Origin of the sequence: Oceanococcus atlanticus, assembly GCF_002088235.1 — a bacterium.
GTDB classification, from domain to species: domain Bacteria; phylum Pseudomonadota; class Gammaproteobacteria; order Nevskiales; family Oceanococcaceae; genus Oceanococcus; species Oceanococcus atlanticus.
The window spans coordinates 631,366-689,036 of record NZ_AQQV01000003.1; the positions used below are offsets into that span (position 1 = coordinate 631,366).

General features: G+C 59.6%; 52 protein-coding genes and 2 tRNA genes (1 of these 54 running past the window's edge). 18 read left to right on the top strand and 36 right to left on the bottom strand.

What is annotated here, in order from left to right; all coding sequences use genetic code 11:
- Window positions 1-52: 52 nt before the first annotated feature.
- From ATO7_RS13930 to ATO7_RS13995, 13 genes are all read right to left on the bottom strand, one after another.
- Entirely contained in the window at window positions 53-517 is a 465-nt protein-coding gene (locus ATO7_RS13930; RefSeq protein ID WP_083562677.1) for a YbaK/EbsC family protein, read from the bottom strand.
- A gap of 22 nt (window positions 518-539) precedes the next feature.
- Entirely contained in the window at window positions 540-1,286 is a 747-nt protein-coding gene (gene map / locus ATO7_RS13935; protein WP_083562679.1) for a type I methionyl aminopeptidase, read from the bottom strand.
- Window positions 1,287-1,290: 4 nt separating this feature from the next.
- Window positions 1,291-1,758, bottom strand: coding sequence for a GFA family protein (locus ATO7_RS13940; RefSeq protein WP_083562681.1), 468 nt, complete (start codon window positions 1,756-1,758; stop codon window positions 1,291-1,293).
- 22 nt (window positions 1,759-1,780) lie between these two features.
- Window positions 1,781-2,248, bottom strand: a complete 468-nt coding sequence (locus tag ATO7_RS13945) for a DM13 domain-containing protein (protein ID WP_083562683.1) — start codon at window positions 2,246-2,248, stop codon at window positions 1,781-1,783.
- Window positions 2,245-2,712 (bottom strand): protein tyrosine phosphatase family protein, encoded by a 468-nt coding sequence (locus ATO7_RS13950; RefSeq protein ID WP_083562686.1) that lies wholly within the window; start codon window positions 2,710-2,712, stop codon window positions 2,245-2,247. The genes ATO7_RS13945 and ATO7_RS13950 overlap by 4 nt, the downstream gene beginning before the upstream one ends.
- Window positions 2,709-3,221, bottom strand: coding sequence for an O-acetyl-ADP-ribose deacetylase (locus tag ATO7_RS13955; RefSeq protein WP_206044931.1), 513 nt, complete (start codon window positions 3,219-3,221; stop codon window positions 2,709-2,711). Before ATO7_RS13955 ends, ATO7_RS13950 begins: the two co-directional genes overlap by 4 nt.
- Before the next feature lie 7 nt (window positions 3,222-3,228).
- The gene (locus ATO7_RS13960; protein WP_083562688.1) at window positions 3,229-3,927 is read right to left on the bottom strand and encodes a dienelactone hydrolase family protein; all 699 of its coding nucleotides are present in this window, start codon (window positions 3,925-3,927) and stop codon (window positions 3,229-3,231) included.
- A gap of 1 nt (window position 3,928) precedes the next feature.
- Window positions 3,929-5,110 carry an ABC transporter permease gene (locus ATO7_RS13965; protein ID WP_083562690.1) on the bottom strand — a complete coding sequence of 394 codons (1,182 nt, stop codon included), beginning with the start codon at window positions 5,108-5,110 and terminating at the stop codon, window positions 3,929-3,931.
- The gene (locus tag ATO7_RS13970) at window positions 5,107-6,270 is read right to left on the bottom strand and encodes an ABC transporter permease (RefSeq protein ID WP_083562692.1); all 1,164 of its coding nucleotides are present in this window, start codon (window positions 6,268-6,270) and stop codon (window positions 5,107-5,109) included. Before ATO7_RS13970 ends, ATO7_RS13965 begins: the two co-directional genes overlap by 4 nt.
- Window positions 6,267-6,962, bottom strand: coding sequence for an ABC transporter ATP-binding protein (locus ATO7_RS13975; protein WP_083562932.1), 696 nt, complete (start codon window positions 6,960-6,962; stop codon window positions 6,267-6,269). The genes ATO7_RS13970 and ATO7_RS13975 overlap by 4 nt, the downstream gene beginning before the upstream one ends.
- A gap of 44 nt (window positions 6,963-7,006) precedes the next feature.
- Window positions 7,007-8,233: an efflux RND transporter periplasmic adaptor subunit gene (locus ATO7_RS13980; protein ID WP_083562694.1), complete on the bottom strand. Its 1,227-nt coding sequence runs from the start codon at window positions 8,231-8,233 to the stop codon at window positions 7,007-7,009.
- 242 nt (window positions 8,234-8,475) lie between these two features.
- Window positions 8,476-8,551 (bottom strand) — tRNA-Asn (locus ATO7_RS13990).
- Between the two features lie 73 nt (window positions 8,552-8,624).
- A complete protein-coding gene (locus ATO7_RS13995; protein WP_146680363.1) occupies window positions 8,625-9,809 on the bottom strand; it encodes a pyridoxal phosphate-dependent aminotransferase in 1,185 nt (394 codons plus the stop codon).
- Between the two features lie 45 nt (window positions 9,810-9,854).
- On the opposite strand from ATO7_RS13995, the gene uvrB reads away from it, so the two are divergent.
- Complete coding sequence (gene uvrB, locus ATO7_RS14000; protein WP_083562700.1) at window positions 9,855-11,879, top strand: excinuclease ABC subunit UvrB; 2,025 nt, start codon at window positions 9,855-9,857, stop codon at window positions 11,877-11,879.
- 71 nt (window positions 11,880-11,950) lie between these two features.
- Entirely contained in the window at window positions 11,951-13,000 is a 1,050-nt protein-coding gene (locus ATO7_RS14005) for a mechanosensitive ion channel family protein (RefSeq protein WP_083562702.1), read from the top strand.
- Here ATO7_RS14005 and ATO7_RS14010 read toward each other — a convergent pair.
- On the bottom strand, window positions 12,997-13,620 hold the full coding sequence (locus ATO7_RS14010) for a YitT family protein (RefSeq protein WP_083562704.1): 624 nt from the start codon (window positions 13,618-13,620) through the stop codon (window positions 12,997-12,999). The two genes, ATO7_RS14005 and ATO7_RS14010, sit on opposite strands and share 4 nt — an antisense overlap.
- A 67-nt stretch (window positions 13,621-13,687) precedes the next feature.
- Window positions 13,688-15,601: a c-type cytochrome gene (locus ATO7_RS14015; RefSeq protein ID WP_083562705.1), complete on the bottom strand. Its 1,914-nt coding sequence runs from the start codon at window positions 15,599-15,601 to the stop codon at window positions 13,688-13,690.
- A gap of 122 nt (window positions 15,602-15,723) precedes the next feature.
- Here ATO7_RS14015 and ATO7_RS14020 point away from each other — a divergent pair, with 122 nt between their 5' ends.
- Complete coding sequence (locus tag ATO7_RS14020; protein WP_083562707.1) at window positions 15,724-15,942, top strand: DUF2970 domain-containing protein; 219 nt, start codon at window positions 15,724-15,726, stop codon at window positions 15,940-15,942.
- Here ATO7_RS14020 and ATO7_RS14025 read toward each other — a convergent pair.
- Window positions 15,930-17,354, bottom strand: a complete 1,425-nt coding sequence (locus ATO7_RS14025; RefSeq protein WP_206044932.1) for an aminotransferase-like domain-containing protein — start codon at window positions 17,352-17,354, stop codon at window positions 15,930-15,932. The genes ATO7_RS14020 and ATO7_RS14025 overlap by 13 nt on opposite strands.
- A gap of 111 nt (window positions 17,355-17,465) precedes the next feature.
- Here ATO7_RS14025 and rnk point away from each other — a divergent pair, with 111 nt between their 5' ends.
- Window positions 17,466-17,879 (top strand): nucleoside diphosphate kinase regulator, encoded by a 414-nt coding sequence (rnk, locus tag ATO7_RS14030; protein WP_083562933.1) that lies wholly within the window; start codon window positions 17,466-17,468, stop codon window positions 17,877-17,879.
- A 6-nt stretch (window positions 17,880-17,885) separates the two neighbouring features.
- Here the strand turns inward: rnk and ATO7_RS14035 are convergent, their stop codons facing one another.
- Window positions 17,886-18,518 carry a trimeric intracellular cation channel family protein gene (locus ATO7_RS14035; RefSeq protein WP_083562710.1) on the bottom strand — a complete coding sequence of 211 codons (633 nt, stop codon included), beginning with the start codon at window positions 18,516-18,518 and terminating at the stop codon, window positions 17,886-17,888.
- 173 nt (window positions 18,519-18,691) lie between these two features.
- On the opposite strand from ATO7_RS14035, the gene ATO7_RS14040 reads away from it, so the two are divergent.
- From ATO7_RS14040 to ATO7_RS14055, 4 genes are all read left to right on the top strand, one after another.
- Window positions 18,692-20,068 carry a hypothetical protein gene (locus ATO7_RS14040; RefSeq protein WP_083562934.1) on the top strand — a complete coding sequence of 459 codons (1,377 nt, stop codon included), beginning with the start codon at window positions 18,692-18,694 and terminating at the stop codon, window positions 20,066-20,068.
- Window positions 20,069-20,137: 69 nt separating this feature from the next.
- Window positions 20,138-20,464, top strand: a complete 327-nt coding sequence (locus ATO7_RS14045; protein ID WP_146680364.1) for a hypothetical protein — start codon at window positions 20,138-20,140, stop codon at window positions 20,462-20,464.
- A 173-nt stretch (window positions 20,465-20,637) separates the two neighbouring features.
- The gene (locus ATO7_RS14050) at window positions 20,638-21,636 is read left to right on the top strand and encodes a hypothetical protein (protein ID WP_083562717.1); all 999 of its coding nucleotides are present in this window, start codon (window positions 20,638-20,640) and stop codon (window positions 21,634-21,636) included.
- Between the two features lie 55 nt (window positions 21,637-21,691).
- Window positions 21,692-23,767: a TonB-dependent receptor gene (locus tag ATO7_RS14055; RefSeq protein WP_083562719.1), complete on the top strand. Its 2,076-nt coding sequence runs from the start codon at window positions 21,692-21,694 to the stop codon at window positions 23,765-23,767.
- 94 nt (window positions 23,768-23,861) lie between these two features.
- Here the strand turns inward: ATO7_RS14055 and fusA are convergent, their stop codons facing one another.
- From fusA to ATO7_RS14090, 7 genes are all read right to left on the bottom strand, one after another.
- Entirely contained in the window at window positions 23,862-25,949 is a 2,088-nt protein-coding gene (gene fusA / locus ATO7_RS14060) for an elongation factor G (protein ID WP_083562721.1), read from the bottom strand.
- Between the two features lie 169 nt (window positions 25,950-26,118).
- Window positions 26,119-26,709, bottom strand: a complete 591-nt coding sequence (locus ATO7_RS14065; protein WP_083562723.1) for a methyltransferase — start codon at window positions 26,707-26,709, stop codon at window positions 26,119-26,121.
- A 63-nt stretch (window positions 26,710-26,772) separates the two neighbouring features.
- On the bottom strand, window positions 26,773-27,399 hold the full coding sequence (locus ATO7_RS14070; RefSeq protein ID WP_083562725.1) for an Mpo1-like protein: 627 nt from the start codon (window positions 27,397-27,399) through the stop codon (window positions 26,773-26,775).
- Window positions 27,400-27,408: 9 nt separating this feature from the next.
- Window positions 27,409-28,293 carry an archaetidylserine decarboxylase gene (gene asd, locus ATO7_RS14075; RefSeq protein WP_083562727.1) on the bottom strand — a complete coding sequence of 295 codons (885 nt, stop codon included), beginning with the start codon at window positions 28,291-28,293 and terminating at the stop codon, window positions 27,409-27,411.
- Window positions 28,290-31,004 (bottom strand): glycosyltransferase, encoded by a 2,715-nt coding sequence (locus tag ATO7_RS14080; protein ID WP_083562729.1) that lies wholly within the window; start codon window positions 31,002-31,004, stop codon window positions 28,290-28,292. Before ATO7_RS14080 ends, asd begins: the two co-directional genes overlap by 4 nt.
- Window positions 31,001-32,683, bottom strand: coding sequence for an aminotransferase class III-fold pyridoxal phosphate-dependent enzyme (locus ATO7_RS14085; RefSeq protein WP_083562731.1), 1,683 nt, complete (start codon window positions 32,681-32,683; stop codon window positions 31,001-31,003). The genes ATO7_RS14080 and ATO7_RS14085 overlap by 4 nt, the downstream gene beginning before the upstream one ends.
- Before the next feature lie 140 nt (window positions 32,684-32,823).
- Window positions 32,824-33,735, bottom strand: coding sequence for a LysR family transcriptional regulator (locus ATO7_RS14090; RefSeq protein ID WP_206044933.1), 912 nt, complete (start codon window positions 33,733-33,735; stop codon window positions 32,824-32,826).
- Window positions 33,736-33,840: 105 nt separating this feature from the next.
- Between ATO7_RS14090 and metE the strand changes: the two genes are divergently transcribed.
- The 3 genes from metE to ATO7_RS14105 all read left to right on the top strand — a co-directional run bounded on the left by metE (window position 33,841) and on the right by ATO7_RS14105 (window position 39,631).
- Window positions 33,841-36,135: a 5-methyltetrahydropteroyltriglutamate--homocysteine S-methyltransferase gene (gene metE, locus ATO7_RS14095; protein WP_083562734.1), complete on the top strand. Its 2,295-nt coding sequence runs from the start codon at window positions 33,841-33,843 to the stop codon at window positions 36,133-36,135.
- A 9-nt stretch (window positions 36,136-36,144) separates the two neighbouring features.
- On the top strand, window positions 36,145-37,395 hold the full coding sequence (gene glyA / locus ATO7_RS14100) for a serine hydroxymethyltransferase (RefSeq protein WP_083562736.1): 1,251 nt from the start codon (window positions 36,145-36,147) through the stop codon (window positions 37,393-37,395).
- Window positions 37,396-37,567: 172 nt separating this feature from the next.
- Entirely contained in the window at window positions 37,568-39,631 is a 2,064-nt protein-coding gene (locus tag ATO7_RS14105) for an alkaline phosphatase D family protein (protein WP_083562737.1), read from the top strand.
- Between the two features lie 10 nt (window positions 39,632-39,641).
- Here the strand turns inward: ATO7_RS14105 and ATO7_RS14110 are convergent, their stop codons facing one another.
- Together ATO7_RS14110 and ATO7_RS14115 are read right to left on the bottom strand one after the other, a co-directional pair.
- Window positions 39,642-40,244 carry a hypothetical protein gene (locus ATO7_RS14110; RefSeq protein WP_083562738.1) on the bottom strand — a complete coding sequence of 201 codons (603 nt, stop codon included), beginning with the start codon at window positions 40,242-40,244 and terminating at the stop codon, window positions 39,642-39,644.
- A gap of 109 nt (window positions 40,245-40,353) precedes the next feature.
- Window positions 40,354-41,304 carry an MBL fold metallo-hydrolase gene (locus tag ATO7_RS14115; protein ID WP_206044934.1) on the bottom strand — a complete coding sequence of 317 codons (951 nt, stop codon included), beginning with the start codon at window positions 41,302-41,304 and terminating at the stop codon, window positions 40,354-40,356.
- Between the two features lie 244 nt (window positions 41,305-41,548).
- Here ATO7_RS14115 and ATO7_RS14120 point away from each other — a divergent pair, with 244 nt between their 5' ends.
- A complete protein-coding gene (locus ATO7_RS14120) occupies window positions 41,549-42,181 on the top strand; it encodes a TetR/AcrR family transcriptional regulator (RefSeq protein ID WP_083562742.1) in 633 nt (210 codons plus the stop codon).
- A 63-nt stretch (window positions 42,182-42,244) separates the two neighbouring features.
- Here ATO7_RS14120 and ATO7_RS14125 read toward each other — a convergent pair whose 3' ends face one another.
- The 7 genes from ATO7_RS14125 to ATO7_RS14155 form a co-directional block, all read right to left on the bottom strand.
- On the bottom strand, window positions 42,245-43,048 hold the full coding sequence (locus ATO7_RS14125; protein WP_158523217.1) for a HesA/MoeB/ThiF family protein: 804 nt from the start codon (window positions 43,046-43,048) through the stop codon (window positions 42,245-42,247).
- Complete coding sequence (moaC, locus tag ATO7_RS14130) at window positions 43,045-43,551, bottom strand: cyclic pyranopterin monophosphate synthase MoaC (RefSeq protein WP_083562936.1); 507 nt, start codon at window positions 43,549-43,551, stop codon at window positions 43,045-43,047. Before moaC ends, ATO7_RS14125 begins: the two co-directional genes overlap by 4 nt.
- 60 nt (window positions 43,552-43,611) lie before the next feature.
- Window positions 43,612-44,088: a molybdenum cofactor biosynthesis protein MoaE gene (locus tag ATO7_RS14135; protein ID WP_206044935.1), complete on the bottom strand. Its 477-nt coding sequence runs from the start codon at window positions 44,086-44,088 to the stop codon at window positions 43,612-43,614.
- Between the two features lie 8 nt (window positions 44,089-44,096).
- The gene (locus tag ATO7_RS14140; RefSeq protein ID WP_083562749.1) at window positions 44,097-44,342 is read right to left on the bottom strand and encodes a hypothetical protein; all 246 of its coding nucleotides are present in this window, start codon (window positions 44,340-44,342) and stop codon (window positions 44,097-44,099) included.
- Between the two features lies 1 nt (window position 44,343).
- Window positions 44,344-45,345 (bottom strand): GTP 3',8-cyclase MoaA, encoded by a 1,002-nt coding sequence (gene moaA, locus ATO7_RS14145; protein WP_083562751.1) that lies wholly within the window; start codon window positions 45,343-45,345, stop codon window positions 44,344-44,346.
- 62 nt (window positions 45,346-45,407) lie between these two features.
- Window positions 45,408-45,626: a hypothetical protein gene (locus ATO7_RS14150; protein ID WP_146680365.1), complete on the bottom strand. Its 219-nt coding sequence runs from the start codon at window positions 45,624-45,626 to the stop codon at window positions 45,408-45,410.
- Window positions 45,627-45,634: 8 nt separating this feature from the next.
- On the bottom strand, window positions 45,635-47,821 hold the full coding sequence (locus ATO7_RS14155) for a molybdopterin-containing oxidoreductase family protein (RefSeq protein ID WP_083562755.1): 2,187 nt from the start codon (window positions 47,819-47,821) through the stop codon (window positions 45,635-45,637).
- A gap of 41 nt (window positions 47,822-47,862) precedes the next feature.
- Here ATO7_RS14155 and ATO7_RS14160 point away from each other — a divergent pair, with 41 nt between their 5' ends.
- The 5 genes from ATO7_RS14160 to ATO7_RS14180 all read left to right on the top strand — a co-directional run bounded on the left by ATO7_RS14160 (window position 47,863) and on the right by ATO7_RS14180 (window position 55,430).
- Window positions 47,863-48,996 carry a helix-turn-helix domain-containing protein gene (locus ATO7_RS14160; RefSeq protein ID WP_083562757.1) on the top strand — a complete coding sequence of 378 codons (1,134 nt, stop codon included), beginning with the start codon at window positions 47,863-47,865 and terminating at the stop codon, window positions 48,994-48,996.
- Between the two features lie 145 nt (window positions 48,997-49,141).
- Complete coding sequence (locus ATO7_RS14165) at window positions 49,142-49,735, top strand: TetR/AcrR family transcriptional regulator (RefSeq protein WP_083562759.1); 594 nt, start codon at window positions 49,142-49,144, stop codon at window positions 49,733-49,735.
- 16 nt (window positions 49,736-49,751) lie between these two features.
- A complete protein-coding gene (locus tag ATO7_RS14170) occupies window positions 49,752-50,804 on the top strand; it encodes an efflux RND transporter periplasmic adaptor subunit (RefSeq protein ID WP_083562761.1) in 1,053 nt (350 codons plus the stop codon).
- A 1-nt stretch (window position 50,805) separates the two neighbouring features.
- Entirely contained in the window at window positions 50,806-53,907 is a 3,102-nt protein-coding gene (locus tag ATO7_RS14175) for an efflux RND transporter permease subunit (protein WP_083562763.1), read from the top strand.
- Between the two features lie 146 nt (window positions 53,908-54,053).
- Window positions 54,054-55,430, top strand: a complete 1,377-nt coding sequence (locus ATO7_RS14180; RefSeq protein WP_146680366.1) for a hypothetical protein — start codon at window positions 54,054-54,056, stop codon at window positions 55,428-55,430.
- A gap of 139 nt (window positions 55,431-55,569) precedes the next feature.
- Here the strand turns inward: ATO7_RS14180 and ATO7_RS14185 are convergent.
- The 3 genes from ATO7_RS14185 to ATO7_RS14195 form a co-directional block, all read right to left on the bottom strand.
- Window positions 55,570-55,646 (bottom strand) — tRNA-Val (locus ATO7_RS14185).
- A 53-nt stretch (window positions 55,647-55,699) separates the two neighbouring features.
- Complete coding sequence (locus tag ATO7_RS14190) at window positions 55,700-56,473, bottom strand: ABC transporter permease (protein WP_083562767.1); 774 nt, start codon at window positions 56,471-56,473, stop codon at window positions 55,700-55,702.
- Entirely contained in the window at window positions 56,466-57,389 is a 924-nt protein-coding gene (locus ATO7_RS14195) for an ABC transporter ATP-binding protein (protein WP_083562769.1), read from the bottom strand. The genes ATO7_RS14190 and ATO7_RS14195 overlap by 8 nt, the downstream gene beginning before the upstream one ends.
- 121 nt (window positions 57,390-57,510) lie before the next feature.
- On the opposite strand from ATO7_RS14195, the gene ATO7_RS14200 reads away from it, so the two are divergent.
- Window positions 57,511-57,671 carry the 5' portion of a GGDEF domain-containing protein gene (locus ATO7_RS14200; RefSeq protein WP_083562771.1) on the top strand. It continues 1,198 nt past the right edge of the window, so 161 of the gene's 1,359 nt are visible here — the first part of the coding sequence; its start codon is at window positions 57,511-57,513; its stop codon lies off the right edge, out of view.

Sequence of the window (57,671 nt, forward strand, 5' to 3'; positions counted from 1 at the left end):
GCCAATGGTTGGATGGCGAAATACAGCGCCACCTGCCGCTAGATGACCACCATCACCGCGCCAGCGATCCGAGCCTGGCCTGACTGCAGGCCACCAGATCATCCGGCGTCAGCGCCAGCTCGAGACCACGACGACCGGCGCTGACGAAGACCTGGGCGTGATCACGCAAGGACTCATCGGCAAAGACCGGCAGACGTCGCCGATGGCCCAATGGGCTGATCCCGCCCAACACATAGCCGGTTGCGGCCTGTGCTTCGTCGGCCTGCGCCATCGCGGCCTTTTTGCGCCCGGCCAGCGCTGCCAACGCCTTGAGGTTCAGATCGCGGCCAATCGGCACCACGGCAATTGCCAGATCAACATCGTCCAGGCGCGCCACCAGGGTTTTGAACACCGCATCCATGGTCACACCGAGCTGCTCTGCCAGGCGCGCTTGGCGCGCCGCACCCTGGTAGTCGTCCACTTCAATGGTGCGATAGGCCTTGCCTGCCCGTTCCAGCGCTTTGGTCGCCGGGGTCATTGCGCACAAGCCAATGTGGACATCAATGCCGGGTCGCCACGATCGGCGCACCCTTGGTCACGATCACGGTGTGTTCGAACTGTGCCGACAAATTGCCGGGTCGCCCGACCAGGGTCCAGCCATCATCCGCCTCGTCCACCCAGGTGCTGTGGGTCGACAGAAACGGCTCAATCGCCAATACCTGCCCTTCGCGCAATATCCGTGTGTCGTTGGGGTCGTGATAGCCGAGTATGCTCTCCGGCTCTTCGTGCAAGGACCGCCCCACCCCATGTCCGGCGAGATTGCGAATGATGCGAAAGCCATGACGCCGTGCGACCTTTTGTGCCGCCCGGCCGATCTGATTGATCGGTGCACCATCGCGAACCTGCTGCAAGGCCGCACTCAGGGCCATCTGGGTGGCATGACACAAACGCCGCTTGAGAGCTGAACCCGGCGGCACCACCGTGGTGCCACCGGTGTCTGCGTAATAGCCGTCGAGTACCGCCGAGACGTCCACATTGACCACGTCATTGGGTTCAATCCGACGCGCGCCCGGTATACCGTGGGCAGCCTGCTCATTGATACTGATGCAGGTCGCGCCGGGGAAGTCATACATCGCCTGCGGCGCCGAACGCGCACCGTGCTGCTCAAGCAGGCGTCGCCCAAAGTCATCCAGCTCCGCGGTGGTCATGCCCGGCTCGATGTGTTCGAGCATGCTGTGCAGCACGCTGGCGACCACCCGACCGGTGCGCAGGATACCGTCCAGGTCCTGCTGATTCTGAATCGTCATCGCCTCAACCCATCATGCGTGGCAGCAGGTGCCGGCCAAAGCCGAGCTGGCTGCGCCAGTACCCACTGTACTTGGGCAGCCCATCATCAATGTCGGCCACCCGGCTGTGATAGAACATATGCAGGCTGGGCGCCGGCAAGTCCAGCTCATCCGGCAGGTTGGCCACCGGAACAATCACCAGCGTTGGCATCAACGGCATGCTGAGGTACTCGATGGCCGGATTGTCACACGCCGCACAGCGCCCGCGCTGGACGGCCGGCGGCGCGCGCCAGGCGTTGAACTTGACCTGCCCGTCAGCCGGCATGTCGACGTCACGCCCGCGATACAGGGCGATGTCGGCAAACGGGGCACGATTGAATTCCTGACAGATCGTGCAGTGGCACAGGGCGCGCAGCAACGGGGCGCCATGCACACGAAAGCGGGTTTGTCCGCAGCCGCACTGGGCGGCGCCGGGCTGAATATCTTGAGTCATATCGGGTCTCCAGTGCCCGGGCTTATTGATAACGCGCAGCGCTGATGAACTGACCAAAAGCTTCGCACCAGATCACCACGGTGGTGTATTGGCTGATATCCACATCCGGCGGCACACTGAGCAGGAAACCGTCAAACGTGGTGACGTCGCCGATGCGTAGCGTACGGGATTTGATGGCTTCGAATTGCGCCTCGGTCTCGACAAAGTCCGGGCTCAGATACAGCTTGTAATCCGGCCCCGGAGCCAACCGCCCTTGCAGCGCAATGCTGCGCGCGGCCAGGGTGACTTTGCCTTCGCCCCAATGCAGCGCATCGCTGCCGGCCAGTTCACGCCGCAATACGCCGGCATAAACCGCCTCGCGGCTGTGCTCGGCCATGGCTGCGGCGGTCGGCGGCTCCGGCTGAGTCAGCAGCGGCAGGGCGTAGATGCCGGCTGCAAAGCCCAGGGCCAGCATCAGGCCGTGGCTGATCAAAAGCAGTAGTGTTTTCATGCGATCAGCACCTGCTCGTTCAGAGCCTCAAACCAGGCCTGCCAACCGGGATAGCCTTGCGGCGCCCACACATCATGAATAAATGCCTTGGCCTGCTCGGCACTCCACAGTCCGCGCTGCTTTGCGTAGCAGGCATAAAACGCAGTAACGCGATAGTTGGCTGCACAATGCACATGCACCCTGGCCTTGCCCAGCTCATCCATAAGCGTGCAGAAGCGCTCATAATCGGCAACGCTGGGTTGCGCAAAATCGACCGCAAGGTGGTGGTAGGTCAGACCTTGCTGCAGAACCAGCTGCGCCTCACCGGCGACGGCCTGTTCGCTGCTGTCCGGCAGCAGATTGATCACCGCCCGGTAGCCCTGCTCGGCCAGACTGGCCAGACGCTCGGCGCCAACCACACCCGAGGTGGTCAGCTGCGGCGAAACCCGCCGGAAGTTGAAACTGTCTTCAATCCTTGCGCTCATGCACGATGCTCCGCCAACAAGTGGTCATAAAGACTGGCATCCTCGGCCGAAAAACAACAGAACTGAACCTGCAGCGCACTGCCTATGCCGGCCAGTTCCTTGTACACCGTATGCACCGCCACCCGCGCCGCCTGGGCCTTGGGATAAGCGAACACGCCGGTGCTGATCGAGGGAAAAGCCAGACTGTCGAGCGCGTACTCGAACGCCAACGCCAGACAATTGCGGTAGCACGCCGCCAGCAACTCGGGTTCGCCCTCATCACCGCCGCGCCACACCGGCCCTACGGTGTGAATGACGTAGCGTGCAGGCAGGTCATAGGCTGCGGTCAGCTTGGCCTGGCCGACCGCACAACCGCCCAGTGCGCGGCACGCATCAAGCAAGGCCGGCCCGGCCGCCCTGTGGATGGCGCCATCCACCCCGCCACCACCGAGCAAGCTGGTGTTGGCGGCATTGACGATGGCGTCCACCGCCAGCGTGGTGATGTCGGCCTCAACCACGCGCATGTTCATGCTGGTCTCAGACCGGCTGTGGTTCAAGGTGCTCATCAAAGAAGCGCAAGGTGCGCTGCCAGGCCAGCTTGGAGCCCTGGGTCAGGCGGCTGCCGGAACGAAAGCCATGCGGGATGTTGTACACATGCGCCTCAACCCGGTCCCCGAGCTTGTTGATCAGGCGATCCCGGCGCGCCGCAGGACAGAACGGATCAACCCGGCTCCAGTGCCCCTGCAAGCGCTGAATCTTGTCCAGACCGGCCTCCTCATCACGTGGCACACCCGCGCCTTCCATACCCAGCGAATGGTGATACACCACCGGCGCCAGCATGTCTGCACGCATCGCCGACTGGATAACGAAACCACCAGTCAGGCACATGCCAATCATGCCCAGCTTGCCGTTGCAGTGCGGGTCGGCTTTCAGCCTCTCAAGCAATTCAGCCACTTCGCGGTTCGGCCCGCTGCTTGCCGCATTGCGTCGCCCGGCGCTGCGCACCATGGCGCGCACGCAATAACGCGCCGCGCCATCACTGTACAGATCCGGCAGATAGACCACGTAGCCGCGCGCAGCCAATTCCTCGGCGTCCTTGCGGTAGACATCGAGCAAACCGAAGATTTCATGCAGGTACAAAATGCCCGGCGCGGCCGCAGCGTTGTCGGGACGGTGCACTTCCAGCCGAATCTTGCGCTGCGACAGGGCCAGCTCGACGACCTCTTTTATGCTCATCTCAGGACGCTCTCAAAGCATCAGCCACCGGCATGCGTGCCGCGCGCACCGCAGGAAACAGGCCACCAACCAGGCCGATCAGGCAGGCCACAATCATGCCCTGCACCAGCAGGGCGCCGCTCACGCGGAAGGCAAAGGCGACCTGGCTGAAGGTCTGGAAATTCAGCGTTGAAACGCTGTATCCGTTGAAGAACAGATACGCCAGCGCACCGCCGATCAGCGCGCCCAGCAGGGCCAGCACAAGCGCCTCCAGCAGCACTGAAATCACCACCGGGACACTGCCAAAGCCGAGCGCGCGCAGCGTCGCGATCTCGACCGTGCGCGTGGCCACCGCCGCATACATGGTGTTGAGCGCACCAAACAAAGCGCCTATGCCCATGATCACGGCCACGGTGTAGCCCAGACCGGTGATCATCTGGCCCATCGCTTCGGAGCGCGAGGCGTAATAGTCCGGCTCGCGCTGCACCTGCAGCTTGAGCCGCGGATCACTGGTGATGGCGTCCTTGAAGCTGGTGAAGCTGGCGGCATCTTCCAGTTGCACGGTGACGCTGTTCCAAGCGCTGCGCCGCGAGGCCGTGACCAAGGCTTCACGATCCACCCAGATCTCGGATTCATGAACATCACCGCCGGTCTCGAACACCCCGACGATCGGCCAGGCGCCCTCACGCACCTCGACCAGATCGCCGATCTGCAGCCCGCTGAACTGACGCTGTGCGCCAATGCCTACGACCACTTCCCGCACACCCGGCTGGAACATGCGCCCTTCCACCAAACGTGCCTCATGGCGCAGCTTCAGCACCTGCGGCGTGGTTCCGCGCACCACCACGTTGTTGGGCTCGACCGCATCGCGCTTGGCCACATTGGTGAGCATGAACAGCTCGCCAATGGCCAGCGGTTCGCCGGCACTGTTGCTGGCCACACCCGGTGTCTCCGCCAGGATTGCGGCGTGCTCACGGATCACCACGCTGCTCAGTTCATCGAGTGAACCGCTGCGCATGACTATGGCCCGATCATCTTCCCCAGTGGAGGCCAGCGTGGCCTGAAAGCCGGCCCCCATGGCCAGCAAAGCGACCATGACCCCGACCACGCCGGCGATCCCGATCACAATCACCGCCGAGGTACCCAGGCGCGACGGGATGCTGCGCAGGTTCATGGCGGTTACGGCATAGATTTGCTGAATCATGCGTGCTCCGAAAGTGCGTCAACAATGCTCAGGCGCTGGGCCCGCAAAGCCGGTGGCAAGCCCACGATCAGGGCCAGCAGCAAAGCCAGCAACAACGCCGTGATCCAGGCCTCAAGATCCAGCGCCAGCCCCGAAAAACCGGGCATATTCTCAGCCAGCCCTGGCAACAAAAATGCCGCCAGACCCAGCCCGATCAGCGCGGCCATCAGGGTCAGCAACAACGCCTCGGCCAGCACGATCATGAGCAGGCTGCCACCGGAAAAGCCGATGGTCTTGAGCACCGCCAACTCACCGATACGCTCGCGCACCGATTGCATCATGGTGTTGCCGGTGAGAAACAGCAGGGTGAAGAACACCGCGCCGAGGATCGACTGAATAATCAGGCCGATATCACCCATCTGCTTGAGAAAGCTCTGGTTGAAGGCTTTTTCCGTATCGCTGCGGGTCTCGTTGGGCGAGTTGGCGAACTGCGCATCGATGGCCTGAGCGATCTGCCCGGCCTGCTCCGGATCGCGGATCTGACTGATAAACCAGCCCACCGTACCCTGGCCGAACTGACGCGCCTCATCGAAATACTCATGCTGCATCAGCATGTATTCGTGCTGCGAGCGCGCCGCCGGATCACGCGTGTCGAATATGCCAACCAGATCAAACTCCCAGCTGTTACTGCCGTCGGCCAGCGGCCAGATCCCGGCGGTGATGGGTATGCGATCGCCCAACGACCAACCGTAACGATCGGCCAGGGTTTTCGACACCACCGCACCGGTGCGGGTGGTCACGAAGGCCCGCAGCTGATCCTCGTCAATTGTCAGCTCGGAATACACGTCGAAATAACTTTGCGGATCGACCGGGAACTGCGGGAAGAAATTGAATTCCTCCTGGTAGTAACCGCCAAACCATGACGCAAAGGTCACCTGCTCGACCCCGTCCATGTTTTTGACCTGCTGCCAGTAACCATAAGGCAGCACCTGGGTGATGGAGTACTTGCCGGTGGTGACCAAACGATCGGCGCCGGACAGCTCCACGCCGGTATTGAAGGCGGCGTTGACGGCAGTCAGCAAGCCATAGAGCAGAAAGGCCACCACCACCGACAGCATGGTCAGTATGGTGCGTGGCTTGCGCCGCCACAGCGCCGCCCATACCAGGGGCAGATACTTCACGCCGCAACCCCCTGGGCTTCGACCAGCTTGCCCTTGTCCAGATACAGGGTCTGGCGCGCCGCCTCAGCCGCCTTGGGATCATGCGTGACCATCACGATGGTTTTGCCGTGATCGCGGTTGAGCACCTGCAATAGATTGAGAATTTCATCAGCCGTGCTGCGATCCAGATCACCGGTGGGTTCGTCGCAGACCAAAAGGTCAGGATCGCCGACCAGCGCGCGTGCAATCGCGACACGCTGGGCCTGACCACCCGACAGCTCCGATGGCTTGTGCCGCGCCCGGTCGGCCAGACCGACCACATCCAACGCGGTGGCCACATGCTTGCGGCGCTGCGCCTTGGACAGCTTGGTCAACAGCAGCGGCACCTCCACGTTTTTTTCGGCACTGAGCACACCGAGCAGGTTGTAGAACTGAAAGACGAAGCCGACATGGTGGGCACGCCAACGCGCCAGTTGCCCTCCGGACATCTGATCCAGCCGCGCATCACCCACGGTGATGCTGCCGCGTGTCGGCTTGTCCAGCCCGCCGACCAGATTCAGCAAGGTCGACTTGCCCGAGCCCGACGGCCCCATCAGGGCGAGAAAGTCGCCGCGCTCGATATTCAGATTCAACGCATCCAGTACCGCAATGTCCTGATTGCCCCGGCGGTAGCTTTTGGCCACGCCCTCCAGTCTTACCAAGGTTTCTGACACATCAATCTCCCCAAACCGTTCCTTGTTCACAATGCGCAACGCGCTCAGTCGGCCTTGCGCACGGCCATGCCATCCTCAAACACCACGTCCTCTAACGGCAACGCGACCTGATCACCGACGCTCAAGCCCGCGCTGATCAGTTGCCGCTCACCCTGCCGCCCGGCCAAACCCACCGCGCGCCGTTCCAGCCTGCCGTCGCGCCACACATAAACCAGAGCACGACCGCCTTGCGTGATCACCGCCTGCTGCGGCACCGAGACCAACTGTTGTGGGCGCGCACTGTCGTCTTGAGCTTCCGACAAAAAGGCCACCCGCACCCCCATGTCCGGCAGCACGCGGGCGTCTTGTTCAAGCAGCTCGATGCGTACGCGCACGGTGGCCTTGGTGCGATCCGCTGCGGGCACCACCGCAATCACCCGCGCCGGGATGGTCCAGTCCGGATAGGCATTGAGCCGCGCGTTGACGTTTTGACCCGCCTGCACCCGGTTGATGAAGTTTTCATTCACATCAACCTCGATCTCCAGCGAAGCCATATCCACCAAGGTGGCCACACCGGTGCGGGTGTAACCGCTACCTGCAGAGATCGGTGAAATCATCTCGCCAGGCTGCGCCGCCTTGACCGTGACCACGCCGGCAAACGGCGCGCGAATGACGTGGTCGTCAAGCACTTCCTGCTGCACTTGGCGATTACCGGCCGCCACCGCAACCTCACGGATCAAGCGCGCGCGACGGGCGATCTGACTGTCCAGCTCGGCCTGGACTGCATCCACATCGGCATCTGACGCCGCATTGCGCTGACGCAGCTCAACAATACGGCGGCGGCGTTTGCGCACTTCGGTGATCAGCGCATCGACCTCGGCCAAAGCCGCATCGGCGGCGGCTTCCTGGGCAGCGGCCAACGCCAGCTGTGCCCGCGCATTGTTATCATCCAGCCGCGCCAGCACCTGATCCTGTTCGACCCGCAAACCTTCCTCGACCAGCACCTCGCGTACCTGCCCGGTGATCTGCGCGGATACCGTGGCCTGACGGCGGGCGATCACGTAACCCGAAGCATCCAGCACCGAGGCGGCTGCTTGCCCACCCTGCGCCTGTTCGGTCTGCGCGGTCACCAGTTCAACCTGCGGTGCGTTGTCGCGCAGCAACCACCACAGCAGCGCCGCCAGCACCAATGCACTGACGATGAGCAATGGCCACAACCACGGCCGGCTGTTGTCATGCTGGGTATCGCGATCGATTTTGAGTTGCCCCAACAACTCGGATTTGTCATTCATCCCTGAGAGTCCCCGCGGCCATCGTGGCGATAGCCATCCCCGTGTTATCGAACGAGGCCAAGCATAATCGACATCGCGCGCACGTGCTGTGACAGCCAGGCGAGGTGCTGGCGCGGGATCACAGACACAAAAAAACCGGCACGCAAGCCGGTTGGACACAGCGCTGTAGACGCGGGCAACAACACCCCAATAAGCAGCGCGCACAAAAATGCCGGCACGAAGGCCGGCATCTTTGTTTTATATGGCTCCCGAGGACGGGCTCGAACCGCCGACCCAGTGATTAACAGTCACTTGCTCTACCGACTGAGCTACTCGGGAACGCTGTAGAGCGCGGCATTATAGGGATGTCATCTCGTCGCAACAACCCCGTAACGCAACTTTATTGAACGGTTTACTGAATCGCCTTGGAAATCCGTTCAATTGCGGCCTTGAGCGTGTCCAAACCGGTGGCGTAGGACAGGCGCATATGACCCGGTGTACCGAAGGCTGAGCCCGGCACCAGCGCAACACCGGCCTTCTCCAGCAGGTACTCGCCAAGCTGGATGTCGTTGTCGACACCATCCAGCGCCGCGATCACACCGGAGAAGTCCGGGAACGCGTAGAAGGTGCCATCAGATGGCAGGCAGCTGACGCCAGGCAGTGCATTGAGCGCTTCAACCACGTAATCGTGGCGTTGCTTGAAGGCGACGACCATCTCACCCACACAGCTCTGATCACCATTCAGCGCAGCAACCGCAGCAGCCTGCGAAATAGAGGCCGGGTTGGAGGTGCTCTGCGACTGGATCTTGCTCATCGCCTTGATCACGTCGGCCGGACCTGCGGCATAGCCAATACGCCAGCCGGTCATCGAGTAAGCCTTGGACACACCGTTGAGCACGAAGGTGCGCTCATACAGGTCCGGAGCCACGGTCACGATGTTGTTGAAACCTTCATCGGTCCACAGGATGTGCTCGTACATGTCATCGGTGGCGATGTAGATCTGCGGGTGCTTGCGCAGCACCTCGGCCAGGGCGGCAAACTCGGCCTTGGTGTAGGCCTTGCCACTGGGATTGGACGGGCTGTTCAACACCAGCAGTTTGGTCTTGGGCGTAATCGCCGCTTCCAGCTGCTGCGCGGTGATTTTCAGATCGGTCGCGGTACTGGTTTCCAGCACCACCGGCGTGCCATTGGCCACCAGCACCATGTCCGGGTACGACACCCAGTACGGCGCCGGAATGATCACTTCATCGCCGGCATTGAGCATGGCCAGAGCCAGATTGAAAAAGCTCTGCTTGCCACCACAGGACACCAGAATTTGGTCCGCGCTGTAGTCTAGGCCATTGTCACGCTTGAACTTATTGATGACCGCCTGCTTGAGTTCGGGGGTGCCACCCACCGGCGTATACTTGGTCTTTCCGTTGCTGATCGCCTCGATGGCGGCCTTTTTGATGTGCTCCGGCGTGTCGAAATCCGGTTCACCGGCGCCCAGACCAATGACATCATGGCCTGCTGCGCGCAATTCGGCGGCGCGGGCAGTGACGGCGAGAGTTGGGGAGGGTTTGATGCGCTGAACGCGCTGGGAAAGAACGCTGCTCACGGGCTGCTCATTAAGGAAAACGGAACCCGAAATCATACGGAAATCATGCCACTAACTCCACTCGACAACCCGTTTGAACTGGCCGCCGACTGGGCGCCGGCAGGTGATCAGCCGAAGGCGATCGACGCCCTGTGTGAGGGCTTGCACGATGGCCTGAGCCATCAGACCCTGCTCGGTGTCACCGGCTCGGGCAAAACCTTCTCCATCGCCAATGTGATCGCCCGCGAGCAGCGCCCCACCCTGGTGCTGGCACCGAACAAAACCCTGGCTGGCCAGCTTTACGGCGAATTCCGCGAATTCTTCCCCAATAACGCGGTTGAGTACTTCGTGTCGTACTACGACTACTACCAGCCCGAAGCCTATGTTCCTTCGTCCGACACTTATATAGAGAAGGATTCGTCGGTCAACGAGCACATCGAACAGATGCGCCTGTCGGCCACCAAAGCGATCCTGTCGCGGCGCGACACCATCATCGTCGCTTCGGTTTCGGCCATCTATGGTCTGGGCGATCCGGAAAGCTATTTCCAGATGGTCATGCACTTCGTCAAAGGTGACCGTCTCAATCAGCGCGACCTGCTACGCCAGCTGGCCGATCTGCAGTACACCCGCAACGACATGGCCTTCTCACGCGGCAGCTTCCGCGTGCGTGGCGACGTCATCGATATCTTTCCGGCCGAATCGGATGCCGAAGCCGTGCGCCTGGAACTGTTCGACGATGAGATCGAGGGCATCACCCTGTTTGACCCGCTGACCGGCCAGGTCAACCAGAAGGTCCCGCGCTACACGATTTTCCCCAAGACCCACTATGTGACGTCGCGTCAGCGCCAGCTCGACATGGTTGATGCCATCAAGGATGAGTTGCGCGATCGGCTCGCCCAGTTTCGCCACGACGGCAAGCTGCTAGAGGCCCAGCGCCTGGAGCAGCGCACCCTGTTCGACCTGGAAATGATTCAGGAGCTGGGTTACTGCAACGGCATCGAAAATTATTCGCGCTATCTGTCGGGCCGTGCGCAGGGCGAACCGCCACCGTGTCTGTTCGACTATCTGCCCGCCGATGCCTTGCTGGTCATTGACGAATCGCATGTCACCGTGCCGCAGTTGGGCGCCATGTACAAAGGTGACCGCTCGCGCAAGGAAACCCTGGTGCAATACGGCTTTCGCCTGCCCTCGGCGCTGGACAACCGTCCGCTGCGCTTCGAGGAATTCGAGCGCCTGGCCCCGCAAACCGTGTTCGTTTCGGCCACTCCGGGGCCCTACGAAGCCGGCCATGCCGGCGCGGTGGTCGAACAGGTGGTGCGCCCCACCGGCCTGATCGACCCGGAGGTGGAGATTCGCCCGGTCGGCAATCAGGTCGACGATTTGCTTGGCGAGATTCGCGAGCGCAGCCAGCTCAAAGAACGTGTGCTGGTCACCACGCTGACCAAGCGCATGGCCGAAGACCTGACGGAATACCTGCATGACAACGGCGTGCGGGTGCGTTATCTGCACTCGGATGTCGACACGGTGGAACGTGCGGAAATCATTCGCGATCTACGCATCGGCACGTTCGATGTGCTGATCGGCATCAACCTGCTGCGTGAGGGTCTGGATATTCCGGAGGTCTCACTGGTGGCCATTCTCGACGCCGACAAGGAAGGCTTCCTGCGTTCGGAACGCTCGCTGATCCAGACCATCGGCCGCGCCGCCCGCAACCTCAAAGGCAAGGCGATTCTCTACGCCGACGAAGTTACCGGTTCGATGCGCAGCGCACTGGACGAAACCGACCGCCGCCGCAGCAAGCAGATTGAGCACAACCAGGCCCATGGCATCACCCCGCAGGGCATCCGTAAAGCAGTGATGGATGTGATGCACGCCGGTTACGAGGATTTGCGCGCGCAACCGGCCGCCCGGGTTGCCGATGATGCCCCGGACTACCGCCGCATGCCGCCGCAAAAACTGGCCAAACATCTCAAGCTGCTGGAACAGCAAATGCATGAAGCGGCGCAGAATCTGGAGTTTGAGCAGGCCGCGGCCAAACGCGACGAAATCAAGCGCATTCGCGAGATGACCCTGGAACTGGACCAGGCCTGACGCGCAGGCCATGCTAGTCGCCCGGATGCGAATCCTGCTGCGCCCCGTGCCTTACAACTCAGGATCTGTGTATGACGCTGCCCCAGTGGCTGGGTGATTTTGTCCCCCTGCTGATCAATCTTGGCCTGGTTACCCTGCTGCTGGGTGCCCTGCACATGTGGATGCACCGGCATCAGCCGGCCGACCCGGATGCACACCTGCCACGCCAGATGATGGTGCTGGGCGCCTGGGCACTGGCCCTTTTGCTGACCATCCTGGCGCTGCCCATTTCCGACACCACACGCGGTCAGGTGCTCAGTCTGATCGGCGTGGTCATCACCGCCCTGATCGCGCTGTCATCCACCACCCTGGTGGCCAACATGATGGCCGGGTTGCTGCTGCGCATCGTCAACAGTTTCCGCCCCGGTGATTTCATCCGCGTGGGCGAGCATTTCGGACGCGTCTCGGAACGCGGCCTGTTCCACACCGAAATGCAGACCGAAGACCGCGATCTGATGACCCTGCCGAACATGCACCTGATCACCAATCCGGTGACGGTGGTGCACGACACCGGCACCATCATCTCGGCCACGGTGTCGCTGGGCTACGACGTGCACCGCAAACAGATCGAAAAACTGCTCAAGCAGGCCGCCGCCGACGCAGAACTGAATGACGCGTTCGTGCAGATTCTGGAGCTGGGCGATTTTTCAGTGCTGTATCGCATCGCCGGACGCCTGGATGACGTGAGCAGCCTGATCACCGCGCGCTCACGCCTGCGCGCCTGCATGCTCGACACCCTGCACGACGCGGGGGTGGAAATTGTCTCGCCCACATTCATGAACCAGCGGCCGCAGACAGATGGCCAGAAAGCCATCCCGCGGCCCGAACGCAAGACCCTGCTGGCCGATGAAGAGGAACCGCAGACCAAGGTCGAGGACATGGTGTTCGATAAGGCCGAACAGGCCAGCCAGGAAACCCAGCGGCGCAAGCGCATCGACGAGATCAAGCAAAGCCTGAGTCAGATGACGGAGGCGCAGAAAGACTCGCCGGAACGCCGCGCCCTGGAACAGGAACTCAACAGCTTGCTGGCCGAAGAGGAACAGGCCAACGCGCAGGACAAATCGGCCCAGCCCGCCAGCTAAAGCCCCATGTAACGGCCGGGCTTGTGATTCATCGCCAGCACCAGCCCGGCCACCACCGCGCCAAGCACCGAATAGCCCAGCTGGGTGGGCGCCAGCACGAACAGTGAACCGAACAGGATCGACATGTCGATGGCGATCTGCACCTTACCGGCGCTGATTTGATGTTTGTCCTGCATGTACACGGCGAGAATGTTGACCCCGCCCACACTGGCCCCGTGGCGCACAAAGGCCAGCGCCCCCATGCCGATAAGCAGACCACCACCGATGGCCGAGTAGACCGGAGCAATCGCCTCGATGCGCAGCAGTAGCGGCATCACATGGATGTGCACGCTGATCAGCAACACCGCCAGCGTCGATTTGAGCGCGAAACGCATTCCCATACGCCACAACGCGAGCACGAAAAACGGCAGGTTGGCGACAAAGAACATCGCGCCGATGCTCCAGCCGGTCAGGTAGTGGAGCAGAAACGACAGCCCCGCCGTGCCACCGGTCATCTGACCGTTGGCCTGGAGCAGAACAATACCCAGCGCCACCAGATTGGTACCCAGGATGAAACCCTGAATGTCATCCAGCCAGCTGTGAGGCGTGGGCTGCGCGCGCAGCCCGGCAGAACTATTCATAACAGCACAATGCTTGAGGGATGCTGTCTCAAGCAATAATCCGGCCAGTTCCACCTGAGCGTACCGGCTAGCGCGCAACCTCCACCGGCGACACCGCACTGGCCTCATTGCCCCAGGCATTACGCACATAGGTCAGCACGGCAGCCATGTCCTCGGCACTGAGCTGATGGGCGAACGGCGGCATACCAAAGGGATAAGGCCGGCCCTGCGTGCTGGGCGGGTAACCACCAAACTTGAGGCTGCGGATGGCATTGCCCGGTGTCGCGCTCAACACCGCATCATTGCCCCGCAATGCAGGGAAAACCAGCGCCTCGCCCTGCCCGTCCGGACCATGGCAATCGGCACAGTGCTGCTCGTACAGTTGCGCCCCCTGGGTCATCTGGCGGCTCTTCAACGGTGCGCTCACGGCCAGCGACTGCACTGTGGTCGGGGCCACTTCCGGCAGACTGTCCAGATAGCTGACCATGGCCTGGATATCGGCATCGCTCAGATGCTGCAGGCTGTCCTTGACCACCTGCGCCATGGGCCCGCTGGCGACCCGATGCGCCGCGCTGCCGTGTTTGAGCACCGCGGCCAGATCCGCGCGCTGCTCGGCGTCGCGGCTGCGTGCCAAAGGTGGTGCGTACCACGCTCTGTCGGGAAGCAGGCTACCGGCAAAGGCGCGCGTGGGTTGCAGTCCGCCCAGGGCATTGCGACTGCCGTGACAGGCACTGCAATGGCCCAGGCCCTCGACCAAGTAACGCCCTCGATTCCAGGCCGCATCCTGCGATTGATCCTCGCTGTACGGCTGGGCATCGAAATACAGCCAGCGCCACACCCGAAGGGCCAGTTGCGTATTGAACGGGAAGCGTAACTGATGTGGCGGTGGCGCCTGTGTAACCGCGGGCACGCTGCGCAGATAGCTCCACATGGCATCGCTGTCAGCCCGCGTCAGCATGCTGTAGTGGGTGTACGGAAACGCCGGATAGAGCAAACGTCCATCCCGGCTGACCCCTTGTGTCAGTGCACGCCAGAACTCATCCGCAGACCACTCGCCCAGACCGGTCTTGCGATCAGCGGTGAGGTTGCTGCTGTAGACCGCTCCGAACGGCGTATCGATGGCCCGCCCGCCGCTTAACGGCGCCCCGCCCTGTGCGGTATGACAGCCGGCACAGTTGCCGGCACGGACCAGATAGGCGCCGTGCTGAAGCTGCTCATCCGCGCTCTCGGCCATACGCGTGGCTGGCTCATCCGAACTCTGGGCAAAGCAACGCAAGGGCAACTCATGATCGTTCGCCGGCGCCGGCCGATCGTGGCTGCTGGCCGGACGGCTGGCCAGCCACTGGGCCACCTCGGTGATCTGCTGCGCACTCATGCGCCGCGCAATCTCGCCCATGCAATCCGGCTCATCGGCACGGCGTACACCTTCACGCCAAGCCCCGAGCTGGGCCGTGATGTATTCCGCGTCCAGCCCGGTCAAGCCGGGTATTGCAGGCAGCACGCCGTGCAGATCCTGACCATGGCAGTCGACACAGGCCGGCAGCTGAGCCGCTTCTTCGCCCTGCTCCACCAGTCGCTGCGCCGCGGCCATGCGCTGCGGCGCCAAAGCCGGGCCCGCGGGGGCAACACGCGGGCTTTGCTGGGCGTAATAGCGCGCCATGTGCCACAGGTAGTCGTCGCTCAGCGGCGCCAGCAAACCCGCCATGACGCGGTGCTCACGTCGACCATCGCGAAAATGCTGCAGCTGGTTGAACAGATAGTGCGCCGGCTTGCCCGCAATGGACGGGTAATACGCTTCGGTTTGCGAACGCCCTTGCTCACCATGACAGGCCGCGCACGGCTCAAGGCGCTCGTCCATGCGCTCCAGCGCGTGCAGTGATGGACTGAGCATGACCAGCAGCACGGCGATGAACCGTATTGAAACCAGGGTGCGCACTCGATTGCCTTCGTTCTTCAAATGATCCACACCAGCATGCCGCAATGCGGCGTCGCGTGGTGTCATCAGCTCGGTTAGATTTTTGTGTAACAGATGATCGTCTGTAACAGGTTTTCCGGCACAAGCTGCATCTTCACCCGAGTCCGCGCGAGGCGCAGGCTGTAGGCTCCCTTATGCCAGAGACGCGCATGACATCGCCCCCACCACCATCCCAACGCCCCTCCCTGTGGGAAGTGACCCGCAGCGTTGCCGCCGCATTCTTCGGCGTGCAAAGCTCGCGCCAGCGCAAACGCGACTTCACCCACGGCAACCCTTTGCATTATCTGATCGTGGGCCTGCTGATGACCCTGCTGGTGTCGGGCCTGTTCTGGGCCGCAGTTAAGCTGGCCTTGCGCTACGCGGCCTGAGTGCCGGCCAGCTCCGCAGCTTGCTGGCCCAGCCATTTCAGCGCCCGATTGATCCGTCGGTCCTCGGGATGCCCATAGTTCAGCCGCAATGCATGTGAAAAATCTTCACGCGCACAGAAAATCGCACCCGGCGCAACGCTGATGTTGTGGGCCAGTGCGCGCTGGTGCAGCACCAGCGTATCGACCGTGCGTGGCAGCTCCAGCCAGGCAAAATAGCCGCCCTGAGGCACGGTAACCCGTGTGCCCTCGGGGAAAAAGTCACGCACCGCCTCAAGCAAGGCGTCACGACCGTCCTGCAAAGCCGCACGAAACGTTTTGAGATGACGGTCGTAATCCGCTTCGTCCAGGTAATCCTCCAACGCCACCTGCGGCGGCAACGCGGTGCTCAGCGTCGTACCCAGCTTGAGCTGCTGTACGACATCGGCGTAGCGGCCGGCGGCCGCCCAGCCGACCCGATATCCCGGCGCCAGACACTTGGAAAACGAACTGCAGTGCAGCACACCGCCCTCACGATCAAAGGCCTTGGCCGGGCGTGGACGATGGCCATCGAAATAAATTTCGCCGTACACATCGTCTTCGATCAAGGGCACGTTGTGCGCGGCCAGCAAACGCACCAGGGCCTGCTTGTTGGCATCGCTCATACACGCACCGGTGGGATTCTGAAAATTTGTCATCAGCCAGCAGGCCGCCGGTTGCTGACGTTGCAATACATTTTCCAGCGCCTGCAGATCCACCCCGCCGGCCGGGTCGGTGGCAACTTCCAGCGCACGCAAACCGAGGCGCTGTATGGTCTGCAGGGCGGCATAGAAGGTTGGCGATTCGATCACCACGCTATCCCCGGGCCGGGTAACCGCCTGCAGGCATAGATTCAGGCCTTCCAGCGCGCCGTCAGTCACGATCAGCTCCTGCGCATCCAGCGCAATGCCACTGATCTGGTAACGCAGGGCCAACTGCTGACGCAGGCGTGCGCTGCCCGGCGTCAGATCGGTCACCGCGCGCCATGGATCAAGACGCTTCATGGCCCGGTTCATGGAGCGCGCCAGGCGTGCCATCGGAAACAAGGTGGGGCTGGGAAACGCTGAGCCCAAAGGAATCACCTCGGGCGTTTTCGAGGCATACAGAATGTCGTGAATGAAGTCGCCCTTGTGCACGGGCGTGGCCCGTGCCACCGGCCGTGAGGGCTGCGGCTGCGGCAACGGTGCCGGCACGCGCTGAGCCACGAAGAATCCCGAACGTGGGCGGGCCACAATCAAGCCGCGGGCCTCCAGACGGTGATAAGCCTTGAGTACGGTTACCGGACTGAGCCCCCGCTGGGCACCCAATTCGCGCACCGATGGCAGGCGTTGACCCGGCGCCAGTTCGCCCCCATATATCAAACGCGCGATATCGTCGGCATATTCCTTGTACTTCACGCGAGCATCTACTTTTCGGTCTGCGGATCGGGTAGTGTCGCACCCCATTCAACACCCAACTGGGGTTCTGACTTTTTTGTGTCCCTTGCGGGCACCTCAGGAGCTTTGATCATGGCAGCAAGACCAGACATCGTCATTTCCAGCCTCGACGCTGACCGCCTGGAGGCTGTGCTGTATAGCAACAGTGGCAAAACCCTGCCCGGTCGCGACGATCTGCTGGCCGAGCTGGAGCGTGCCGAGATCGTCACCCCCGAGCAGATTCCGCCCAATGTGGTGACCATGAATTCCAAGGTGCGCTTCAAGGCCGACGCCACCGGGGCGACCTTCTGCTACACCCTGGTGTATCCGGACAAAGTCGACGACAGCGGTGAAACCTTGTCGATCCTGGCCCCCATCGGCAGCGCGCTGCTGGGGCTGGCCGAAGGCGAAAGCATTGAGTGGCCGAGCCCCGACGGGCGCACGCTGAGCGTCACCATCGACGAAATTCTTTACCAGCCGGAACGCGCCGGCGATCTGCATCGCTAAGCCCGCTTAATCGCGCGCATCATCCGCATCGCGATAGGACGGCAAGCGCCAGGTCCAGCGCAAGGCGGCGACACGTAGGCCAAACACCAGGCTGCCGGCCAACAGGGCCGGCACCACGCCACTGAGGCCTTGATCGATCAGCACGATGTAGAACAGCGCCCCGGCCCATGCAGCCGTCGCATACAACGGCCCCTGGAAGACCAGGGGTTCTTCGTTGCACAGGATGTCGCGCAGAATGCCGCCCATCACGCCGGTCACCACCCCTAGAAAGGATGCTGTCAGCCAGGCGGCTTCCATGTTCAGGGCAACTCGCGTTCCCACCACCGTAAACAGTGCCAGCCCGAGCGCGTCGGAAATCAGGAACATGCGCAGGGGCATGCGCCAACGCCTGGCGATGAAAAACATCAGCAAGGCCGCACCCAGCGCTGTCAGCAGGTAGGTCTGGTCGCGCACCCAGAAAACCGGGCGATCGAGCAGCATGTCGCGCAGCGAACCACCGCCCAAGGCCGCGCTGACCGCCACCACCAGCATGCCGAACAGATCAAAGCGCTTGCGACCGGCTTCAATCACCGCGGCCGCCGCCATACTGGCCACCGCAGCCTGGCTCAGCCAGTACATCAGTTCGGACAAGATCGGCATGCGCGCACCATAGGCAGGAAAACCAACCCGGTATTATCCGCCTTTGAGACGCCGATGTTGAGGCCCTGGGCATTGCCCGGCATGCGATTCTGACGTACAAAGGCGATCCTGCACGCAGATCAAAACTATGCGACGACATGAGTCGTCCATGCGGCAGTTTTCCGGGAGACAACATGAACGACAGCAACACCGCACGCACCCGCGGCGGCCTGCGCTGGGGACCATTTACCCTGCGCATCCCCTTTGTCCATGCACGCTGGTACTGGTCCGAAGGCCTGCAGGGCACCATGGTGGCGGCCGCCACTGGTCTGGCGCTGGTGCCGGTGATGATGGGCTATTTCGGCTTGAGCTTTGAGCAGGCCGTGGCCGCCTCGTTCATTCACTCCATCCTGATTTCGTCCGCCGTGTTCGTATTTGGCGAACCCTATGCTCCAGGCTGGATTACCCCGGCGCTGCCATTGGTTTTGACCTTCGTCATCGGTGGCTTCGAAAGCCCGCATGATCGTTTTCAGGCGATGACCGCACTGTCCCTGGACTTCGCCCTGATCGTGGTTCTACTGGGCATCACCGGCCTGGGCACACGCTTCATGCAATGGTTACCCCCGGCATTGAAGGGCGGCATTATCCTCGGCGCGGCCATCGCTGCACTCAAGCGCGTGTTTGTTGATGATGCCGACAAATACCTGCTGGCCCAGCCGATCAGCACCACCCTGGCCTGCGCGGTGTGCCTGCTGCTGGCCTTCTCCCTGCCCCTGCAGCGGCTGCGCGAAACCAACAAAGCGGTTGGCCTGCTCGCGGCGCTGGGCCTGCTGCCAGGCTTTTTGCTCGCGGCCGTTATCGGACCGCTGGTCGGCGAGATCGACTACGACATCCAGTGGGGTTTTCTGCTGCCACCCGTCGGCGAGGTGTGGGCCATCGCCTCACCCTGGGCCATAGGCTGGCCCGATGCCGCGCTGATGCTCAAATGCCTGCCGCTGGCGTTGGTCGCCTACATCATCCTGTTCGGTGATCTCGTCACCGGCAACGAGGTGCTGCGTCAGGCGGCGGACAATCGGCCGGACGACCCACCGGACATCAACCCCAGCCGCTCACATCTGTCGGTTGGCATCCGCAACGCCCTGATGGCCATCAGCGCACCGTTTTTCCCCACCCAGGGCAGCCTGTGGACCGGGGTCCACGTCATCGTGGTACAGCGCTGGAAGCGCGGCGGCGAAGCCATGGACCATCTGTTCTCCGGGCTGGGCAGCTACTACGTCATGTGTCTGCCGTTCATGTTTTTCCTGTTGCCCATGCTGACCGGGCTGAAGCCGCTGATGGGCATTGCCCTGTCGCTGACCCTGGTATTAACCGGCTTTGCCTGTGCCTATGTGGCCATGGCGATTCCGCGCGATGCCACAGAGCGTGGCGTGGTCCTGCTCACCGGCATGGCTCTGGCTCTGTTTGAACCGTGGCAAGGTCTGTTGATCGGCGTCATCGCAACCCTGACCCTGGTCGGGCTAAACCCGCCGCTGGGCGATGCCGCCGCCGCAAAATCTGGCGACACCTCGTGAACTGACGGGCGAGTGCACGCCCGGCACAGCTTGCCATTAAATCGCCAATTGACCGATACTCATGCGGATATGAGCCAGCTGTATTCGCATAACCGGATAGCACCGCCGCGACGTCGTATGCACGTCGTGGCCTCGTTGTTGCTGCTGGTTCTGGCTCAGACCAGCGCGTTACTGCACGCAGAAGTCCATGCTTTCCACGATGCTGGCGAGCTGTGCACCATTTTCCACAATGTGGAAAAACAGCCGACACTGTTCTCAAGCAGTGGTGTCTGTGCCATCGCCTCGCCTCATACCTGTGAACCGCCGGCCCTTGGGGCCTCCCAGGTCAGTGCAGCAGCCGCTCATGCTTTTCAGGCCCGCGCGCCTCCTCAATTCTGGTTTCAAACACAGTCCTGATCCCTGATCGCTCGACCCTGACGGCCTGAGTTTCGTCTTGGTGTGGCTTCCTAAGCCCGTTCCTGCTCATTGGGATTATCCAAGTTTTGCAGCATCTGCGATGCCGCCGTGAACCGTCCATTTGTGGGCTTTCGGCGGTGTCCGCGAAGCTGTCGCATCTTACGAGTTTGACCATGAATTCCACGTCCAAAATCCTTTTTTCCTCCGTCGTTGTCGCACAGGCCCTTTTTATCAGTGCTTGCGATGACTCCAGCAGTTCCAGCTCGGGCGAGCCGAGCGTGATCGACCTGGGCATGCCTGACGAACTGCATTTGAGCCTGATCGACGCAAGCACTGGTGCGTACTACGGCTATGACACCAGCAGTCTGATCCTGACCGATCTCAATCAGGAAGCCGCCAGCAGCCAGGACAGCGGCGTCCAGAAGCTCGAGATCACCGACACCTCAACCATCGGTCAATTCCTGCACTGGCCCGATGTGTATGAAGACGAAGGCGAAGATCATCTGGACATGAAGTACCTGCTCATGCTCCCGGAATACGTCAGCGGCGATACGGTCGACGCCAGCGTGTTCAGCAAACTGGTGCATTTCCATGGCGATGATCTGGCCGCACACACCGCCGACGAGTTTGAAAACCCGGAAGCGGGTAGCAATGTCGAAGCTGCGTTTGCTCGACTCAACGACCATGTGGCTGATCAAAACGCCCTGTATAACGAAGTGGCCGAAGCCTTGCCTGCCGGCCAACAGTTGTGCCGCGCTTTTGTCGATCCCTATGTCGCGCTTGAACACGCACACGAGCACGACCACGCCAAGGCCGAAGAGGAACATGGCGAGCTTATGCATTTCGCACTGACCGACTCAGGCCGCGTTTACTTCTACCACGAAGAAACCGAAGGTCTCGAAGAAGCGCAGAACTTCGTCAAGCTGGACAACGTCAGCAGCATTCTGGACTGCGAGCGCACCACAGTGGCTCGCGCCAGCGACGACGGCATCCTGATTTTTGTGCCGGATACGCAAACCATTTACCTGGTTGATTCTCACGGCAGCGACTACCACCAGCACTCCGCTTGGGACATCGCCGCCCTGTTGCCGACTGGCGTGCGCGCGGACCTTGTGGCCATCCTCGGCGCCGGCGAGGCGCATGACCACGATCACGACGATCACGAGCATTAATAAAGCCTGACATCGCCCCGGACATCACTGCAGTCCGGGGCGATCGGAGCATTCCATGCGTCATATGATTCTCACGGCCGCGTGCTGCTTGGCGCTGCCGCTGGCCAGCGCTGCGCAAACCGAGCTGGCCCCGATTACCGTCACCCAGCCCCCGGCCGAGAACCAAAACAGTGACACCACGGATCTCGGCAAGGACGCTGCCAACGCCACGCTCGGCGGCTATCTGGACAACATGCCCAACGTCGATTCGGCCAGCTACGGCGAAGCGGTTGGCCGCCCGGTGGTGCGTGGTATGAGCGGTTACCGCATCAAAATCCTGCACAACGACAACGAGGTTTCCGACCTCTCCGCCATGAGCCAGGATCATGCGGTTGCGGTCGCACCGCGCGCGTCCGAACGCATTGAACTGCTCAAAGGCCCGGCCTCCCTGCTTTACGCGGCTCGGGCCGGTGGCGTGGTGCGCATTCGCGACGTGCTGGACAATCCATTTCTGGCCTCCGGATGGCGCGGTCAGGTGGCGGGCGATCTGCGTGCCTCACCCAGCAGCCACAATCTGGACACCCGGCTGACGTGGTCGGATGACACCTGGGCCTGGCATGTTGGCGGGCTGACACAGGATGCCCAGGCCTACGAATCCGGCCGTGGTGAACGCATTGCCGACTCCGACTTGAGCACCGATCAGATTCAACTGGCGGCAGGCTGGAGACCGGGCTCGCGCAGCGAATGGCTGCTCAGCACCACCCAACTGGAAAAAGACTACGGCATACCCAACGACACGCCGGAAGCTACGCGCATTAACATGCAGCGCGAAGATTACAGTCTCAAATTTCGCTACGACCCAGCCCCCATCTGGTTGGACAGAATCAATGTAGATGCTCACTACAGTGACTATCTGCATGACGAAACGGAAGGCGGCCGTAAGGACGGCCTGTTCGGCCAGCAGCAGCAGCAAGCAGCGCTGCAACTGAGCTGGTCTGCCGCGCTGTGGAGCGGTGAAACACGTTTAAGCGCGAGCAATAGCGAGCTGCGCGTGTGTCATGAGCACGGCGCCTGCAACGATTTCTCACGCGCTCCGCGCAGCGGTGCTCCGCTGGGCGAATCAATCCTGCAGTACATCGAAAGCACTGGCCTGCCCTACAGCCATGGTCACCCCATGCCAGACACGCAAAGCCTGTTGTGGCAGCTGTCCAATGTGGCGGACCGACCGCTGGGGGCGGACTACCGCATCAGCGTTGGCCTGCACACACAATGGCGCGAACTGAAACCGGATGCCAATAACATCCAGGAACAATGGGTCTATCCCGAGCAGCTGGATGCCGGCTACTACGACACGCGTCGCGAGGACGCCTGGAGCGTGTCGCTCGGACTGCGGCGCGAGCCATTGAACACCACACCACTGAGCTGGGAACTGAGCCTGAGCGCGTTGCAACGCCTGCCCAGTGTGGACGAGCTTTACTGGAACGGTTTTCACCACGCCACCGAAAGTTACATCTTCGGCACGCCACATCTGGACACCGAGCGTAGCCTCAATCTGGACGCCGACTTCAGCTGGTCAAAACCACGGCATCGCTGGCAACTCTCGGGCTTTTTCTACCGCTTCCAGGATTACATCTTTCAGGATCAGGGCTACACCGACGAAGGCGCGGCTTTGAGCGATCCGTTCCACCTCAGCGACGTGTGGTTTACGCGTCAAAGTGATGCCCGATTCATCGGTGGCTCAGTGCGCTACGAGCACCATTCGCAGGCTCAGGCTGAACATACCTGGATGCTCTGGCTGCAAGCCGACGCGCTGCATGCGGAACAATCTGACGGCCGTCACCTGCCACGTACGGCACCGGCCAATATGAGCGCAGGTTTACGCTACGAGCACTCGGACTGGCTCGCAACAGCGAGCCTGAAACATGTCTTTGAAGCCCGCCATCTGGCCCCCAACGAAAGCGCCACAGACGCCTACAACTGGGTCAGTCTGTACCTCGAACACCGGTTGCAGCTGGGCCAGCAAGCGCTGGATCTGTGGCTCAAAGCAGATAATTTGTTCGATGCCTACGCTCAGAACCATCTGTCGGTTCTGAAAGACACGGCGCCCCTGCCCGGCCGTCAGGTCAGCGCCGGCGCCAGGTGGAAGTTTTAGCCACGAACTGAACGCGGAATAATCAGGCGCCCAATAAAAAGGCCCCACCTCAATGAGGTGGGGCCTGATCGCTAGACGCTAAAACCTGAGGGGCTTAGCCCTGCTCGGCCTTACGCGCCTTGGTTTCTTCGATCACGGCATCAGCCACGTTCTTCGGACACGGCAGATAGTGCGAGAACTCCATCGAGAACTGGCCACGGCCCGAGGTCATGGTGCGCAGATCGCCGATGTAACCGAACATTTCGGACAGCGGCACGTCAGCCTTGATGCGCACACCCGTGGCACCTGCTTCCTGCGACTTGATCATGCCGCGACGACGATTCAGGTCACCGATGCAATCACCCACGTGATCTTCAGGCGTGAACACGTCGACCTTCATGATCGGCTCGATCAGCTGCGGCGAACACTTCGGAATGGTCTGACGGTAAGCGCTCTTGGCCGCGATCTCGAAGGCAATAGCCGAGGAGTCAACCGCGTGGAAAGCACCGTCCATGAGCGTGACTTTGAAGTCCATCAGCGGGAAGCCGGCCAGGACACCTTCGTCCATCATCAGCTTGAAGCCCTTCTCGACGGCAGGCCAGAATTCACGCGGCACGTTACCGCCGGTGACCTTGGATTCGAAGACGTAGCCACTGCCCGGCTCACCCGGCTCGATCACGTAGTCGATCTTACCGAACTGACCGGAACCACCCGACTGCTTCTTGTGGGTGTAGGAATCTTCAACCGCCTGGGTGATGGTTTCACGGTAAGCCACCTGCGGCTTGCCAACTACCACTTCGACCTTGTGGGTACGACGCAGGATGTCGATCTTGACGTCCAGGTGAAGCTCACCCATGCCGCCGAGAATCGTTTCGCCCGAATCTTCGTCAGAACTGACGTAGAACGACGGATCTTCCTGCACCATCTTGCCCAGGGCCAGAGCCAGCTTCTCAGCGCCAGCCTTGTCCTTGGGTGCGATCGCCATGGAAATCACAGCGGCCGGGAACACCATCGGTTCCAGAGTTGCCGGATCCTTGGGATCACACAGCGTGTGACCGGTCTGGGTGTTCTTCATGCCCAGCACGGCAACGATGTCACCGGCCTGCGCACTGTCATGCTCGATACGATCGTTAGCGTGCATCTCGACGATACGACCAATACGCTCGGTCTTGCCGGTGAACGTGTTGAGCACGGTCATGCCCTTCTCGATACGGCCCGAGTAGATACGCACAAAGGTCAGCGCACCAAAACGGTCATCCATGATCTTGAAGGCCAGCGCACGCAGCGGGCGATCCGGGTCAACGATGGCGAGTTCGCCGGTTTCGTTACCTTCCAGGTCGACTTCCGGCTGCGGCTTGACTTCGGTCGGGCTAGGCAGGAAATCAACCACGGCATCCAGCATCAGCTGCATACCCTTGTTCTTGAACGCCGAACCACAATAGGTCGGGAAGAAGGCCATGGAGTTGGTGCCCTTGCGGATGCACTTTTTGATGTCATCAACGCTGGGTTCATTGCCTTCCAGGTACGCTTCCAGCAGATCGTCGTCCTGCTCGACAGCGGTTTCAATCAGCTTTTCACGCCATTCTTCGACATCGTCAGCCATATCGGCCGGTACGTCTTCGATGGTGTATTTCAGCGGATCGCCCGACGCATCCCAGATCCATGCTTTACGGGTCAACAGATCAACAACGCCAGAGAACTCATCTTCACGCCCGATCGGCAGCACCATCACCAGAGGTGTTGCGCCCAGCACGGTTTCGATCTGCTTGACCACGCGCATGAAATCAGCGCCCATGCGGTCGAGCTTGTTTACGAAGATGATGCGGGAGACTTCGGATTCGTTGGCATAACGCCAGTTGGTTTCCGACTGGGGCTCCACACCGCCGGAACCGCAGAACACACCGACACCGCCATCCAGCACCTTAAGCGAACGATACACTTCAACCGTGAAGTCCACGTGCCCGGGTGTGTCAATGATGTTCAGGCGATGGCCATTCCATTCACAGCTGGTCGCTGCGGACTGAATGGTGATGCCGCGCTCACGCTCCTGCTCCATGAAGTCGGTGGTGGCTTCACCATCATGCGTTTCACCGGTTTTGTGAATTTTGCCGGTGAGACTGAGGATGCGTTCAGTCGTTGTGGTTTTACCCGCGTCTACGTGGGCGAAAATACCGATATTTCGGTATTTGCTGAGGTCTGTCATGAGCTGAGGCACTTCTGCGTTGGGGCGGAGCGTCTCGCTCCGCTGAACTTAAGGAAAAACTCGACCATTATGCCATTTTTTTGCACTACGCTGCAGCATCTGTGCAGCCTGCCTGCACAGAAAAATGCGCCCTGCTCAGGGCGCCTCACCGCAGGCGACTGCTAAGCAGCTAACCCGTCGCGCGCACCTCAGCCTGAACATAAGCACCGGGTTGCCTGGGGCTGTCTTTCTCGAAATGCGCGCCCAATGCGTAATACAGCGTTTGCAGCAGCGGGATCAGCAGCCAGTCGGGCTGCTCAAAGCGAACTGCGATGAACAGTCCCCAAATGCTCAGCACCGTTCCCAGATACTGCGGGTTGCGAAATACCGAGAATGGAAACTGGCGGCACCACGCCACCTCATGACCGAAACGCACCCCGTAAAAAATGCCGACACGCCCCAGACGCCAGAATGTCATCAGGTTGAGCATCTGACCAACCAATATCAGCACGATGCCACCCGACAAAAACGGCCATGCCGCCAGCTGCGGCCATTGCCCCGCGGAAAACATGAATATCCAGGCTGCAAAGACCAGTATCTGAATCACCTTGAACAGATAAAACAAGCGTTCCAGACCGGCCACAGGGTCGGCGGCAAGTCGCCAACGCCGACAGCGCGAAGCAAACGCCCGCGGCCTGCGCCAAACGTAGATATAGGTCAGACGCTCAAAGCTGAGCACCACGGCGGCGGCAAAAAACGCCAAAAACAGACTGAAAGACATCGCTCATGTGCTCCGGGGCCATCACCCGCGCGGGAACGCGCTGCGAGCCCGATTGAATCGCCCCTAAGCGTCGGCCTTTGTCACAGCGGGGCTGTACCAATCGCTCATGTCGTCGTACATCTCACCACGGAGCAGATGCATGGGCGCCTTGTGGTAAATCTTGATGTCGTGAAAGGGGTCGGTGAGGATTTTGCAAGCCCAGACCAAGCCAGACTGCACACCCATCAAAAAGAACAGGTGCAGGGTGCGGAAAATCACTGCACCGATTCCAACGATCAACCACAGAATCGACGTGTTGTAGAGCAGCCCCCGGGCGGTTTCCTCCGGGCTGAAGAAACCAAAAAAATCAGGGCGCAAAGCCAATACCACAGGAACCGCTCCCCATACGCTGAGCAAAACCACTTTGCGCTGCAGGTTGTAGCCCACTTTCACGCTTTCCTTGAACTCATGCGTGGCCTTGTTGACGTCATCATAAGTCTTGGGCTCAAAGAAAAAATGCCCGATCTGACGCAGCACCATGGCCAGCATCCAACCCACCATGACCGCCAGCACCGGATTGATGAAAAGCAAGGCGTAGCTGGTCAGAAAGCAGCAGGCGCTGACCAGATGCAGCGCTTGGTTGATCCGGCTGTGGTGGTAGTAGCGATGGTCATCCCATCGTTGCTTTTGCAGTTCTTCAAAAAAATTCATAGGAAAGCCTCAGAGAGCATCTGGAGTGGTCGAACTGTCGCTGAGCAAAGGTTCGCCCATACGAATCACTACACCTGGCTCACGCCCGGGCAGCAGTTCAAAATTTTTGGTCGCAAACAGCACGATGGTGGAGCCGTGCTGGAAATAGCCGATCTCATCGCCTTTGCTGTACTGCTCCGAAATTGCAATGCGATTGGGCCCGGCGTAACTCAAATCCAGGGGCTCATCGAGCCCGTGAAACTGCATACTGGCAACTAAAATGGCCGCCACCGGGACCAGACACACACTGCCTGCAGTTGCCGTATCGACCAGCGGCACCACGGCCCGCTCATTGCGGCAATAGAGCTTTTCTATACGTTTGAGCGCGGGCGGATTAACGTTCCAGGTGTCACCTGAGACGTATTCGATCTGCTGGATCGTGCAATCCACCGGCGCATGAAAGCGGTGATACATGCTCGACTTCAGGCGTAAGGTCACATACACCCCGTCCTGGTATTTCTGCTGGATTTGCGGATCGGGTATCAGCTCATCCAGTTCATAGGGATAGCCTTTGGCTTGGAACACCGTACGCCCGCGAATCTCACCGCACTCGCCAATCACCGCGTCGCACGGGCTGATCAGAATGTTCGGGCGCGTATCAACAGGCCGCGCTCCAGGGCGTAAACGACGGATGAAACAAGCGCGCAAACTGTTGAACTGCTGTTGCTCAGCTTCATCCAGGCGCAGATCGTCCGCAAATCGTTGCCACAATGCGATCGAGACACGGGCGAGCCAGCGATTTTCGATGCGACTAAACCAGCCCATGAACCGTGTCAGGGCATGGCGTGGCAGGCGATTGGTCAGCAGAAAATTGAGCTGCTCCCATTGATCCAGCTTGCGAACGGAGCTGTTCATACCTGTGCCGCCGGTTGCGCGACATCACCAGTCTCGGCAGCAAGGCCAAGCTGCTCGAGAAACCTCTGCATGATCGGCTCAGCGGCGTAGTCACGCACGCGCACGCGCGCCGCCTCCGCCATATCGGCGTGACGTTGGCGTTGCTCAAAGTGCTCCACGATGGCCTGGACCATCGCGGCCTGGGTATCGACCAGATAACCATTGCGCCCGTGCTGGATAATGTCCTTGGGGCCCTTGCAGTCATAGCTGACCACAGGCATCCCTTGGGTGAAAGCTTCCAGGATCACATTGCCAAAGGTGTCGAAACGCGACGGAAATACAAACAGATCCAGCCCGGCATAAAGCTGAGCAATACGTTGACGATCAACCCAGCCCAGAAACAGTGCATCAGGACAGGCTTGCTTCAAAGCATCTTCATCCGGCCCCACACCGGCAATCACCAGGCGCAGATCAGGCACGCGGGCACGCGCCTGACGGTAGATGTCCGGCAACTCTAAAATGCCCTTTTCGCGACTCAAGCGGCAGGCCACAAACAGCACAGGCGTGGCCTGGTCAGCATCATCAAACAGGCTCGACTTGAGGGTGAGATCCCGAGGCTGTTGCTGATGATCCTCCACATGATGTGCAGTCAAATGAACACGAGATTCGGGTAGACCCATGGCCGCACTGGTCAACCAGTTCTTGTGGTCGGAATTGAGCACAAACACACCGTCGAACTGGTGATACAGGGCGCGCAGCAAGCGGCGTACACGGTCCTGCTCGTGCGCGTTCAACGACGTGGTGTGGCGGATGAAATCCAGCCAATCGGTGTGCATGAAGAAATACACCGGCACGTTGAACATGATTTTGAGAAACAAGGCCACAGCAACCATCGGACCTTCGGTCGAACAGATCACACGGTCATACCCGCCGCGATAGAACAGGCGCGCAATTTCCAGCACGTCCGGCACCCGAATCGGCTGCTGCTGATATTGCGGTAGGGCAAAATTCACCAACGGGCGGACCACATGCAGATGACGATCCGGCTCGGCATTTTCATGACAGATCAGGAAATCCAGCGCGTGATCCTGACGCTGAATTTCAGCCAGCTTGCCCGACAAGGAATGTGACACTCCATTGCGGTCACGCAAAGTGTCTGTCAGATACAGCCCTCGCCTCTGATGCTGGTTGCGCCCCAGATGCTCGGCAAAGGCGTTGAGAAAAGGCCGGTTCTTGTACAGCGCGTTGGCGCTGGCCAATTGCGCCCCCGCCAGCACCAGCATCATCAAGGTTGGAAAAGACAGGCTGTCCAGTACCTCACCAACATTGACGCCGCTGATGTTCTTACCGCGTGGCGAGCGCCCATAGGCCAAAGCTGACAACTGCAAGGGCAGTTCGAAGCTGCGTGTCAGTTGCTCAGCGCTCAGCTCTTCGATACGCAGCTGCCCGCGTTTTTCGAAGCATTTGTTCAAGCGCTTGATCGACAGGCGTGAAAGCTGGTGGAACAAAACCGCAATAGCGTCATCCACCGTCTGCTCAAACTCAGCCGGCGTGGTTTGGCGAGCTTGTGCGATACGCTCAAGCTCACGCACGCAGAACTGGTAATCCTGGGAAACATTCCACTTGAGCAAACGGCCAGGGCGCTTGCCATGTAAAGCATCATGAACAAGCCCGACAAAGCGCTTGGTTTTCTTGTGGTGCTTGATTTCCAGCAACAGATTGCCGATGGCAAGACAGGCCAGCTTGTCACTGGCCTCGCCGCGATGAAGCACCAGACGCAACAGCCCCGGATCCTTCATATGCGTGGTGATCTGCACGAAGTAGTCGAGCAATGCGGTGCTCAAGCGCTCGTTTTCCGCCACGCTGCCATAAGGCGAGACCTGGCCTGTTCGCAGCGCTTCCAGCGCCAGCTGGGACAAGGGCTCCGTGGCCCGGCGCCGATCCAGATCGGCAACGTACAGGCGGCTGCCACACTGGCCGGCGGTCAGCCCCATGTGATCGTCGGAACCACCGGTCAGCACCTTGGGCTTTTCCGGATCAACCCCGAAATCGGCTGGGTCAAGACCATGTGCACGCCGCCAGTCATCAAGCTGCTCTGGCTGCAGTGATTGCACCCAGTTGAGCGTCAGCACGCTTTGCCACAAGTCGCGCTGCCCATTGAGCACTTCGAAGCGCTGAAACATCAGTGCCAGTTTCTGGAACAGCACCAGATCGATATGTTCGTTGCGCGTGTAGAAATACAACGGATGAGGCAACACCAGAGGGATGTTTTCCTGCGCCGCAAAGCGAACAAATTCATAAACGTTGCCGCGCTTGGCCTGAAACGCGACTTCCTGGGCCGGCGTAAACCCGTAAGCCAGCACGTGCAGATACAGGTCGTATTCGGGAAACAGGCAGGTGAACTCGGCCGCCGACAGCACATCTTCGCCGCGCTCCATCAATTCCCAGCAAGACCGTGCGTTATTGTGGTTGGTCACGGTCACCACATCACAGCCGCTGCGTCGGAGTTGACGCACCAGGGACTTGGTTTTCAGCCAGGTTTCGGGCAGGCCGAGCAAACGTCCCCATAGTTCGTCCGGCACATCACTGTTGCGATCGTGACAATGCAGGTCAATACGCAGGCAGTCCTTATCGGCAAAGCGCAACTGCTCCGCGCTCAGAAAATGATCGAATTCGGCGCGTAGCTGATCGCGAAAGGAGTAACCGCCCGCACCCGGCCGCTGCGCAGTCATGACAGATCCCCATTGACCTGCGCAACCTGCTCCGGCGGGCGCATAGCGCGCAAAGCAAACTTGCTCCGCAGCACATCAAGCGCGAAGCGTCGAACAATCCAGCGGTTACTGAGATGCGCCCCTGGCCACCACCAACCGTCCTGATTCATACGCGTGGCCGCCGCAATCAAGCGACGGCCAATCTCGGCGAATTCCTCGTCGCTGTAGGCCAGGCTCATAATCAAACGCCCGGTACCGGTCCAACCCAGCTCCAGTCCGGCTTCGCGCAGATAGAACTGGAACATCCAGTTGTAGCGCGATGGCTGGGTATAAAGCACCGTGATCACGCTGTGCATGTTGGCCAGCTTGATCGGCAGACGCTGCTCGGCCAGCTGCTCATTCAGCGCGCTCACCCGGGCTTGCCAGAGCGCATCAGCAGCGGCATAGCACTGCCCCGCCTCATCCGACTGCGCGTAAGCCAAGAACGTCCGCATGCTGCTCATGACATATGGATGGGCGTTGAAGGTGCCGCGCGCAAAGCACACATTGGCCGGTTGTTCGGGCCGAAAACGCGCCATCAATGCATGGCGCCCACACAGCACACCTATGGGCAACCCCCCGCCCAAGGTTTTGCCGTAAGTGACCATGTCGGCCTGCACACCGAAGTATTCCTGAGCACCACGCAAGCCCAGGCGAAATCCCGTGAAGACCTCATCGAAGATCAGAACAATGCCGCGGCGCGTGCAAATGTCACGAATTTTCTTCAACCACACGGTGTAGCGTTCACGCTCAAAATCAGTGCTTCGACGACTGCTCAGCAATGTCGAGTCACCCGGCGCATCTCTGTTTGGGTGCATCGCCTGCATCGGGTTGATCAGTACGCAGGCGATGTCCTTGCGCGTGGCCAACACCGCCAGGGTCTTGTCGCTGAGGTCGGCCAAGGTGTACACATCATTCACCTTGCGTGAGTTGCCCACCCCGGGTTGCACCCCATCCCACCAGCCGTGGTAGGAACCGCACAGACGAACAAGATGGCTGCGCCGCGTGTGATATCTGGCCAATCGCACCGCCTGCATGACGGCTTCGGTGCCCGACATATGAAACGACACCTCATCCAGGCCCGAAATGCGTCGCAAGGCGGCCACGTTGTACTGGATGTCCGGATGGTAAGGACCGAGCACCGGCCCCAGGTCTTTGGCGCGCTCAAACCCCGCCGCCAGGCATTGCTTGTAGAACCCATATCCGAATACGTTTACGCCGTACGAACCCGACAGGTCGTAACGCCACTGGCCATCCAGATCACAGATCTGATTGCCGCGCGTTTCCTGCGCCAGGCTGCCGTAGCGCAAGGCTGCGGGCAGGCCATCGCGATAAGGAAACGGCACCCGATAGCGTGCCGTGAAGGCAACATCAGACACTTGCGATTCAAGCTCGCGGCTGGCGCGTAAAACGTGCGCCGAGCGCTCTGAAGCCCCGGCCTGAAGACGTTCTAACGCGGCGCGACGCTGCTGCGCGATCTCTTCAGGGGCATCATCGGTTTGAAAGAATGCATCTGAGCTGTAACGAAAATCCGGAACCAGCCGTGCAATGCGTCGACTCATACGCGCATGACCGCGAACTGAGGGATGTTTCGCAGCCGACAGGCGTAAGCGGATGATCACCCGGGGGATCAATACGATGGCGCCTACAGCAAGGGCCATCAACGTTATGTTGGCAGAGATAGCGCAAGTTCCTGATGTATCGGTACAACTGACCGCACATCACTAGCCTGCAAAACTTGCATGGCGAATTTATGACGATGCGCCGCACACCGCCTGCCAACGCTGCCTGCATGCGCTATTCAGCGTGCCTTTGCCGATTCCGGGCCCTGTCGTCGCGCAAGCCCTACGAAGGCCTGCAGATAATCGAGCTGGGCATCTGCATCGCGATAGCCGAGGAAAATTTGCTTGTCCACGCCGTGCGGCCCCAAACGCACCGGGATCACGCCAAAACGCTCGGCGTTGTCTTCAACCAACCAGCGCGGAAGCGCAGCCACACCCCGCCCACTGGCCACCATTTGCAACATGATGTCTGTGGTTTCGATGGGTTTGTGGCGGCGAGGCGCGGCCCCGGCGGGGGTCAAAAACCGCGTGTAGATATCCAGCCGATCAGGGCTGACCGGGTAGGTAATCAGCGTTTCGGCCGACAAATCGTCAGGCAAGACGTGCTCAACCTGGCTCAACGCATGTGTGGACGAAACCACCAGAACCTGCTCGTAATCGAACACTGGCTCAAACTGCAAACCGGTTTTATAAAGCGGGTCAGGTGTGACCAGCATGTCGATGTCATAGCCAAACAATGCACCAATGCCGCCGAACTGAAATTTCTGTTTGACGTCGACATCCACGCCCGGCCAGGCCTGCAGATACGGCGCCACCACCTTGAGCAACCACTGGTAGCAGGGATGGCACTCCATCCCGAAACGTAAGGTGCCGCGCTCGCCTCGCGCAAACTGCAGCAAACGCTGCTCCAGGTGTTCAAGCTGGGGCAGCAAACGCGCCGATGCGGCCAGCAACAACTGGCCGGCCTGAGTCGGTTGCAGGCGACGACCTTCACGTCGCCAAATCGCCGTTCCCAGCTGGTCCTCGAGCTTGCGCACGCTATGGCTCAGGGCCGATTGGGTGAGATGCAGCTGATCCGCAGCCGCCGTCAGCGAGCCCAGCTCGTCAACCGCCGCGATGATCTCCAGATGTTTGCGCTCAAGTATGCTCATTTCATTTCATGAAAGAAATTCAACTATTGATTAGAAATTAACATTTTTATTCATGTCGCGTGCTGGCTAGCATGCTGCGCATTCTTACTTGCGAGCACGCTCAACATGGCATGGACACACAATCTTGGTTTTCCCCGCATCGGCGCCAGACGCGAACTCAAATTTGCTCAGGAAGCCTATTGGAAAGGTCAGACTTCATGCTATGAGCTGAAAAACGCTGGGGTTAAGCTGCGTCAGCGGCATTGGCAGGAACAGCAACAGCTGGACCTCGTCCCGGTCGGCGATTTTTCGTTTTACGATCAAATGCTCGACATGAGCTTTACCCTGGGCAACCTGCCCCGCCGGGTGCTGGCCCTGCCCGGCGACAGTCTGGACAATTATTTTCGTGTGGCGCGCGGGCGCAGCTCGCAAGACGCCGAAGAACAGGCCGGCTGCTGCGACGGCGTGGCGGCGGGCGAGATGACCAAGTGGTTCGATACCAACTACCACTACATCGTCCCGGAAGTCGACGCCGATACCCGCTTCAGCCTCGATGCGTCACGCTTGCTCGACCAGCTGGCTGAGGCACACGCGCTTGGGGTCAACGCAAAACCCGTGATCATTGGGCCGCTCACCTATCTGGCCCTGAGCAAAGCCCAGGATGGGTCCAATCCACTGGATTTGCTGCCGCGTCTTTTGCCGGTCTATGCACAGTTGCTGTCCACCCTGGCCAAAGCAGGCGCACAGTGGGTACAAATTGACGAGCCGATTCTGGTCAGCGAACTGGATGCGGATTGGCAACATGCCTTCAACACGTCCTATCACGAACTGAAGAGCTGCCCAATCAAGCTGCTTGTGGCGACCTACTTCGGCCAGCTCAAAGAGAACGCATACCTGGCGGCCAATCTACCTGTCGCTGGCCTGCACCTTGATGCGATCAATGGCAAAGATGATGTGCTTCCGGTTATCGGCATGCTGGCCGAGCACAAAGTGCTATCGCTGGGCGTAATCAACGGACGCAACATCTGGAAAACCGATCTGATTGGCTTGCTCGACTGGCTGGAGCCGCTGGCGCAGCGCCTCGGCGAGCGACTCTGGATCGCCCCGTCCTGCTCTTTGCTGCATGTACCGGTCGATCTGGGCAGCGAGACCAAGCTCGACCCGGAGATCAAAACATGGCTCGCCTTCGCGGTGCAGAAGCTGGAAGAACTCCGTGTGCTGGGCGTCGCCTTGAACCAGGGCCGCGAGGCAGTCACCGACGCATTGCAGGCCAACCAGCGCGCATTCGCCTCGCGCCGTGCATCGACACGCGTAACCAACCCCGCCGTGCGCGAGGCGCTGGCGCAGATTGACCCACGTCTTGAGCACCGCCACAGCACCTACGCCAAGCGCGCGGCCCGCCAGGCCGCCCACCTGAACCTGCCCTCCTACCCGACCACCACGATCGGCTCATTCCCGCAGACCGCCGAGATTCGCCAAGTGCGGCGACAGTTCAAGGCCGGAACTGTCGATGCCGACACCTATAAACAAGCGATGCGCGAAGAGATTGCACGCAGCGTTCGCGAGCAGGAAGCCCTGGGACTGGACGTGCTGGTCCATGGTGAGGCGGAACGCAACGACATGGTCGAATACTTCGGCGAACAACTGGAAGGCTACGCTTTCAGCCAGTTCGGTTGGGTTCAGTCTTACGGCTCACGTTGCGTCAAACCGCCAATCCTGTTTGGCGACATCAGCCGCCCTCAGGCGATGACAGTCGACTGGATTGGCTACGCCCAGTCGCTGACCAATAAACCCATGAAAGGCATGCTGACCGGGCCGGTGACCATCCTCAACTGGTCGTTCGTACGCGATGATCAACCGCGTTCCGAATCCTGCAAGCAACTGGCCCTGGCGATCCGTCAGGAGGTGCTCGACCTGGAACAGGCCGGTGTACGCGTGATTCAGATCGACGAGGCCGCTTTGCGCGAAGGTCTGCCGCTACGCCGTACGCAGTGGCAGGACTACCTCGACTGGGCGGTGGCCTGCTTCCGCATCGCCGCCAACGGCGTGTCGGATGAAACGCAGATTCACACCCATATGTGCTACTCGGAATTCAACGACATCATCCAATCCATCGCCGCCATGGATGCCGATGTCATCACGATCGAAACCTCGCGCTCCAACATGGAACTGCTTGATGCATTCGAGCACTTCGAGTACCCCAATGACATCGGCCCCGGCGTGTACGACATCCACTCACCGAACATTCCGGACACCGGCTGGATGGTCGAGTTGATGAGAAAAGCCGCCGAGCGAATTCCGGCAGAGCGCCTGTGGATCAACCCGGACTGCGGCCTTAAAACGCGCCAATGGGACGAGGTCCGTCCGGCGCTGAGCAACATGGTTGCCGCGGCCAAAACCCTGCGCGCCAGCGCCTCCTGAGGATCGTCCATGTTCATTCAACAACATCACACACTGGACCGCATTGACCCGGAGATCTTTGCCGCCGTTGAGGCCGAAAACCAACGCCAGCAAGAACACATCGAACTGATCGCGTCGGAGAACTATGCTTCGCCCGCGGTGATGCAGGCTCAGGGCACTCAACTCACCAACAAATACGCCGAAGGTTATCCAGGCAAACGCTACTACGGTGGCTGCGAGCATGTCGACGAGGTCGAGCAACTGGCCATCGCCCGACTGAAACAGCTGTTTGGCGCCAACTTCGCGAACGTACAGGCCAATTCCGGCTCGCAAGCCAACCAATCTGTTCTGCTGGCCCTGCTGCAACCCGGCGATACGATTCTGGGCATGAGCCTCGCAGAAGGCGGCCACCTGACCCACGGCATGGCCCTGAACATGAGCGGCAAATGGTTCAATGCGATCAGTTACGGCCTCGATAAGGATGAGCACCTTGACTACGACGCGATGGAACGCCTGGCCAGGAAACATAAGCCCAAACTGATCATCGCCGGCGCCTCGGCCTACTCGTTACACATCGATTTCCAGCGTTTCGCCGACGTGGCCAAGGCGGTGGGCGCGTGGTTCATGGTCGACATGGCACATTATGCCGGCCTGATTGCAGCGGGCCTCTACCCCAACCCGCTGCCACATGCCGACGTCGTAACATCCACCACGCACAAGAGTTTGCGAGGCCCGCGCGGAGGTGTGGTGTTGTGCAACGACGAAAACATCGCCAAGAAAATCAACAGTGCAATTTTTCCGGGGCTTCAGGGCGGCCCGCTGATGCATGTGATCGCGGCCAAAGCGGTCGCCTTCAAGGAAGCGTTGTCGGCAGATTTCGTGGACTATCAGCAAAACGTGCTGAACAACGCCCACGCGCTGGCCGAAAGCCTGACCGCGCGCGGTTTACGCATCGTCTCGGGTGGCACCCAAAGTCATCTCATGCTGGTCGACCTGCGCAGCAAGAACATCACTGGAAAAGACGCTGAGCGGGCGCTGGGGCATGCACACCTCACGGTCAACAAGAACGCCATCCCGCATGATCCACAAACCCCTTTTGTGACCTCAGGTATCCGCCTGGGCACCCCGGCCATGACCACACGCGGTTTCGGCATGCAGCAAGCCGCGCAGGTTGGCCATCTGGTCGCCGATGTACTCGATACGCCCGATGACGCCGACACTATTGAACGCGTACGCCACCAGGTGGCACTGCTAACGCAGTCTTTCCCGGTCTACCGCTAAGATCAATCCGCCGGCAGCTGGCCTGATCAGTCCAGCTGCCGACTGATGAACGGGGGCTGTTTGGTGGGCCTTAAGCTCGATCTTGAGGATTGGCCGTTTAAGCTGCCATGGAAGCGAAACATTGCTGTGCGATTCTTGCAGGTTGTCCGAATCGCAGTGAAGAATCCGCCCCATGGCCAAGAAGATGAACCGTCGCGATTTTGTTCGCACCGTTGCCCTGTCAACCGCAGCCTTCGGCGGTGCGGCCCTGCCCGCTGTCGTCCGGGCCCAGCAGGTACCGGCTTATTCGCGTCAATTGCCGGGCGGCGCCTGGCATTTTCCGGCACGTGAGGAACTACTCCCATTCGGCCATGGTGTGGCCTCTGGCGACCCGCTGGCCGATCGCGTCATCCTGTGGACGCGTATCACCATCCCGGATGCACGCGGCTGGGATGTGAATGAGGTTCCAGACCCGCAAGGCATTCGTAATGTGGACGTGGCCTGGGTCATTGCCACCGATCCCGCGCTCAGCAATGTGGTGAACAGCGGGCTGGTCAGCACGGATGCGTCTCGCGACTTCACCGTCAAGGTAGATGCCGATGGCCTGAATTCCGCACAAACCTATTGGTATGCCTTTACCGCTTTGGGCTATCGCTCGCCGATCGGGCGCACGCGCACGGCGCCGAAGGTTGGCGACGGCATCACCGAACTGACCATCGGCCATGTCGCCTGCACCTCCTGGTGGCAGGACTATTTCAATGGTTACGCGCGCATGGGTGAACGTGGCGATATTGACCTCATCACTCACGCTGGCGATCAGGTGTACGAAGTGTCCGGCAACCATATGTCGAGCCGGCAATACCCCGATGCGCAGGGTAATCCTCAGATCCGCGGTTATGAGGACATCGACAACCGGGCCTGGCACAACATCGGGGAATGTCGTCGACGCTATGCCCTGTACTACCAGGACGAAAACCTGCTGACCGCGCATCTGGGCGCACCATTCGCGGTGATGGCGGATCAGCACGACTACGACGACTACAGCGCTGACGATGGCGAGTCCATCAGCCGCGCCCAGGCCGGGGAGGTTTATCACGAATGGACACCGATGCGGCCGACCCTGGCCGATGGGTCCGGGCGCTGGCGCCCGTTCGCCGCGCCCAACACGCAAGTCGAAATCCCGCGCGGCAACGACGCCTTCTTCTCTCATCGGGTGCTCGATTACGGTGACGTTGCCTCGATCATCCTGATTGATGTGCGGCGCCACCGTGACGACAACGCCAGCAACAACAAGCTGCTGGGCGATGCGCAATGGGATTTTCTGACCCAGGCATTGCTTGCCAGCAAAGCCCGCGGCGCGCGTCACAATGTGATCGTCAACCAGGTCAACATGTCGCAGGTCGGCACGATAAATACGCCCGCCTACAGCCTTTATGCCGATGCCTTTCAGAACACGCTGGGCATTGATCCGCGCGGCCCTGAAATCTACACCACAGCTTGGGGCGGTTACCCCGAGGACCGCAAAACCTTTTACCGCTGGCTGCGCGACAACCAGATCCTCGACAACATTGTGCTCAGCGGCGACTCACATGGCTGGTTCGGCGCTGATCTGACTGAGGACCCGCAACTGCCCAACTACATCCCGCTGGCTGGCATCTCACCGCTCACGCCCGTCGGCGTGGAAATGGTTGGCACCTCAATGGGCCGACCCGGCGCGCAGGACGTGGTCGCCGACGAACTCTACTGGCAGCAGAACGGTGGACGCGATGCTGCGCCCTTCAACGATGCCGAAACCTACGATCAGTTCTATCGCCCGCTGGGGCTGGCGGCCGCCGTGGCCATCGAAACAGCGGCCAAGCTGGCCAACCCAAACCTGATCTACTTCAATTGGAAGGCCCAATACGGCCATACCATGGTGCATCTGCGCACCACCGAGGCCATTTTGGAAAACTGGGTTTCACCCCAGCGAGAATTCAGCACCAGCGCGGAATTGGTCGCACAGCACACCACCCCCTTGGGCAATCCTCATCTGGTACCCGTGCCGGCTCCACAGGCAGTGTTCGGTCAACGCAATGACAGCGTGCCTGACAGCCCACAAACCATCGCATCTGACCATGCGGGGGCTGGTGACAATCCGGGGTCGGACACATCCACGGGCAGTGGTGCGGTTGGCGGGTGGTTGCTCACTGCGGCCAGCCTGTGGCTGGCCCAACGCCTGCGTCAGCGCAAGGCGGCGCTCAGCAACAACCAAGATTAGCGTTGCGGTCTCAGCTGGAGGCGGAGAGACTCTTCAAACGCAGTCTTTCCACACCAACTTCGATCCCGCCGGAGGCCTCGCCCTGCGACAGCTGGCGCGAACGCATACCGATATAGATCGGTATGGCTTTGTCCTTGTCACCTTCTGCCCGCTCCTGCGCCTCACGCCAGGTGTCCGGATCAACATGTTTGGCCTTGAGCTCACGCATCACAACGCTGCGCATGCCACCTGGCCTGATCTCCAGTGGTGCAGCGGGCGGCATACCCACCGCCTCGCGCACAACCGGCTCGGCGCGCTCAGCAGCCACACCAACAAAGTAGCTCGGTAACGCCATCGGAATCGCCATCAAGCTGGCCTGCAGCAGCGGGTTCAGACTGTGGTCGAAAAAACTCAGCGCCGCACCGACCAGCGTTCCGAGAAAAACCATAGCTGCGATGGCAATCAGCCCCTGCACGGAGCGCAATGGCAAATGAAACACCAGGCGCGCCAGCGTACCCGCCAGCAGGACCACGGCGATGGCGCCACAGCCAAGCACCCAGTAGATTTCGCTTGGCCACAGCTGGAGACTGGGCACCAGCGTGTTACCAATCCATTCGCTCAGTGCATCCTTCATGGTTTTTGTCCGGACAGGTCGGGCAGCCATTGCAACGCGCGCCCAGGCAAACGTCGAGCCTGCGATGACTAAAGTCGGTCGCGGGCATCATGCCCCAGCGCGTGTCTTGTTATGGCATATCGGCCACCGTTGAGCCGGTTTGCTCCCACCAGCGCGGGCCCGCATGCGGAGCCAGGATGTCGACACGCTCGCCCATGAGCGGCGTGCTGAGCGGCACGTTGCCTTCAAGGGCCAGTGCACTGATGCGCTCGAAGGGCTGCTGCCACGGATGCAAAGCCAGATCAAACGTGCCGTTGTGGATCGGCAGCAACCAGCGCCCGCGCAAATCCAGATGCGCCTGCAGCGTTTGCTCCGGCTGCATATGCACATAAGCCCAACGCTCATCGTAGGCCCCGGTCTCCATCAACGTCAGATCAAATGGCCCATAAGCCTGGCCAATGGCCTTGAAGCCATCGAAATAACCGGTATCACCGCTGAAAAAGATGCGCGCACCCGGCCCTTTGATGACCCACGACGCCCACAGACTGTGATTGCCATCGCTCAGCCCACGGCCCGAAAAATGCTGCGCTGGCGTGGCCACAACTTCCACCCCGGCGAATTGTGCAGATTGCCACCAATCCAGCTGTTCGACCTTGTGCGCAGGCACCCCCCAACGGACAAGCTGATCACCTACGCCCAACGGCGCAAAAAACCTCGCCGTTTTCTCATTAAGCATGCGAATCGCGGCCCGATCCAGATGGTCGTAATGATTGTGCGAAAGAATGACCCCAGCGATGGGTGGCAGCTCTTCAGGGTCGATGGGCAGCTCATGAAAACGCGCAGGCCCGGCCCATTGAACCGGTGAGGCACGTTTGCTGAACACCGGGTCGGTCAACCAGAACTGGTTGTTAAGCTTGATCAGCACAGTGGAATGGCCAAGCCGGAACAAACTATGATCAGGCGCCTGTTCCAGTGTCGCCCTGTCCAACTCAAGCACGGGTATCGGGCCATCGGGCACAGTGCCTTTCGGTTTGGCGACAAAAAACGCCCAGCTCACTTCCACCATCTGCTTGAAACTCATGGCGGGTCGCGGTGCTCGATTGCGAAATTGTCCTTCAGCAAATTGCGGGGACTCGGTGTAGTTATGGTGCGACTGAGCCGCGCACGCAGTGAGGACTGACAAGATGAGAACTCCGCTCAAACAATTGGAAATCGGGAATGCCATGGGTCATCAAGCATAAGTACACTTTCAAGTGTAGTTTACGACCGCCATCAAGTAAACTGATAAGTGTAATAATGCAGGCTTCAGCAACACCCGTATCGCCATGGCCAGACCAACCCAACAGCAAGCTGAGCGCAAGCACGCTGCCATTTTGAAAGCCGCCGTTGCCGCCTTTCGTAAAAACGGTTACGCATCAACCAGCATGGATCAGATTGCCGCCGATGCGGGGGTGTCCAAGCGCACGGTCTACAACCATTTCCCCAGCAAGGACGGCTTGTTCGAGCATATCCTGGAAAAGCTTTGGGTCAGCGGCAACGCGTGTCTGGATGTGCCCTACCGGAATGATCAAGCGCTGGACACACAGCTCGCCGAGTTGGTGGACGCCTGTGTGCAGCTCTATTCCGATGCGAAATTTCTCGACCTTGCTCGCGTGGCCATCGCGGAACTCATACACACCCCACAACGCGCACGACCATTTCTTGAACGCATGGCGAATCAGGAAAGCGGATTAACGCGCTGGATACGTTCGGCACTTGAAGACGGACGCCTATCACCCAGCGACCCCGTTTACGCCAGCCAGCAGCTGCAGGCGCTGATCAAGGGCTTCGCCTTCTGGCCACAGGTGACGCTCGGCCACCCGCCATTATCCAGTGCGGAGCGCAATCACCTGGTCAGCACCACCACTCAAATGTTCCTCAGCCAGCACGCCTGCCCCACACCATCGTTGCAGCCATAGCACGCCTGCACAGCGCGTATGTCTCGAGATGAATACACGCCGTACTTTCAGCGCATCCGCTGTTCATCCCCGCATGTCCGCGCCGCCGCGAGCGTTTTTACGCGGGTCGATTCGCTCAAGCCTTGCCTGCTGCAATGCGCACTCGCAGGCCGATCGCTTAGGAATTTGCAGCGTGCCGAAGCGTTGCGCGCGCGCATCCCAAGTCATCAGTGTGCTCGTCTGATCTGCCGCGCCAAGTCGCACGTTTATTGCCGCGGTTGCTGCCAACCCGCCGATCACGGCCGGAACCGGCCCTGCAACACCAGCCCCTTCACAGTGATCCAGCTCATGGGGCCTGGTCGCGATCGCGCAGCGATCACAGGCCGCGCCAAGATCCATTCGATAACAGCTAATCTGACCATGCCAGCCAATGGCCGCTGCGCTTATCAGAGCAAGGCGCTGTCTAAGCGCAAAGGTGCTCACGAGTTTTCGAGCCACCGGATTGTCTGTTGCATCAATCACCAGGGACAGCGGCTCGCCTGATCTGGCTTCCCATTCACGTAGTCGCGTGGACGTCGCATCAACGGCATGAACGTGGACCTCGCAACAAGAATTCACGGCGCGGATGCGTGCAGCCGCACAATCGGCTTTCCACGCACCTATGTCGGATTCGCAATACAAGGTTTGTCGATGCAGGTTGCTGAGCTCTACCCGATCACCATCCCACAAGCTCAGCCTCTCGACCCCGGCTGCCGCCAATGAGATTGCGGCGGCACCACCAACACCCCCAAGACCAAAGATGACGACATGCGTCGTTTTCAGGCTCGCTTGTCCATCTTCACCCAGACCATCGAGTACGGTCTGCCGCGAGTAGCGTCGGTCTATCACGACAGCGCCCCACCTGCCCGGCGCCAATCACCCGATTTCCCACCGGTCTTCTCACACAAACCAAGACCTTCTATGGTCATGCCTTTGTCGACTGCTTTGAGCATGTCGTACACCGTTAGGCAGGCTACGCTCACGCCGGTTAGCGCTTCCATCTCAACACCCGTTTGAGCACAGGTCTTGGTCGTGACCTGCACACGCACTCCCGGCAGGCGGGCGTCCAGCGTCAGTACGGCTTGGACCTTGGTCAATGACAGAGGGTGACACAAAGGGATCAGTTCAGCTGTTCGCTTACAACCACCTATCGCCGCCATTTCAGCCGCGGCCAGCACAGCACCCTTGCCTGCTCGACCATCTCGCAACACCTCGAACGCCGTCTGTGACATACGCACAACCCCCTCGGCTATGGCGGTGCGCGAGGTGACGTTCTTGTCAGACACATCAACCATGCGCAAGCGGCCTTGAGCATCCAGATGGGTTATTAAATGGCTTGATGATTGGCTCATGAACGAATCTCGCAGGTTTATGAACATCACGAGGGATGGTCTGTTTCAATTCCGGTTTGGCTAGGATCTTGATGCGGCAGCAAGCGCGCTCCAGCGTGCACCCGAAATTCGGTCAGCCTCTGAAGGTTCAACCCAATGACAACCTCGCACAGTGCTCTCGCGCTTCCAGAACGGCGTGTCCTGCTTAAGCCGATCCAACAAATAATCCGCCGCTTCAAAAGCGGCACGCCGATGTGGCGCCGCAGTTGCAACGAAAACAATGGGGTCTGGCGCATTTACGCGCCCCACTCGGTGCACGACCCAAACACCGTCAAGCGCCCAGCGGGAAATAGCCTGAACGGCAAAGTCTTCGATGCACGCGCGCGTGATCACAGGATGATGGTCAAGATGCAATGAGTTCACGGCGACCTCACCCAGCGCGTCACGAACCAGGCCAGTGAACGAAACAATAGCGCCGCTGTGACCGACATGCGCCTGTATGAAAGCACGGTGATAAGACGACGGCTCCAACTGTTGCGTCGACAGCTCAATCAGCAAAGGCATACTCAGCCGCCCGAGATCACGGAGCCGATGACCACTTGACGAGCCCCCCGCAGATCCGCATCCGGACCTACGATCACATCATCAATGGCCAAAAAAATGCCCGGCCGACCCAAGGCCTCGGCAAGCACCGCATCACAACGGCCTAAACAATCGAGCAAGTCTTGCAGATTGGATACCGTCTCCGGCACATCAAAATGCCGTGAGTGTCCTGCAATATCGGCGATTTGGCCGTAGAACGCGATGTGCACACTAACCTCCCGTTGCCGACATGAACCGCACCACCGCGGGCTTCGCTCCGCGCTGTACATCGAACTCATGACGCTGCGGCTTGTGCGCTAATGCCTCATCAAGAACCCGATGGATGGCTTCATCCGTGGAATCGGCGCGTAATGGGGCTCTCAAATCTGCCCCATCCATGTGTCCCAGGCACAAATACAATCGGCCCTTCGCGCTGACCCGCACGCGGTTGCAATCGGCACAGAAATTCCGCGTGAGCGGCGAGATCAGGCCCAGTTGTCGCCCGGTTTCGGAGACCTGCCAATAGCGGGCAGGACCGCCCGTTTTGAGCGATGACGGGATCAGTGTGAAGTGCTGTTCAAGCTGTCGCCTGACAGCCGTCAAGGGCAGGAACTGATCGGCTCGATCGCGCCCTACATCACCGATTGGCATGACCTCGATCAGTGTCAGATCGCAAGCCAGAGCGTGCACACCGTGCAGCAACTCCGGCATTTCATCCGCATTGTCCTGGGCCAGTGCGACCGCGTTGATTTTGACCGCTATGCCTGTGCGCTGAGCGGCAGCAATCCCATCCAAGGCGCGCCGAAGGCTAGCACCTCGGGTCACACGCTGGTAAGTTTTTGGATTCAAAGAGTCCAGCGAAACATTGATGCGCCGCACACCTGCTGCAGCCAATGCGTCGGCATGGCGAACCAGTTGCGACCCATTGGTAGTCAAGGTGAGTTCATCCAGTGCACCTCGCCTGAGGTGGCGCCCCAAACTGGTGATCAGATCCACCACCCCAGCACGCACCAGCGGCTCTCCACCGGTCAAACGCAACTTACGCACACCTCTTTTAATAAAGGCGCTGGCCAGTCGATCCAGTTCGTCCAGACTCAACAGCTCGCGAGTCGGTGCGAATTGCATGGTTTCCGCCATGCAATAGGTGCAACGCATGTCGCAACGGTCGGTCACCGATAGGCGCAGGTATCGAATATCTCGGCCATGGCCATCGCGGAGCCGATTACTGGTCATAACATGCTCCCCGCAGCCGCGACCGCGCACATCCCGGATTCACCGCGGCCACCAGATCACCATCAATGGCTTTTGCCACATTCGGCCGCATCATCGGTGGCCTCATAATCCATATGATCGATCGAGTCTTCGGATTGCAGGAATCCAAGCGGATCTCGTCCGTGCCGCAGCAAATTCAGCCGCACTGCTGAGCGTGCGATCCAGCGTTTCCAGAACACCGTATGACGCTGTCCGATAAAGCCCGCGACGCGCATCAGCAGCCTGGCTTTGATCTCGGCCAATTTGGTGCTCATTGAAGTGCACCAATGCCGACGAAATCTCTGGGCGGTGCACATGCCGTGATACGGCACGGCACGCCCTTCATATGAGGAATGCCCTGCTCGCGGTCGAGATATTCCTGATCATCAGGAATCACCAGGCCATCATTGTGATCGTCCGCACCAAGGTCGTGCTCTTCAGGCAGCCACCAGCCATGCGGCACGCGAATTAGGCCGGGCGGCACGTCATCCCTGATCGTCACCATCATGAACAAGCGCCCGGCAACGGTCTCGATCTTCGCCCACTCGCCTTCAGTCAGACCATAGGAGGCAGCATCGACCGCATTTACGAACGTGCGGGGATAACGATTGCTTTTTCTCAAGCGCCGGTTGTGACGCTGGCCCGACTGGAAGAACTGCGGTTCGCGCAAACCGACAAACATCTTCAACGGGAACGCATCGCTGGTCTCGACATTGCGATAGTACGGCAGCGGATCACAACCGAAACCTTCCAGCACTTCTGAATAAAGCTCGACTTTGCCCGACGGCGTAGCAAAGCCGGTCGTCCTGTAATTGAAGTGCTTGTAGTGCCCCAATTGAATCTTGTACTTGGACAGATACTCATGCCAACGCAGACCGGTTCGGGAGACCCGGTGATCAAACAACTCTTCAACATTGCGCCACGGAAACCACTCCTGCATGCCCATCCGCACGGCGAGGTCGTGCCACAAGTCGTACACGTTTCTGCACTCCCCAGGCGGGTCATAGAGCTGCTCCGACGTCATCGTGATCGTCGCCCAATTGTAGGTGTCCATTAGGTTGGGCCGCTCCATCCAGCTGTCACCAGGTAGCACGTAATCACAAAGAGTGGCCGTCGGCGTCATGAACTGTTCGAAGCAGACATTCAATTCCTGGTTCAGCATCGCTTTCTTAACCAGAGCCTGGTTGCCATAGCCAAATAAGGCGTTGTTGGCGATGGCGAAAAACGCTTTCACCGGGTATGGCTCTGCGGTTGCCATCGCCCTAAAAGTCGTCGATGGCACGGCCATATGCGTGCCTTTCACAAGATTGGGGTAACGATGGCCAAAAACCCTTTCACTGTGCTCTGCGAAAATGTCCGCGGCTTTGAAGGTGAATGCCGGGTGCTCGTCATACCCTAGCTGTTTGCGCTTCTGCTCATCGCTGAGCATTTCCGTGAGCTCCAGCTCCGGCTCTGAGATCAGATCCTGATGAATCCCCATCAACATCTCACCACCAGGCGCGTCCAGATTGCCTGTAATGGCCCGCAGGATGCTGATGGCCCGAATCGCCGACGTACTGCTGACCTGCTGATCAGTAATCGGTGACCACGGAATGATCGCGCCCTTGGATGTGGCATAAAGGCGCGCGGACTCGCGAATCTCTGTCTCATTCAAACCGGTAACGTCGCACACGCGCTGCAGTGGATAGTCGTCGCGGATGCGCTTGGCCAGAGCATCGAAACCCACCGTCCAGTCCCGAACAAAAGCTTTGTCGTAAAGCTGCTCTTCGATAATCACGTTGATCCAGCCCAGGCACAGCATCACGTCCGTGCCCGGCTTCAGGGCCAGATGAAAAGCGGCACGTTCAGCCGTCGGGCTGCGTCGTGGGTCCATCACGATCAGTTTGGCGCCGCGCTGCTCAGCCAAGCGCAGCCGTACATATTCCCAAACCCAGTTCTGGGAGTTGGTGTTGTGGCCCATCAAAACGACGCAATTGGTGTTTTCGAAATCGGGCATCGGCATCCAGCCATAGGTGAATCGATTCACCGCGGCCGTATTACCCAGGCAAAGCGCCACAGGTGAAAGATAGTTCGGTGTTCCCAGAATGTTCATGAAGCGCCGCGTCATGCCCGACTCCGTCGAGCAGTTCCAGGGTCCGCTGGTGACCGCCAGAGACTCAGCACCATAGCGGTCCACAATGCCTTGCAGCTTCTCGGCGATTTCGTCCATCGCCTGTTCCCAGGAGATCTGTTGCCACTGACCTGCGCCGCGCTCCCCCACGCGTTTGAGCGGATGGAGCAAGCGATTGGGATGCTCAAACGTGGTTTGGGCAAGCTTGCCCTTGGCACAGATCGCACCGGGCCCCATGGGGTTGTCGTAGTCTCCACTCAGGGTGAAGTCCTTCTCCCCAGGCTTTCGAGTTGCCACCAGCTGACATGAGATGTCGCAGGTTGCACAGAGGACGTGTTTGGTTTCCATAGTGGGTCTCCTTATTGCCGCCGAACGCACAATGAGCCTCGGTGATCGAGCCGCAAATCTATCTTCGATCGCAAGCAGAGATTTACCTTATAGAGCCATTTATTTATCTTTTACGGTCAATCTTCATTCGCGATCACATCGCCGAAGCCCTTATGCCCGCTCTTCACTCCAGTCCCTTTGTCCTCAACAGCTTTCTGAGCGAGTTCTCGCCACTGCTGATTTCAAGAGGAGGAGAACTGCAAAGCGTTTGCGCGAGCGCCGGCCTGACACCGCATGAAGTCACGGGGGCCAATCAACTCATTCCATTCGATCGATTCATCGCGCTGCTTGAAGCCGCGTCTGCCTCGCTGGGTGCTGATGATTTCGCTCTGATGCTCGCGTCCCGACAGGACCTACGCGCCCTTGGTCCGGTCTCACTCATGCTGCGTGACTGCGAAACGGTCAGCCAAGCAATATCAGTCACGGTTTCACAGCTGACCCTGCTCGTATCCGGAATCTCGATGGCCGAGCGCCTGCACGCTGATGAATTTATCGTCGAGATCGACGTCCACTTGCCCGGCCTGAAATACAGAAGGCAATTTCGAGACTACCTGGTCGGATCCACACTGATGGTCGTGCGAAACCTGTCAGGTCTCACCAGACAGCTGCATCAATGCCAGCTCTATGGGCACCCCCAAACACCGACAGAACAAGCCGAGCTGACCGCGTTCCTGGGCTGCACGCCAGATTTCGGAGCACAAAGAATCGTCCTGCACTTTCCCGCATCACTGGGTCTGTCACCTCTGGCGCCATCAGCTATTCGAAATCCGCGTGTTGCTAGCGACATGGCCAGTGCCCGCCGGCACTTGGAAGCGTCAATTCAATCAGCTTTGACTTACCTGCTTGTAAGCGGGGCATCCAACGTACAGACGGTGGCTTCGCTACTGGGGTACTCAGAGCGCACGCTGCGCAGACGACTTACCCAACATGGCTTGTCGTACCAGGGCATTCTGGACGCCTTTCGTCTGGATCAAGCCAATAAATACCTGAGCAGCACACACTACCGCATGAGTGACATTGCAAGCTTGCTCGGATTTGCCAACCAGAGTGCCTTTTCGCGCTTTTACCTCAATGCAACCGGCTTAACGCCCAGCCGCTATCGTGCGGGGCTGCTCAGCAACACATCGCCTGAATAGTGCAAAAACGCTCGTGCAGGGCTAGTTTCAGCTTGAATCGGGCCAGACCAGAACAGCCCGTGGTCCAGTTTTTGTGATCAGCCTGTGTATTGACAGCTGAACTCTACACGCATCAAAATTACCGACTGATTAGTCGGTCTATCTCATGAGCAAGCGACAAGACATACTCGACACGGCTGTTGAACTGTTCGTGCGCCAGGGCGTGGACAACACACCCACATCCCAGATCAGCAAAGTTGCCGGCGTCGCAACGGGCACACTGTTCCACCATTTTCACAGCAAAGATGAAATCCTGTCAGCGCTGGTGCTCGATATCCGCGAAAGCGTTCATGCCGCGGTGATGGCCGCCTCAGGTCACATGGCTGACTACAACTACAAATGCCGATTCGAAGCCATGTGGCTGGCGTTTATTCGTTGGGCTATGAAGCACCCCAATCAATTTCACTTTCGCACCCAAATTGAGTCACGCGTCAACCTCGACGAAGAGACACAGAGACAGGTTGACAGGTTGCAGGGCGAGTTCGATGAAATCGCGCGCCAAGGCGTCGAAATGGGGCTGCTCAAACCCCTACCGATCGAATTCTTAACCGGATTCGCCCATCACCAGGGCACCTACATCACCGCCTACTTCATCGAAAACCCCAAACACTTCGCTGACGACGCCTTCCGCAAGCGCTGCTTTTCCTGCACTTGGGACTCGATTGCAATCCCTGAAAACGCCAGCAAGCAGACCAACTAGTCGGTTTTAAAACAGTATGAAACGATTTCTGAACTGTGCGCAGCTCGCCTGCGCCCTGTTGATCTTGCACGCTCACACAGCACAGGGAGCGGCCCCGGCAAAACCGGTCAAACTTTTAACACTGAGTGATCACGCCATGACGGTGGAGCGCCAGTTCTATGGCCAGGTTGTCGCGCGCGAAACGGTCAATTTCGCTTTTCAGGTCGCCGGCCAGATCGTCCGCATGCCAATCGCCGAAGGCGCCGTATTAGAGGCTGGCAGCCTGATCGCAGAACTGGATCTGGAGCCATTTGTACTCGCCCGTGATCGGGCACGCGTTCAATTCCAGCAGGCAACAAGCAATTACAAGCGCTTTTCAGCTGCGGGTTTAAGCAATGTGTCGCAAGCTGATATAGACGAAGCGCAATCCACGCTAGCCCTGGCAAACGTGGCGCTCAAGCAGGCGGAATATTCGCTCAAACGCGCAAGCTTGCACTCGCCGTTCAAAGCACTTGTAGCAAAGCGTCTCACGCCAAACTTCAGCACGGTAAGTGCCGGCACGGCGGTAGCCCGGCTGCATGACATGTCTGAAATCCATATCGAAATCGAGATGCCGGAATTGTTGTTCCATCGTGCTCAACAACGCGGGCCTGTTGCACTGTTCGCAACGCTGGTCGACGACGCCGAACGCTATCCACTCGAGATTTACGAGTACGCCACTCAGACGTCACCCGTCGGGCAGACTTACACGCTTACACTGAAGATGCTGGCCACGCCGTCACAGCTGCTTTTACCCGGCGCTTCGGTCACTGTACTGGCTCGTCAACAGACCGAAAAAACGCAGATTATTTTGCCGCCCACTGCATTGGTGGTGGCGCCGGACGGAACCACATCAGTCATGGTGTTTGAAGCCACTGACTCCACTGACACCGGCCTCGTGCGAAAGCATATCGTTGACATTGAGGTTGGAGCACAGGGTCAGTTCATCATGCTCAAGGGGCCCGAGGCAGGTCGCGAGATTGTGCTAACCGGCGCCAGCAGCCTACTCGACGGACAAGCCGTAAGGCGCTTCAGAACTGCGGATTACTGACATGTCCATTGCACAAGGCGCTATCGAGAAGCCGGTACTGACGTGGATGCTGATCCTGATCCTGCTACTAGGTGGGATCTGGGGTTTTAGTGATCTTGGTCGCTTGGAAGATCCAGCTTTCACACTCAAACAGGCGCTGGTCGTCACGCAGTACCCCGGCGCCACTGCGCAACAGGTTGCAGAAGAGGTTTCCGAGCCCTTGGAATCGGCGATCCAGAAGATGGCCGAAGTGGACTTCATCACATCACGCAACCAACCAGGCCGCTCGACCATCACGATCGACATCAAGCCCACCTATGATGGCAACGAACTGCCAGCCATCTGGAAGGAACTGCGCAATCGGGTTGCGGATGCAGCGCTGGAGCTTCCCAATGGCGTAGCTGCCCCTCTCGTGAATGATGACTTCGGCGATGTTTTTGGGCTTTTCTACGCCGTCACCGCGCCTGGCTACAGTGACGCAGAGCGTCACGACATTGCCGATTTCCTGCGCCGAGAGCTGCTCACGGTGGCCAATGTGGCTGACGTTGAACTGGCCGGTCTACCTGAAGAGGCAATTTTCGTTGAGCCATCAATGCCTATTGCGCTCAACACCAGCGTGGCACCTGATCAGTTTGTCGGCGCCATCGCGAATGCCAACTCGGTGGTTCAATCCGGTTACATCGACACCAGCGGTGGGCGCCAAGTGGACATACTGTCGCCCCTGGGCTCTCAAACCGTCGAAGATATCGCCGGTCTGTCGATCGGCATCGGATCTGGCGAGATACTTAACCTGCGCGACGTGGCCCGCGTACATCGCAGCCGCAAACCCAATCCCGAGCAAATCATACGCTTCAACGGAGACGAGGCTTTCACCTTGGGCATTGCCGGCCTGTCGACCGCGAACATTGTTGAAGTGGGTCACAGCGTGGATCGCCGGCTCGCGTCCTTGCAAGACAAGATTCCGGCCGGCGTTGACGTGCTCCCCATCTATCAACAGCACCGCATTGTCGAGAAAGCCAGCAATGACTTTCTTATCAACCTGATCCTGTCGGTCACCATCGTGGTTGTCGTACTGGCCCTGTTTATGGGCTGGCGCGCCGCCGTAGTGGTCGGAGGCACCCTGCTACTGACCATCGTTGGCACGCTGTTCTTTATGGCCATCTTCAGTATCGAGATGGAGCGGATTTCGCTCGGCGCCCTGATCATCGCGATGGGCATGCTGGTGGACAACGCCATCGTAGTGGCTGAAGGTATGCAGGAAGCCATGCGCCAAGGTCAACGCTCGACTCGGGCCGCGCGTGAAATCGGCACAAAAACACAAACACCCCTGCTCGGTGCAACGATCATCGGGATCATGGCCTTTGCCGGCATCGGGCTCAGCCCGGACGCCACCGGTGAGTTCCTGTTCTCACTGTTTGCCGTGATTGGCATTTCCCTTTTGTTGAGTTGGGTCCTGGCCATTACAGCAACACCATTGCTCGGACACTATCTTTTCAGTCATGCCGATCAGCACGTTGCGACGGATTCTTATGATGGCGCGCTGTTTCGAGCCTACGGGCGCATGCTGCGCCGCGCTTTGCACGCGCGCTGGGCGGTCTTATTGGTGCTGGCCGCCATCACCCTGGCCTGTTTCGCAGCCTTTGGTCAGATTAAGCAGCAATTCTTCCCTGACTCGAACACACCGATGCTGTTCGCTCACTATCAGATGCCACAGGGCAGCACGGTAGAACAGACCGCCCGTAACCTTGAGCAGGTGGAGGGCTGGCTTCTTGAACGCCAAGAAGTCACGTCGGTAGCCACGTTCGCCGGCCGCGGCGCAACTCGCTTCATGTTGACCTATCCGCAGGAACTGCCCGACCCGGCCTATGGCCACTTGATCATCCAGACACATCGTTTGGACCAAATCGCTCCTCTGCGCGCCGCGTTGGATGGCTACGCTGCCGAGCATCTTGTAGAGGGTGAATTTCGCACAGCTCGACTGGTATTCGGGCCTGGCGGTGGCGCCCCCATCGAGGCGCGCATTAGCGGACCCGACCCTGTAGTGCTGCGCGAACTGGCCGAGGCGGTCAGCACGCGTATGGCCGAAAGCTCCGACCAGCTTCTTCACATTCGCACCAATTGGCGTGAACAAGAGCTGTCGATACGACCGACCTACGCCACCAACCGTGCGCAGCACGCTGGCGTCACACGCGAAAACATCGCCGAGTCGCTCAAGTTTTCTACCGAAGGTATGGCTGCCGGCTTCTATCGCGAAGGTGATCGCCAGATACCCATCATCGTTCGCAAGCAGCGGGATGACCCAGGCCAGTTGATCGACCAGGTGGTTTACTCGTCGGTAGCCCAGGATTTCATCCCGATTGAGCAATTGATCGACAACTTTGTCTATCAGCCACTCAATACCATGATTCACCGCCGCGATCGCGTGCCCACAATTACGATCAGCGCCGACATCCCCGCAGAACTCACAGCCGCCAGCGTTTTCAGCCAGATTCGTGCGCCGATTGAAAACATGTCTCTGCCCCTCGGCTACAGCTTGGCTTGGGGAGGTGAGTTCGAGAACGCGAGCAAGGCTCAGGCCAGCCTGGGCGCTCAGCTACCACTCAGCTTTCTGATCATGGTGGTGATATCCGTCCTGCTGTTCAATGGACTGAAACAACCCCTGGTGATCTGGCTCTTGGTCCCCATGGCCGTCAATGGCGTAACTCTGGGTTTGCTCGGCACCGGCTTGCCGTTCACCTTCACGGCCCTGCTCGGCTTGCTCAGTCTGTCAGGAATGTTGATCAAGAACGGTATCGTGCTGGTCGAAGAAATTGATCATGTACGCCGCCAAGGCGTTGAACTGACCCAAGCCATTGTCCGCGCTTGCACCTCTCGCGTTCGACCAGTGCTGCTCGCCGCGATCACCACCATACTGGGGATGGCCCCATTGCTCACCGATGCCTTTTTCAAAAGTATGGCCATCACGATCATGGGCGGGCTGGCGTTTGCGACGATATTAACCCTCGTCGCTGCCCCCGTGCTTTACCACCTGCTGCTGGCACCAAAGCAAGGATATGCGTCACCCGCGCCTGTTCAATCTAGCGGCACAACCGGCACAATGCTGACCTGCCTCCGAAAACACTGATAACGGAATATCAGCCCATGCGCACCCGATCGCGATCGCCCAAGCCGGCCTTTCTTGCCCTGCTCTGTTCAACATTGTGCCTGCTATGGTTTGGCGGTAACGCACTGGCCAGCCCACTAAGCCAGCGCAATCTGCCCGAAGGTCAGTTGCTATATACCGATGGCACTAACGCCTACTACGGCGTCTATCTGACCGACCAGTTTGAGGCTGCCCCCAACCCACAGGCCCGCAATGTCGAATTCAGGGTCATCGCGTTTCGCAAGCCCGCAGCCGATGGCACCTTGATCAAATTTGTGCCCCGGACGTTCAAAAGCTATGCCGGCAAGCCCATGGACGGTGTTGGCTACGACGAAGACGAAATCGACCTGATCAACAAGCACATCATGCAGGCGGTGGACGAGCGGTTTCCCCAGCGCCGTAACAAAAACTACCTGCGGCTGCTGATCTATGAAAAGGATGCGTTCTATGCCGGCAGCCCCGTTTCCGCCAGCAACCCGGACCTGGAAGCGCCAGAGAAGTGGGTCACGGTGCTGAATTTTGAGCGGGCCGGGCCGGGCGCACCTATGCGCCCCGCTTATGAAGCTCGCGGAAATACGGGATTGCCCAAAGGGCGTTTTGCCACCAGCGCCAAGGGCAGGAAGCCACTGCCACCAGGGATCGCGGCCCAACGAAGTGCCCGTCAGCGCTCGGTGGCAACCACCGAGCCTGCAACCAACTCCACGCCCCCGCAGCAGGTCGTCAAACCACAGGAATTTTGGGACCGGCTTCAGTTCACGGGAACCGTCAAGGCCGTATTTGAAGGCGATTTCAGCAACACCGCGTCAAAAACCTTCAAGATGTATTTTTCAGCGTTGCAGTGGGCCTATTCAGACCGCTGTAAATCTGATCTTCCGGCCAATGCGGTTAAACGCGGCTATATCACGCAACGGGTTTACGACGATGGCTTTCGTGATGATCCGGTTGAACGAAGCGCGCTGATTGCGCCAGAGTTTGTGGTGTTCTACGACGCCTACCAAGATGATGTCTCTTCGGCCATGCAGCAGTACAGGCGATCGGTACAAAATCAGGCGAACACCTCGATTTCACGAGGCGGAAACTGGCTCGCCATTTTGGGCAATGCCGCCAACAACCATCCCATGCAGCAGCTAGACCGCTTTGTGGTGGCTTCCGGTGGCTGCGCATCCGCCACCCTCTATCAGCTGCGCCAAAACTTCCTGCGCGCGGCCAGAGGCGCACCTTCACTGCAGGACGCCGGCATTGTGCTGAAAAAAGCCGCACAGGAGAGCGCCGCAGCGACTCCATCGCTTTATGGGGCTTGCCTAGACCGACACCCCAAAGACAAAAGCTATTGCCTGTGTTTCGAAAACGAGGCGCTGGGGGTGCTCAGTGCCAGCGAAAAAAAACGCTTTGAAGCCGACTTTGACCAGTACTACCAGGCGATGCGCAAAATTGACGACCGCCCCAGACCGCCGGCCTCTGACAGGGCCTGGGTACTGAACAGCATCCGCGCCAAATGTAACTAAAGCGCAGACATCAGGCCACAGCTTGACCCTCTCCCCGTCCCCGCTGCGTAACTTTTAATTGCAGCAAGCTTGGGTTGCAGTACTTTCCTGCACAACAAAAAACGGGCTAGCTGAAAATCAGCTAACCCGTTGTTTTCGTTGGTAGGCGCGATTGGATTCGAACCAACGACCCCCACCATGTCAAGGTGGTGCTCTAACCAACTGAGCTACGCGCCTGCGAAGGGCGCGAACAATACCCTAATGCGCTGTCAGCGGCAAGCCATTGCGGTTCATTTGACCAGACGATGGCGCAGCAGGCGCACAGCGATGGGGAAAAACCCAACGCTCAGCAGCAGCAAATACCCGACTGACCAAAGGTGCGACATGTCGAACGCGCCGACCGCAAACCCGCGGGCCAAATGCACACCAGGCGTCAATGGCGCTAACCAGGCCAGCGGCTGCAGCCAAGCCGGCAGAACCTCGATGGGGAAAAACGACCCACTGAAGAAGAACAACGGCGTGGCCAGGACCGTGAACACCAACGTGAGGGTCGACAGTGTGGGTGAAGCGGCGGCGAAGCACAGTCCGATGGCGCCAAACTGCAGACCGACTATGGCCGAAATCAGTACCACGCCAGGCAACGCAGCCAGCGGCAACCAACCCAGAATCAGGGCGAAACTGCCAACTGCCAGGGTGGAAATGATGGCCCGCGTGCCACCCCACAACACTTCGCCCGCAGCCAGTTCGGTCACGCTTACGGGCGCCGTCAGCATGGTCTCCAGCGTACTTTGCTGGATGCGGTTAAAACATCCCCAGGCGCACTCAAATAACGCATGGAACATGGCCATGCCGACAATCATGCCGGGAGTTACAAACTCGGCATAACTGCCATGACCGGGCAACTCATCGATAAGACGCCCAACACCGGCTCCCATGGCGATCAGCACAAAGGCTGGCTCGATCAGAAACCAGGTCAGCGCCACCTTCCAGGTACGCAACAGACACACAGCGTGGCGACGCCAGACACCGGCCATGCTGCGCCAACGGATCGATGCCTCAATCATTGTCCAGCTCCTTGCCGGTCAGGCGCAGGAACACGTCTTCCAAATTGGCGCTCCGGCGTTCAATGCGAAGTCCTGGCACATTCTGCAGCGCCGAAAGATCAGGATCCGCATCAAGCACACGAAACATGGCGCCGAGCTCACGCCAAGCAATACCAGCTGCGGTCAAGGCATCGCGCACCCTCTGCCGGTCTTTGACGTCGAGTCGAATTTCGACCACATCGTCCCCCGCGTAGCGCTCGATGAGTTCATGCGGCGGTGCCAGGGCCAATATCCGCCCACGGTCCATGATGGCAATGCGATCACACAGGATCGCGGCCTCATCCATGTAGTGCGTCGACATCAATACAGTGACCCCGTCGGATTTGAGCTGGGCGAGTTTTTCCCACACCTGGGCCCGGCTGTGCGGATCAAGCCCGGTTGTCGGCTCGTCAAGTACGATCACCTGCGGCTCAATCATCAGTGCTCTGGCAATGGCCAGGCGACGCTTCATGCCGCCGGATAAGTCATCCACTTCGTCATCGGCGCGCGCCGTCAGGCTGAAAAATGCGAGGACTTCATCCGCCCTGGCATGCGCACGCTGGCGCGAAACGCCCGACAAATAAGCAAACAATTCGAGGTTCTGCCGCACCGTGACTTCGCCATCGAGACCGTCGTGTTGTGTCACCACGCCCATGATCTGACGGATATTCCGACCTTGAGTGGCAGCGTCGAGATCGCACACACGCACGCGCCCCTCGTCCCACGGCGAAAGTCCGGCCAGAACCCGCATGGTGCTGGTCTTGCCCGCGCCATTGGGACCAAGCAGCCCGACTGTCTCGCCGCTGCGCACCTCGAAGCTGATGCCGTCGATGGCGCGAAAGTCCGCATAACTTTTAACCAGGCCTTCGACCTGAATTACCGATTCAACGCGTGTCACTCAAACTCCTGTGCTGTGCCGCTTCGAACCCTGTCAAAAGGCCATGTATCGGGTTGTGGCATGGCAAAAACTTCACGCCGTACCCGCCATATTCACATAATCAATCCAGGGACAATGCACTATGGCAGCAGGCGGCAAGGACACATCCAGCGATGATGACCTGAGCTGGCGTCAACGCTATTACAACGAACTGGAAGCGCTCGAAAATCAGCTTCAAGGCAGCCTCGGGGCTCAGGATGCCCTGCGCAGACTCAGCGGCCGACTGTGCATTGCCGCACAAGG

Excerpts from the sequence above, each read along its gene's own strand:
- ATO7_RS13930 (WP_083562677.1), bottom strand. The coding sequence starts at position 517 with ATGACCCCGGCGACCAAAGCGCTGGAACGGGCAGGCAAGGCCTATCGC.
- map (WP_083562679.1), bottom strand. The coding sequence starts at position 1,286 with ATGACGATTCAGAATCAGCAGGACCTGGACGGTATCCTGCGCACCGGT.
- ATO7_RS13940 (WP_083562681.1), bottom strand. The coding sequence starts at position 1,758 with ATGACTCAAGATATTCAGCCCGGCGCCGCCCAGTGCGGCTGCGGACAA.
- ATO7_RS13945 (WP_083562683.1), bottom strand. The coding sequence starts at position 2,248 with ATGAAAACACTACTGCTTTTGATCAGCCACGGCCTGATGCTGGCCCTG.
- ATO7_RS13950 (WP_083562686.1), bottom strand. The coding sequence starts at position 2,712 with ATGAGCGCAAGGATTGAAGACAGTTTCAACTTCCGGCGGGTTTCGCCG.
- ATO7_RS13955 (WP_206044931.1), bottom strand. The coding sequence starts at position 3,221 with ATGAACATGCGCGTGGTTGAGGCCGACATCACCACGCTGGCGGTGGAC.
- ATO7_RS13960 (WP_083562688.1), bottom strand. The coding sequence starts at position 3,927 with ATGAGCATAAAAGAGGTCGTCGAGCTGGCCCTGTCGCAGCGCAAGATT.
- ATO7_RS13965 (WP_083562690.1), bottom strand. The coding sequence starts at position 5,110 with ATGATTCAGCAAATCTATGCCGTAACCGCCATGAACCTGCGCAGCATC.
- ATO7_RS13980 (WP_083562694.1), bottom strand. The coding sequence starts at position 8,233 with ATGAATGACAAATCCGAGTTGTTGGGGCAACTCAAAATCGATCGCGAT.
- uvrB (WP_083562700.1), top strand. The coding sequence starts at position 9,855 with ATGCCACTAACTCCACTCGACAACCCGTTTGAACTGGCCGCCGACTGG.
- ATO7_RS14005 (WP_083562702.1), top strand. The coding sequence starts at position 11,951 with ATGACGCTGCCCCAGTGGCTGGGTGATTTTGTCCCCCTGCTGATCAAT.
- ATO7_RS14010 (WP_083562704.1), bottom strand. The coding sequence starts at position 13,620 with ATGAATAGTTCTGCCGGGCTGCGCGCGCAGCCCACGCCTCACAGCTGG.
- ATO7_RS14015 (WP_083562705.1), bottom strand. The coding sequence starts at position 15,601 with ATGACACCACGCGACGCCGCATTGCGGCATGCTGGTGTGGATCATTTG.
- ATO7_RS14020 (WP_083562707.1), top strand. The coding sequence starts at position 15,724 with ATGACATCGCCCCCACCACCATCCCAACGCCCCTCCCTGTGGGAAGTG.
- rnk (WP_083562933.1), top strand. The coding sequence starts at position 17,466 with ATGGCAGCAAGACCAGACATCGTCATTTCCAGCCTCGACGCTGACCGC.
- ATO7_RS14035 (WP_083562710.1), bottom strand. The coding sequence starts at position 18,518 with ATGCCGATCTTGTCCGAACTGATGTACTGGCTGAGCCAGGCTGCGGTG.
- ATO7_RS14040 (WP_083562934.1), top strand. The coding sequence starts at position 18,692 with ATGAACGACAGCAACACCGCACGCACCCGCGGCGGCCTGCGCTGGGGA.
- ATO7_RS14045 (WP_146680364.1), top strand. The coding sequence starts at position 20,138 with ATGAGCCAGCTGTATTCGCATAACCGGATAGCACCGCCGCGACGTCGT.
- ATO7_RS14050 (WP_083562717.1), top strand. The coding sequence starts at position 20,638 with ATGAATTCCACGTCCAAAATCCTTTTTTCCTCCGTCGTTGTCGCACAG.
- ATO7_RS14055 (WP_083562719.1), top strand. The coding sequence starts at position 21,692 with ATGCGTCATATGATTCTCACGGCCGCGTGCTGCTTGGCGCTGCCGCTG.
- fusA (WP_083562721.1), bottom strand. The coding sequence starts at position 25,949 with ATGACAGACCTCAGCAAATACCGAAATATCGGTATTTTCGCCCACGTA.
- ATO7_RS14065 (WP_083562723.1), bottom strand. The coding sequence starts at position 26,709 with ATGTCTTTCAGTCTGTTTTTGGCGTTTTTTGCCGCCGCCGTGGTGCTC.
- ATO7_RS14070 (WP_083562725.1), bottom strand. The coding sequence starts at position 27,399 with ATGAATTTTTTTGAAGAACTGCAAAAGCAACGATGGGATGACCATCGC.
- asd (WP_083562727.1), bottom strand. The coding sequence starts at position 28,293 with ATGAACAGCTCCGTTCGCAAGCTGGATCAATGGGAGCAGCTCAATTTT.
- ATO7_RS14080 (WP_083562729.1), bottom strand. The coding sequence starts at position 31,004 with ATGACTGCGCAGCGGCCGGGTGCGGGCGGTTACTCCTTTCGCGATCAG.
- ATO7_RS14085 (WP_083562731.1), bottom strand. The coding sequence starts at position 32,683 with ATGGCCCTTGCTGTAGGCGCCATCGTATTGATCCCCCGGGTGATCATC.
- ATO7_RS14090 (WP_206044933.1), bottom strand. The coding sequence starts at position 33,735 with ATGAGCATACTTGAGCGCAAACATCTGGAGATCATCGCGGCGGTTGAC.
- metE (WP_083562734.1), top strand. The coding sequence starts at position 33,841 with ATGGCATGGACACACAATCTTGGTTTTCCCCGCATCGGCGCCAGACGC.
- glyA (WP_083562736.1), top strand. The coding sequence starts at position 36,145 with ATGTTCATTCAACAACATCACACACTGGACCGCATTGACCCGGAGATC.
- ATO7_RS14105 (WP_083562737.1), top strand. The coding sequence starts at position 37,568 with ATGGCCAAGAAGATGAACCGTCGCGATTTTGTTCGCACCGTTGCCCTG.
- ATO7_RS14110 (WP_083562738.1), bottom strand. The coding sequence starts at position 40,244 with ATGAAGGATGCACTGAGCGAATGGATTGGTAACACGCTGGTGCCCAGT.
- ATO7_RS14115 (WP_206044934.1), bottom strand. The coding sequence starts at position 41,304 with ATGAGTTTCAAGCAGATGGTGGAAGTGAGCTGGGCGTTTTTTGTCGCC.
- ATO7_RS14120 (WP_083562742.1), top strand. The coding sequence starts at position 41,549 with ATGGCCAGACCAACCCAACAGCAAGCTGAGCGCAAGCACGCTGCCATT.
- moaC (WP_083562936.1), bottom strand. The coding sequence starts at position 43,551 with ATGAGCCAATCATCAAGCCATTTAATAACCCATCTGGATGCTCAAGGC.
- moaA (WP_083562751.1), bottom strand. The coding sequence starts at position 45,345 with ATGACCAGTAATCGGCTCCGCGATGGCCATGGCCGAGATATTCGATAC.
- ATO7_RS14155 (WP_083562755.1), bottom strand. The coding sequence starts at position 47,821 with ATGGAAACCAAACACGTCCTCTGTGCAACCTGCGACATCTCATGTCAG.
- ATO7_RS14165 (WP_083562759.1), top strand. The coding sequence starts at position 49,142 with ATGAGCAAGCGACAAGACATACTCGACACGGCTGTTGAACTGTTCGTG.
- ATO7_RS14170 (WP_083562761.1), top strand. The coding sequence starts at position 49,752 with ATGAAACGATTTCTGAACTGTGCGCAGCTCGCCTGCGCCCTGTTGATC.
- ATO7_RS14175 (WP_083562763.1), top strand. The coding sequence starts at position 50,806 with ATGTCCATTGCACAAGGCGCTATCGAGAAGCCGGTACTGACGTGGATG.
- ATO7_RS14190 (WP_083562767.1), bottom strand. The coding sequence starts at position 56,473 with ATGATTGAGGCATCGATCCGTTGGCGCAGCATGGCCGGTGTCTGGCGT.